Origin of the sequence: Agrobacterium sp. NPDC089420, assembly GCF_044900305.1 — a bacterium.
GTDB lineage: Bacteria > Pseudomonadota > Alphaproteobacteria > Rhizobiales > Rhizobiaceae > Agrobacterium.
Genome location: NZ_JBJDMY010000010.1, coordinates 57,672 through 113,653, shown reverse-complemented (window position 1 = coordinate 113,653; position 55,982 = coordinate 57,672). Strand labels below are relative to the sequence as shown.

Here is a 55,982-nt window from a genome sequence, read left to right as displayed (position 1 = left end):
CAAACAACCCGATCGGCTTTGACGTCGATTATTGCAACGATCTCGCCAAGGCGCTCGGCGTCACGGCGGAAATCGTCGAGACGCCGTTTCCCGAGCGTATTCCGGCGCTGATGTCCGGCCGCGTCGATGTCGGCGTTGCGTCCACCTCCGATACGCTGGAGCGCGCCAAGACGGTGGGCATGACCGTGCCTTATTTCGCCTTCGAAATGGCCGTGACCGCCAATGACAAGTCCGGTGTCAAGTCCTTCGAGGACATGAAGGGCAAGACGGTCGGCGCTACCGCCGGCACCTTCGAGGCCATCGCGCTCGAAAAGACCGTCAAGGAATGGGGCGTCGGCGAGTTCCGTCCTTACCAGACGCAGGCCGACGTGTTCCTCGCGCTCAGCCAGGGCCAGATCGACGCCACCGTCTCCACTTCGACGGTCGCGCAGTCCAACGTCAAGGGCGGCAAGTTCGCCGGCATCTCGGTGGTCGGCAAGGCGCCTTACGACATCGACTACGTCGCGCTCTTCACCAACCGTGACGAATACGGCTTCATCAACTACCTGAACCTCTTCATCAACCAGCAGGTTCGCACCGGCCGTTACGCCGAACTCTACGAAAAATGGGTTGGCGGCGACGTGCCCTCGCTCACCGTCAACGGCGTTTATCGCTGATCAGGACTTTCCGTAAACGGCGCGGTCGAGATGATCGCGCCGTTGATCGTTTCTGAAAAGGCGGGACACTTAATGTTCAACTACACATTCCACTGGAATCAGGCGCTGAAGGCTTTGCCGCAGCTTCTGGACGGTGCGGTGGTGACGCTGCAGATCGCCCTTCTGTCGATGGTGATCGGTCTTTTCTTCGCCATCCTGCTGACCTTGTTCCGGCTCTCCGGCAACCGCATTCTCGGCGCTTTCGCCGCCGTCTGGGTGGAGATCGCCCGCAACACGCCGGCGCTGTTCCAGATTTACATGGCCCATTTCGGCCTTGGGAATTTCGGCATTCATCTCAGCCCCTATACCGCGCTTCTGGTCGGCATCGCGTTTAACAATGCCGGTTATCTGGCCGAGAATTTCCGTGGCGCGCTGAAAGCCATACCGGACACGCAGACGCGCTCCGGGCGTTCGCTCGGCATGACCTCGATGCAGACCTTCCGGCTGATCATCCTGCCGCAGATGCTGCGCGTCGCCTTCCTGCCGGCCACCAACCAGATGGTCTGGGCGATCCTGATGACCTCGCTCGGTGTCACGGTCGGCATGAACACCGATCTCGCCGGCGTCACCCAGGCGCTCAATGCGCGCTCGTTCCGCACCTTCGAATTTTTCGCGCTTGCCGCGGTCATCTATTACGTGATCGCCAAGATCGTCACGCTCGCCGCCAGATTGCTGGCCTGGCGTCTGTTCCGTTACTGAGAGAGGTGAGCCATGTTTGAAACCGCTCTCACCTGGAGTGATCTCGCCTTCCTGGCCAAGGGTGCCGGCATGACGCTTGCCGTCACCGCCGTCGCCGTCACGGCAGGCACCCTCATGGGGATCATCTTCGGCATCATCCGTTTCCAGTTCGGCCCCTATTGGTCGCTGCCGCTGACCTTCGTGCTGGATATTTTCCGCTCGGTACCGCTGCTCATCCAGCTGGTTCTCGGCAATGCCTTCCAGTCGATCGCCAAGCTCGGCTGGCCGCCGTTCACCACCTCCTGCGTGGTGCTGTCGCTTTATACGGCGGCCTATTGCACGGAGATCGTGCGCGGCGGCATCGATGCCGTGCCGTCGAACACTCGCCGCGCCTGCCGGTCGCTGGGCATGACGTGGTCGCAGGACATGCGCTACATCGTGCTGCCGCTCGCCACCCGTGTCTCGCTGCCCTCATGGATCGGCTTGACGCTGGGTGTGATGAAGGATTCGGCGCTGGTGTTGTGGCTCGGCCTTATCGAGCTTCTGCGCGCCTCGCAGATACTCGTCACCCGCCTGCAGGAACCGCTGACCATCCTGATGATCTGCGGCGCCATCTATTTCCTTATCAGCTTCCCCATCGCCCGTTTCGGCGGGTATCTCGAAAGACGGTGGTCCCCCAATGATTGAGATCGAAAACGTCCGCAAATCCTTCGGCCCGCTGGAGGTTCTGAAAGGGATCAACCTCACCGTCAACAAGGGCGAGGTCGTCACCATCATCGGCGGCTCCGGTTCCGGCAAGTCGACGCTGCTCACCTGCATCAACGGCCTTGAGCCGATCGACAGCGGCAAGATCGTCATCGACGGCACGGAAGTGCATGCCAAATCGACCGACCTCAACAGGCTGCGCCGCAAGGTCGGCATCGTCTTCCAGCAATGGAACGCCTTTCCGCATCTGACGGTGCTGGAAAACGTTATGCTGGCGCCGCGCAAGGTGCTTGGCATCTCAAAGGAGCAGGCCGAGGAGATCGCGGTCAAGCAATTGACCCATGTGGGTCTTGCCGAAAAGCTGAAGGTCTATCCGAACCGCATGTCGGGCGGTCAGCAGCAGCGTATGGCGATTGCGCGTGCGCTTGCCATGTCGCCGGAATATATGCTGTTCGATGAAGTCACCTCGGCGCTCGACCCGATGCTGGTCGGCGAAGTGCTCGATACGCTGAAGATGCTTGCGGATGAGGGCATGACGATGATCTGCGTCACCCACGAAATGGCCTTTGCCCGCGATGTCTCCAACCGCGTCGCCTTCTTCCATCAGGGCGTGATGGCGGAAATCGGCACGCCCGACCAGCTGTTCGGCGCGCCGCAGCATGCCGAAACCCAGAAGTTCCTGGCGAGCGTGCGGTAATGCCTGCACATGATGTCATCGTCATCGGGGCCGGCGTTGTCGGCCTATCGGCGGCAATCGCCGCGCAGGGCCGCGGTCTTTCGGTTACGGTCATCGACCGCGAGGGACCGGCGGCGGGTGCTTCGGCCGGCAATGCCGGCGCCTTCGCCTTCACCGATATCCTGCCGCTTGCCTCGCCCGGCATTCTCTGGAAAGCGCCGAAATGGCTCATCGATCCGCTGGGGCCGCTCAGCGTGCCGCCGGCCTATGCGCTGACGATCGCGCCGTGGATGTTCCGTTTCTGGCGGGCCTGCGCGGCATCGAAGGTCGAGCATTCCACAGCCGCCCAGACGGCGCTGATGGACCTTTCCAAAGCAGAGCTGGAGCCGTTTCTCAGAAAGACCGACACCATTGCGATGCTGCGCAAGGAGGGCAACCTTCAGGTCTATGAAAGCGAGGCGGAGTTCGAAGGCTCGCTTTCCGGCTGGAAAGCGCGCGAACGCCATGGCATCGAGTTCCGGCATCTCAATGCCGAACAGATGGCCGAGATACAGCCCGGAATCGCACCGCGTTTCACCTGCGGCACGTTCACGCCCGGCTGGTATTCCATTGCCGACCCCAAGCTTTATACGCTGGCGCTGGCCGAGCATTTCCGCACCATTGGCGGCCGTATCGAATGCCTCGACATCGCGTCGCTGAGGCCGCTGGAAGACGGTGTCGAGGTGGTGAGCCATGATGGCCGCACCCGCAAGGCGAGCAAGGTGGTGCTGGCGGCGGGGGCGTTCTCGCATCGCATCGCCCGTTCGCTTGGGGAAAAAATTCCGCTGGAAACCGAACGGGGGTATAATACCACCCTGCCTTCCGGTGCTTTCGACCTGCGCACGCAGGTCACCTTCGGCGGCCATGGTTTCGTCGTCACGAGGCTTTCCTCCGGTATCCGCGTTGGCGGTGCCGTGGAGCTCGGCGGGCTGGAGCTTCCGGCCAATTTCGCCCGTTCCGAGGCGCTTCTGGCCAAGGCAAAAGCCTTCCTGCCCGGTCTGAAAACCGAAGGCGGAAGGCAGTGGATGGGTTTTCGCCCGTCGCTGCCGGACAGCCTGCCGGCCATTGGGCAAGCGCAGCATACGGCACGGGTGGTTTACGCTTTCGGCCACGGGCATCTGGGGCTGACGCAATCGGCGGGCACGGCCCGCATCGTCGCCGATCTTCTGACGGGCCAAAAACCCGCCATCGATACAAGGGCATTTTCGCCGCAACGGTTCTAGAGAATTTTGGCTTTTCTCCGAAACGCAAAAATTCTCCAGCTTTTTTTCACGCATTTTCCAGGCGTAAAACCGCTACGCAGTTTTACTGGAAATGCATCAGGGAGATTTTCGATGTCTTCTTCCGTTTCGCCAGTCGCCGCTCCCGAGGCGCGCAGCATTCTGACCGGTGCCGCCGAGGGCAAGGTCATCGCCACCACCGAGGCGCTGAGCTTCTGGGGCGGGGTCGATCCCGCCACCGGCAAGGTGATCGACGTGCATCACCCGCTGCATGGCATCTGTCTCACCGGCGGCGTGCTGTTCATGCCGACCAGTCGCGGTTCCTGCACCGGTTCCGGCGTGCTGCTCGATCTCATCCTCACCGGCCGTGCGCCCGCGGCGCTGGTTTTTTGCGAGGCTGAGGACGTTCTGACGCTCGGTGCCCTCGTTGCGGCGGAAATGTTCGACAAGGCTTTGCCGGTCGTCCGTCTCGATGTGGATAATTTCGCCCGCTACTCGCGTGCTGCGCATGTCCGCATCGATGAGAACACCATCAAGGCTGACGGCATCTCGCTCGCCATCGCTCCGCCGGCGACGGCGCATCTCGACCTCATGGACGACGACCGGGCGATGCTTGAGGGCCGTGACGGCATCGCCGCGCGCCAGGCCATGCGCATCGTCGTCGCCATGGCCGTGCAGCAGGGCGCGTCGGCGCTTGTGGATGTTACCCAGGCTCATATCGACGGCTGCATCTATGCCAGCCCCGCCAACCTCACCTTCGCGGAAAAAATGGCGGAGATGGGCGGCAAGGTGCGGGTTCCCTCGACCATGAACGCCATTTCGGTGGACAAGGCCAACTGGCGGGCGCAGGGCGTGCCGGAGGGTTTCGGCGATCCGGCCGCAAGGCTGGCGGACGCCTATGTGCGCATGGGCTGTCGCCCCACCTTCACCTGCTCGCCTTACCTGCTCGACAGCGCGCCGGGTGCCGGCGAATCGATCGGCTGGGCCGAGTCGAATGCAGTCATCTTCGCCAATACGGTGCTTGGCGCCCGCACCGCAAAGCACCCGGATTTTCTCGATCTCTGCATTGCGATGACGGGCAGGGCGCCGCTTTCGGGCGTCTATCTCGAAGAAAACCGCCGGCCGCAGCGCATCGTCGATGTGGCCCTGCCGGCTGGTATCGACGACGCCTTCTGGCCGCTCGTCGGTTATCTCGCCGGCAAAGCCGCGCCGGATTGCATTCCGCTGCTGCGTGGCCTGGGGTCCGCAAAACCGTCGCGGGACGATCTGAAAGCGCTGTGTGCCGCCTTCGGTACCACCTCCGCCTCGCCCATGTTGCATATCGAGGGCGTGACGCCGGAGGCCGGGCTTGCGCCGCTCGAAACAGTGGAAACCGTCACCATTTCCCTTGAGGATATGGCGGCCGGCTGGTCGCTTCTGAACGAGGGACCGGAAGAGGTGCAGCTTGTCGCCATCGGCAGCCCGCATGCCTCGCTGCAGGAATGTCGGGCGCTCGCGGCTGTTTTCAACGGTCGCAAGCGCCATGCGGATGTCGCCGTCATCGTCACCGCCGGCCAGCAGGTCATCGATGCAGCCGGGCAGGATGGCACCTTGCAAAGCCTGACAGACAGCGGTGTGCAGGTGCTGCCGGATCTCTGCTGGTGTTCGATTTCCGAGCCGGTCTTCCCGACGAAGACCCGCGCGCTGATGACCAATTCCGGCAAATACGCCCATTACGGCCCCGGCCTCAGCGGCCGCGCGGTGCGTTTCGGCAGCCTTTCCGATTGCGTCGACAGCGCGCTGACCGGCCGAGCCATATCCCGCCTTCCTGTCTGGCTTTCCTGAGGAGAACTCAATGCGCAGCATCAAGACCGTTCATGTCATCTCCGCCCATGCGGAAGGCGAGGTGGGAGATGTGATCGTCGGCGGGGTGAAGCCGCCGCCGGGCGAGACGATCTGGGAACAGAGCCGCTTCATCGCCCGTGACGAGACGCTGCGCAATTTCGTGCTCAACGAGCCGCGCGGCGGCGTGTTCCGCCACGTCAACCTGCTGGTGCCGCCGAAACATCCGGATGCGGATGCCGCCTTCATCATCATGGAGCCGGAAGATACGCCGCCCATGTCCGGCTCCAATTCCATCTGCGTTTCGACAGTGCTTCTGGATGGCGGCATCGTGCCGATGCAGGAGCCGGAAACCCATATGCTGCTGGAAGCTCCCGGCGGACTGGTGAAAGTGCGCGCCGAATGCCGCAACGGCAAGGCTGAGCGCATTTTCGTGCAGAACCTGCCGAGCTTTGCCGCAAAGCTCGACGTCGAACTCGAGGTCGAAGGTCTCGGCACGCTGAAGGTCGATACCGCCTATGGCGGCGACAGTTTCGTCATCGTCGATGCCGAGGCGATGGGTTTCAGTCTGAAGCCGGAAGAGGCGCATGAGATCGCCCGCCTCGGCGTGCGCATCACCAATGCCGCCAACAAAGCCCTCGGCTTCGATCATCCCGAAAACCCCGACTGGAAACATTTTTCCTTCTGCCTGTTTGCCGGCAAGGTGGAGCGTACCGCCGAAGGCCTCAGGGCAGGGGCCGCCGTCGCCATCCAGCCGGGCAAGGTGGATCGCTCGCCCACCGGTACGGCGCTTTCCGCCCGTATGGCGGTGCTGCATGCACGCGGCGAAATGAAGGAAGGCGAAACGCTGACGGCGGTATCGCTGATCGGCTCGACCTTTACCGGTCGCATCCTCGGAACCACGACAGTCGGCGACCGCCCGGCCATCCTGCCGGAAATCTCCGGCCGTGGCTGGATCACGGGTATTCACCAGCATATGCTCGATCCGTCCGATCCGTGGCCGGAAGGGTATCGGCTGACGGATACCTGGGGCGCGCGGTAAGGGCGATACACTGCACTTCCCTCATCCCTGTGCTCGTCACAGGGATCCAGTCAGCCCAAGTCCTTGGGCTGAAAAGACTCCCTTTCGCCGCGCAGACGCGCGTCGGCTGGATTCCTGTGACAAGCACAGGAATGAGGAAAGAGAGCGGATTAGCCGCCCGCTTGTTTCGTTGTCTCCCGCACGATCAGCTCGAACCCGACATCCACCCGCGCGCCTTCAGGCACGACTGCATCCTTTTCCGGCTCCAATATCGAAAGCAGCAATTCGCCGGCCTTGCGGCCGATCATCTGGGCATCGACCCGGATGGTTGAAATCGCCGGGTAACATTGCCGGCTGATATCGAAATCGCCGAAACCGAGGATGGACACCTGATCGGGCACGGCAATGCCGCGGCGGTGACATTCCATCAGCGCGCCGACGGCGGAAATATCGGAGACGGCGAAAATGCCTTCGACATCGGGCGCCTTCGCCAGCAGGGAGCCGAGCGTCCTTGCCCCGTGGTCGTAGGAGACCGGTGCGCTGCCTTCGCGGATGATGAGATCGTCGGAAATGCCGGCTTCGCGCAACGCTGCCGCAAACCCGACGAGACGGCTTTCGCCGCGCCAGTCGTTCACAGCGCCGTCAGCCCGGGAGCCGAGTGCGCCTATTCGCTTTAAACCAAGCGATATCAGATATTTGGCAGCGTTTCTTCCCACTTCGTAATTGGAAAAGCCAACCGCATGGTCGATCGGGTGTTCGGGGACATCCCATATTTCCACGATCGGAATGCCGGCGCGCATCAGAACTTCGCTCGCCATCTTGGTATGCACCGTGCCGGCGACGACGATGGCATCGGGACGGCGCTCCATCATGGTGCGGATGACGCGCTCCTCTTCCTGCAGGTCATACATCGTATAACCGATCAGCAACTGGTAATCGGCGGCGCGCAGCGCCTTGGCGAGCCCCTGGGCGCTGTCGGCGAAGTTGGAGTTGGTGAGCGTCGGCAGGATGGCGGTGATGAAATTGGTGCGCCGGGAAGACAGCGAACCGGCGATCCGGTCCGGCACATAACCAAGCTTCTCGATGGCCTTCATTACCTTCTGGCGTGTCTCTTCCGACACCAGGGCAGGATCGGCCAGCACCCGCGAAACGGTCATCTTGGAGACGCCCGCGAGTTTCGAGACGTCGCTCATGGTTGCTTTTTTTGACGTGACTAACGCTGCGGCCAAGGGCGTGCGCTCCACCAAAGCATGTCTCCCTAAATTCGAACCGTTTCAGGACAAGACATACACGAAGATATCAAGGGAAAGCACGCCGTATGATTGCGGATCGATGCGGCGTGCACCGGATTTATGCGACGCGGCTATAGACCAGATGGTAAAAACGTCCGTCGCACATGCTCATCATCTCGTCCGTCAGCACCCGGCCTTCCAACCGGACCGGCGAGACCAGCGCTTCCTCCACGGCTTCCATCGAAGGATAGTCGATTTCCTGCACCATGATGATCGAGGCTGCATCGGGATCGGTGCGTTCGGTGCGCATCACCCGCACGGCCTGCGCATTCGGCATGCGTTTCCAGACCGGCAGCAGTTTTTCCTCGACGATGCGGAAAAACTCCTCCTCTCGGCCGGGGTGGATCCTGCCTTCGAAAATTGCCGAGCGTGTATACATGGTTTCCTCCCGAATGAATGTCCGATGCAACAGTTCTGTAGATCGGACTTGCAATGATACCGATAACATGCATTATTGATCCTGCCAAGAACGTGAAACGGTGTCGATGAGAGGAAAATCGATAACCAGCAGAAATTATTGAATTTCATGAGGAGTTCATAAGGTTTCGTGCATTTGCGGTGTCTTGGGAGGAGTTTTTTGTCATTTGCGTTGAAATGTTATCGAGAACATTTTTCGCTTTGTACAAGATCGCTGTTCCGCTTCGGGCAGCCACAATAAGGTTGGAGGAGAAACCATGAGCATATCCAGATTTCTGAAGAACGTGACCGTCGCCGTCGGTGTTGCCGCAGCAACGCTTGCCGCCAGCACAGCCGCCCATGCCGTCTCGCTCAGCGAGATCACGGCGCGCGGCAAGGTCAAGATCGGTGTTCTGACCGGTGCTCCGCCGATGGGCATGGTGGACGAGAAGGGCAATCCTTCCGGTTATGACGTGGATGTCGCCAATCTCATCGGCACCTATCTGTCGCTGCCGGTGGAACTGGTGCCGCTGACGCCGCCCGCGCGTATTCCGGCACTCCAGACCGGCAAGGTCGATTTCCTTGTCGCGACGCTTGCGCCGACCGGCGAGCGCGCCAAGACCGTGATGTTCACGCAGCCCTACAGCGCCTTCAACATGGACATCATCTCGGGCAAGGACCAGAAGTTCGAAAATCTCGACAGCCTCAAGGGCAAGCGCGTTTCGGTCAATCGCGGCTCCTCGCAGGAAACCGCGCTGCGCAAGGCCAATGTCGAAGGTCTTGAAATCGTCGTTTACGAAGACGATTCCACCAGCGCCCAGGCCCTGCTCGCCGGTCAGGTCGATGCTGTCGCCCTGCCGTCCACGGTTGGCGAAGCGATCATCAAGCAGCGCCCGGAAGCCGGTCTGCAGGTTGGTTTCACCTTCTTCCAGCAGGGCAATTCCATGGCGACAAAGCTTGAGGATTTCGAGCTGCGGCAATGGCTGAACACCTCCATCTACCTCATGAAGATGTCGGGCGATCTCGACCGTATCTCGGTCAAATGGACCGGCCGTCCGCTGCCGCAATTGCCAAGCTTCTGATTGAGCCTTTCAACGCGCCCGCCGGGAAGACTTCCGGCGGGCCGGGAAATGTCAACGGAGTGACGCATGTCCTATACTTTTCAATTCGGCGCGCTCGCCCAATATCAGACTGAAATTCTGAATGGCATATGGCTGACGATCAAGCTGTCGGTCCTGTCCATCGTGCTGGGCTGCGCTTTCGGCATTCTTCTGGCGTCGCTGCGGTCCATCAAGGGCGGCATCGTCCGCATCATCGTCGACGGTTATGTGGAAATCATCCGCAACACGCCGTTCCTGGTGCAGCTTTTCATCGTCTATTTCGGTCTCCCGGGCCTCGGCTTTCGTGTCGGTGCGGATACGGCGGCGCTGATCGGCATGACGATCAACCTTGCCGCCTATTCGACGGAAATCATCCGCGCCGGCATTGAGGCGGTGCACAAGTCGCAGATCGAGGCTGGCGAAGCGCTTGGCTTCACGAAGTACCAGATCTACCGCCACGTCATCATCGTGCCGGCGATTGCCAAGGTCTATCCATCGCTCTGCAGCCAGTTCGTGCTGATGATGCTGGCGTCGAGCATATGTTCGGCCATCTCCACCCATGAGCTTGCGGCCGCCGCAGCCTTCGTGGAATCGCAGACCTATCGCTCCTTCGAGGTCTATATCGTCGTCACGCTCATCTACCTGGCGCTGGCGCTCAGCCTGCGGCTCATCCTTGCCCTCGTCGGCATGTGGCTGTTCGGCCGCCGCGTCGCCCGCAAGACGATGACCGCTTTGCCGGAGGTGCAGTCATGACTCTTCGAACTTTCGGCTGGAACGAATTCGGCTTCCTTTTGACCGCCCTGCAATGGACCGTGCTTCTGACGATCATTGCCCTTATCGGCGGCGGTATCGTCGGCTTTTTCATCGCGCTCGCCCGCACCTCGGATAACAAGCTGCTGCGCATTGCCGCCGGCACCTATATCCAGGTCATTCAGGGCATTCCGGTGCTGATGATCCTGTTCCTGTCCTATTACGGCCTCAGCCTTGCCGGACTGGAGCTGCCGCCGCTCTTTGCCGCCGGCGCGTCGATGACCATCTATACGTCCGGTTATCTCGCCGAAATCTGGCGCGGCTGCATCCAGGCGGTGCCGAAGCAGCAATGGGAAGCCTCGGAATCGCTGGCGCTGACCCGCGCCCAGCAATATCGCTACGTCATCCTGCCGCAGGCGATCCGCATTTCCCTGCCGCCGACTGTCGGTTTTGCCGTTCAGGTCGTCAAGAATACGTCCATCGCATCGATCATCGGTTTCGTCGAACTGGCGAGAGCGGGGCAGCTCATCAACAATGCCACGTTCCAGCCGTTCCGCGTCTTCGTCGCCGTGGCCGTGCTTTATTTCATCGTCTGCTACCCGTTGTCCCAGCTGTCGCGTTGGCTGGAAAGGAGGCTTCATGCCGGAAGTAATCGTTGAAAACGTTCACAAGAGCTTTGGCGCTCTGGAAGTCCTCAAAGGCGTGTCGCTTTCGGTCGGCCGTGGTGAAGTCTTTGCCCTCATCGGCCGCTCCGGCTCGGGCAAGAGCACGCTGCTGCGCTGCATGAACGGGCTGGAAAAGATCAATTCGGGCCGCATCGAAATCGCCGGCCATGCGATCGGCGAAGATGCCAAGGCGCTGCGCAAGCTGCGCACCGATGTCGGCATCGTCTTTCAGAGCTATAATCTTTTTCCGCATCTGACGGTCGGTGAAAACATCATGCTTGCGCCACGCATCGTCAAGGATGTGGCGAAATCGGAAACCAGGGATATCGCCCGCGAGGTCCTGCAACTCGTCGGCCTGTCCGAGAAATTCGATTCCTATCCCGACCAGCTGTCCGGCGGCCAGCAGCAGCGCGTGGCGATTGCCCGTTCGCTTGCCATGCGGCCGAAGGTGATGCTGTTCGACGAGGTGACCTCGGCGCTCGACCCGGAACTCACCGAGGAAGTGCTGACGGTCATGGAAAACCTCGCCAAGGGCGGCATGACCATGATCCTCGTGACCCATGAAATGGCCTTTGCGCGCCGCGTGGCGACCGAAACCATCTTCATGCACAAGGGCAAGATCTGGGAGCAGGGCCGCTCGACCGAACTCTTCGCCAATCCGCAAACGCCGGAACTCCGGCAATTCGTCAAGGCCGATGTGAAGTAATTCACCGGCGCAAAGGAAGATCCATGACCACTGAAATCGTGCAACTGTGCCCGCTCATCCCGGCACTGGAAGAAGAACTCGCGCAGCGCTTCAGCGTGCACCGCCTGTTCGAAGCGGCAGACAAGACGGCATTCCTTGCTGAAAAGGGCGGCGCGATCCGCGGCGTCGTCACCGGCGGCCATATCGGCCTGCCGGCGGATATCGGCGCCGCACTTCCCAATCTCGAAATCGTCGCCATCAACGGCGTCGGTTTCGACAAGGTCGATCTGACGGAGGCGAAACGTCGGGGTTTCCGCGTCTCCAATACGCCTGACGTGCTGACGGCCGATGTCGCCGATCTCGCGCTCGGTCTGGTTCTGGCGCAGGCGCGCAAGCTGCCGCAGGCGGACCAGCATGTGCGCACCGGGCAGTGGCTGAAGGGCGACATGGGGCTTGCGACCCGCGTGGCCGGCCGCCGTTACGGTATTTTCGGCCTCGGCCGCATCGGTCAGGCAATCGCAAAGCGGCTCGAAGGTTTTGACGCGCGGATTTCCTACACCGCCAGAAACCGCCGCGATGTCGCCTATGATTATTACGGCAGCATCGAAGAACTGGCCGCCAATTGCGACGTGCTGATCATTGCCGCCGCCGCCACCGCCGAAACGCGCCATATCGTCAATGCGGATGTGCTCAAGGCGCTTGGACCGCAGGGCGTGCTCGTCAATGTGGCGCGCGGCTCGCTGGTGGATGAGAAGGCGCTGGTCGAGGCGCTTTCGAACGGCACCATCGGCGGCGCGGCGCTGGATGTCTTCGAGGATGAGCCGCGCGTGCCGGAAGCGCTCTTCGCCTTCGACAGCGTTACGCTCGCCCCGCATGTCGGCAGCGGCACGCACCAGACGCGGCGCGCCATGGCCGATCTGGTTCTCGCCAATCTCGATGCGCATTTTGCCGGCAAGGAGCTGCCGACACCGGTGGTTTGAGGCAGCCTTTTCGATCTGCCGGCACTGAACCGCCCGGTTTATCGCAACCAGCTTTCTTCTCACGGCGCAGATGCGCCGTGGCTGGATGCCGGCTCACGGTCGGTTTAAGACCCGCATGACAGCGGAGAATTTTTCGCTTTTGCCGGCCCTCGAGCGGCGTGGCTTTTGTCACGCCGTTTGGTATCAATCTCGCCTTCGTTCATGATTATATAATACGTATAATCCTACTATTCTGCTTCCTTATAAAGTAATGAGGCGGAGAGGTGCGTTCCAAAGGCCCGAAGACACCCGTGCAGAACCGGATGTCGCGAAAAAAGCGCGGCGTCGCACCGTCCGTCTCTGCCGCAACGACGGAAAACACCAGCCCATCCGATCGGCATGTGCTTCTGGAAGCGATGATCGACCATGTGCCGGATTTCATCTATGCCAAGGATCTGGAAGGCCGCTTCCTTTTCGCCAACCGCGCGATCGTCACCGAAAACGGCTTCGACAGCGTCGAGGAGCTGATCGGTCTCACCGATTACGACATTCATGGCGAGGTGGCGCGCCGTGCCGGCATTCCCGATACCGAAGCGCGGGTCATGCGCACCGGAGAGCCGGACCTCGGTTATGAGGAACGCGCCATGCGCGGCGATATCGACCGCTGGCTGATGATGTCGCGCGTGCCGTTGCGGGACAAGGCCGGAAACATCATTGGCGTGGTCGGTGCGTCGCGGGACATAACCCAGAAAAAGGCCTCGGAAAGGTTGCTGCAGGCACAGGCGCATATTCTGGAAATGATCGTCGCGGCGGCGCGGATCGAGGATTTTCTCGAGGAATTCGTCAAGGAGATCGAGAACCTCGCCACCGGGCTTGCCTGCGCGGTGCGGGTATTTGAGGCGGCGCCGCGGGAGCCTTCCATCTACGCCTCGCCGGCGCTGCGGCCGCATGCGGGATTGACCGCGCTTATTTCCACCGTCAGCGACCCGGAGGCCGTCCGCTATCCAGGCGACAATACGGCCTTCAGCTTCGATATCCCCGCCAGCGAAGGCAGGGCGCATGGTTTTGTCTGGTGCATGCTGGCGGGCCGGACGCCGGATGCGGCGCTGGTGGAATTCATCGGGGCGGCGGCGCGCATGGCGGGGCTGGCGATCGACCGGAAACGCGCCGCCGAGCATATCGCCTTTCTGGCCGATCACGACATGCTGACCCGGCTGCCCAACCGCCGTTTTCTCGATACGCGCCTGCCGGAAATACTGGCGGCGGCGGCAAAGGCGAAGCGTAAGGTCGGCATCGGCTTTCTCGATCTCGACAATTTCAAGCAGATCAACGATACGCTCGGTCACAGCGTCGGCGATGCGCTGCTGTCGAAGACGGCGGAACGCATCGCCGAGAGCCTCAGCCGCAACGATCTCGTGCTGCGGGTGGGCGGAGACGAATTTGTCATCATCCTGGAAAAGCGGAGGGAGGGCTTCGAAAGCCGTCTGCAGCGTATCCGGGCGGCGGTGTCGCAGCCGCTGCGCATCGGTAATTTCGATATCAAGGTCACCTGCAGCATCGGCATGGCCTTTTTTCCGGAACATGGGGGAACCACGGCGGAAATCGTCGCCGCCGCCGATCTCGCCATGTATGAGGCCAAGCGTGACGGCCGGGATGGTATCGCCACCTTCACGCCACGCATGGCGGAGGATTTGAAGAAGAAGTTCACCCGCATCGAGGAATTGCGCAGGGCGGTGGAGCGGGACGAATTTATCCTGCATTTCCAGCCGCAGGTCGATCTTGTCACCGGCCGCATCAGCGGGGTGGAGGCGCTGGTGCGCTGGCAGCACCCGGTGGACGGCCTGCTGGGACCTTCCGAATTCATCGGCCTGGCGGAAGAAACCGGCCTCATCGTCGAACTGGGGGAAACCATCCTGAAGAAAGCCTGCCGTCAGGCTCGGGCCTGGGCGGCCGCCGGCCTGCCGCCCGTCAAGATGGCGGTCAATATCTCGCCCCGGCAATTTCAGGGCGGGCTGGTGGAACAGATCCGCTCGGTGTTGAAGGAAACCGGTCTTTCACCGTCGCTGCTGGAAATCGAAATCACCGAAACGCTCATCATCCAGGATGTCGACACATCGGTGCGGATCATGCGCGCCATCAAGCAGATGGGCGTCAGCCTGGCACTGGACGATTTCGGCATCGGTTATTCCTGCCTCGGCATGCTCAAGACCTTCCCGCTATCCTGCATGAAGATAGACCGCTCCTTCCTCACCCATCTGCCGGAAAAGACCAAGGATAGCGCCATCGTCTCGATCATGATCCAGCTTGCCGGTTCGCTCGGCATCGATGTCATAGCCGAAGGAGTTGAGACCGCCGAACAGGCAGCCTTTCTGTGCGGCGCCGGCTGCCCCTATGGGCAGGGTTATTATTTCAGCCGCCCGGTCCAGGCGGGCGGGATCGAAACCATGCTGCGCAACGCCACGGCATTCCCCACCGGCGCTTCCCGCGATCGTCGATAGCCAGATTCGGCACCCCGTTCCGATCGGCCGCCGGTGCCGGGTGTCCGCATCACCCGGATATTTTCCATTGCAATATGGTGCAGGCGCCCTGACCTCCATTGCCCATCTCCATGGCGGGAGGGGCGCGGTGGTGATTATTGTTGTTTTTATAATTAAAGAAAATTCGAAATAAATATCATTGGAATAAAGTAATAAATACTGTTATTTGAAAATAAATAATGAAATTATTATATTTTAAACTATTTACTTGTTGTAATTTTACTACTGAGCGCGATTGCGTACTTTTATTATATTTGTATTCCGCCGATTTAAATTGCGAGTCTGCTGCGGTTTCTGTCATTTGCTGAATCAGCGCAGGGAAGCGGGCGGCAGGGAAAGACCAGCCCTCAAATTTGCGCATTCGTTGAAAAATTTTTGACTGGAGATTACAAATGAACATCAAGAGCCTTCTGATCGGCTCCGCTGCAGCTCTCGCAGCCGTATCCGGCGCCCAGGCCGCTGACGCCATCGTCGCTGCCGAGCCCGAGCCCATGGAATATGTTCGCGTCTGCGACGCTTTCGGCACCGGCTTCTTCTACATCCCCGGCACCGAAACCTGCCTGAAGTTCGACGGTTACGTTCGTTTCCAGACGGATTTCGGTCGCAACAAGTCCGGTTCGTCCGACTGGAACTCGTTCTCGCGTGGACAGTTCAACATCGACACCCGCACCGACACCGAGCTTGGCGCTCTGCGCGGCTACATCGGTCTGCGAGCCGAAGCTGACAACGACACCAGCAAGGGTGCCATTCTTGACCAGGCTTTCATCGAACTGAGCGGCCTGAAGGTCGGTTATTACTACAACTGGTGGGATGACGGTCTCTCCGGCGAGTATGACCAGCTCAGCTCCAACAGAACCCGCCTGAACGCCATCCGTTACACCTACGACGCTGGTTCCTTCTATGTTGGCGTTGCAGTTGAAGAACTTGAAGGTGCACGTAAGGGTACTTCTGAACTCGGCGTTCCCAAGGGTGGCTCGTTCAAGAGCGCGACCAATGACGTCGGCGTAAGCGGTATCATCGGCGCCAAGTTCGGCGGCGTTAAGGCCAGCCTGCTCGGCGGCTACGATACGAACCAGGAAGAAGGCGCAATCCGCGCCATTGTTACGGCTGATATCGGCCCCGGCACCTTCGGCATCTCGGGCGTATGGGCTTCCGGTGCCAACTACTACTACGAAGAATCCGAATGGTCCGTTGCTGCCGAGTACTCCATCAAGGCAACTGACAAGCTGACCATCACCCCCGGCTTCCAGTACTTCGGCACGATCGACATTGGCGCCAACAACGACTTCGTAGGCGATCGCGATGCATGGCGTGCTGGCGTTGCTGCTGGCTACAAGATCACTTCCGGCCTTTCCACGCTCGTTTCGGTTACCTATCAGGACGTAGACGGCACCAAAGGCGTCAGAGGCGGTGGCGACAGCTGGACCGGTTTCGTTCGTCTCCAGCGCGCTTTCTAATAGCCTGCAAAACCAAAAAACATAAACCGGGTTAGACAACTCAGATCCACCCCGTTTCCGAACGGGTGAGTCACTAGCTCCAGTCAAAGTTCCTGACATGATGTCAGGTTTGCTCCCCGGACCCTCCAGGCCGGGGAGTTTTTGCCATTATGGACAGTCTCCCCATGACCGGCCGCTGCATCTGGAGGGCCGGAAAATGCGCGTGGTTGCCGCGTCTTCTTTGAAGCCTCGGCATCTGTCGCGGTAAAATGGACCATCCGGAACGGAAGGCGATTGAGAAATTGTCTGCAATATGAAATATTATTGTATACAATAAATCAGGGGCGCCCATGGAATTTGATTTTACTGCGCTTGAGCCGCAGAGCCGCTATCGTCTGTTGACGAATTTTATCGGCCCTCGGCCGATAGCGCTTGTCACGACACGCTCGGCGGCAGGCCATAACAATGCCGCGCCGATGAGCTTCTTCAACGTTTTTTCGCATGATCCGCCGATCGTCGTCCTCGGCATCCAGCCGCGTGTTACGGGCGAAGAGAAGGATACGATGGCCAATATTCGCCGCACCGGCGAATTTGTCGTCAACATGGTCGATATGGCGCTGTCCGAACAGATGCTCGTCTGCGGCCTCGGTTTCGACAGCGAGGTCGACGAGCTTTCCATGGCACGGCTGACTGCGACGCCCTGCGGCAGGATCGATGCCAGTTTCGCGGCGGAATCGCCTTGCGCCTTCGAATGCCGGGTGGAGCGTCTGATCGACTATCCGCGCCGCACGCTTGTCCTCGGCGAGGTGGTGCACATGCATGTCCACAGGCGCTGCCTCGATGAAGAGGGGTGTTATGTCGACCCTGACCGATACCAGCCGATCGCCCGTCTGCACGCCGACAATTACATTACTTCGGATCGCCAGTTCGTCCTCAAGGCACCGGCGATTTCCGATTTCCTCGAACCGGATGGCGGGTGAGCCGGCCCAAAGCGCACGCCTTTGCGAATGATCACCCGGTCGACGTCTATTTGCAGGTGAGGAGGGCGATGACGACCCCGAATGTCCCCGGCTGTCCGGCGCAGGCGCTGGCACGCTGCCATGCCCGGCGCGCCAAAATGCCGGCCGCCGTTTGCGATAAGTCCGGAGTGGCTCTAGTCTCTCTTTCTGCGCTGCTTTGGGAAGGCTGCGTGTTGCGTGGGAGGGCGCATGATCGACAAGCTGGAGTTTTTTATCGCGCTGGCGCGTGCTGAGCATTTCGGGCGGGCTGCGGAAGAATGCGGCGTTTCACAGCCGACCCTCTCCGCCGCGATCCGGCAATTGGAGGATCAACTGGGCGTCGTGCTGGTGGTCAGGGCGGCGCGGTACCAGGGGTTGACGCCGGAGGGCCAGCGCGTTCTCGAATGGGCGCGGCGCATTGTTGCCGATACCCGCACCATGCGCGAGGAAATGCGCGCGGTGCGCAAGGGGCTGGCCGGGCATATCCGCCTGGCGGTTATTCCGACCGCGCTGGCCATGGTGCCGCGATTGACCGAGTCCTTCCAGGCCCGCCATCCGGCAGTGACATTTTCCGTGACGTCCCGCACCTCGCTGCAGGTTTTGAGCCAGATCGAAAATCTCGAGATCGATGCGGGAATCAGTTATCTCGACAACGAACCCCTGGGGCGGGTGACGACGGTTCCGCTTTATTCGGAGCGATATCACCTGATTGCAGCCGCCGGTACGCCGCTCGCCGATCAGGAAAGCGTGACCTGGAAGCAGGTGGCCGGCCTTCGGCTTTGCCTATTGACTTCGGACATGCAGAACCGCCGTATTATCAACAAGCACATGGCGGAAGCGGGGGCGGAGGTGAAGCCGACCCTGGAATCCAATTCCATGATCGTGTTGTTTTCCCATATCCGTACTGGCAAATGGTCTTCGATAATGCCGCGTAACATAGCGGAATCATTCGGTTTTCCAAAACAGATACGAATAATTCCCATCCGCGAGCCAGATGCCGAACATCTTGTCGGCATGATTGCCACCCATCGGGAACCGCATACGCCGCTGGTCTCGGCGCTTCTCCACGAGGCGCGTCAGCGAGCAGCGGAGCGGGTTTTTGATAGGAAAACCCTATCGATTGACGGAAACACTTTATTGACCTGATCTTGCCGATCTCGCCATTCTGACGTGTGAAAGCAGGATGGGCGAAGGTGGCGGTGTTTCCGCTTTTAGCCGTTCCTGCAACCGTCGGTTTGGGAGGACTGGCTCATGAACATTCGTGCGGTCGCCGCAGACGAGGCGGCCCGTATTGCCGCCATCATTGACGATCTGCTGCATCTGGAAGGGCCGATGCTGCCCATCCTGCATGCGATACAGGATGAATTCGGCTACATACCGGAAAGCGCCAAGCAGATCGTTGCCACTGCCCTGAATGTATCGCGCGCCGAAGTGCATGGCGTCGTCACATTCTATCCCGATTTTCGCGATCACCCGGCAGGCCGGCATGTCCTCAAGCTCTGTCGCGCCGAGGCTTGCCAGTCGATGGGCGGCGAGCCTCTTGCGGACACCATCAGGAACCGGCTTGGCCTCGACTGGCACGAAACCGCGCCGGACGGTTCCGTCACGCTCGAACCCGTTTTCTGTCTCGGGCTCTGTGCGCAGGCCCCGGCCTTGATGCTGGATGGTGAGCTGCATGCCCGGCTGGATGAGAACTGTCTTGGCGACATTCTGGCGGAGGCACGCCGATGACCGTCACCGTTTTCGTTCCCCGCGATTCCGCGGCGCTCGCCGTGGGTGCTGATCGCGTCGCCGATGCGATCGCCCGTGAAGCCGCCGCGCGGCATCTGGACGTTCACATCATTCGCAATGGTTCACGCGGCCTGCTCTGGCTGGAGGTGCTGGTGGAAGTGCGCACGGCGCGCGGGCGGATCGCATACGGGCCAGTCGGATCTTCGGACGTGGCCGCCCTGTTCGACGCGGATTTTCTGTCCGGCGGCGACCATCCGCTCTGTCTTGGGCCAACGAAGGAAATTCCGTTCCTGAAGAGCCAGACGCGGCTGACCTTTGCGCGCTGCGGCGTGACGGATCCGCTGTCGCTTGAGGATTATCGCAGCTATCAGGGCATGAAGGGCCTGGAAAGAGCCGTTGCCATGGCGCCTTCCGACATCGTTGCGCAGGTGACGGAAAGCGGCCTGCGCGGGCGCGGCGGTGCAGGCTTCCCCACCGGCATCAAATGGAAGACCGTTGCCGATGCGGCGGCGGATCAGAAATATATCGTCTGCAATGCCGATGAGGGCGATAGCGGCACGTTCGCCGACCGTATGATCATGGAGGGCGATCCCTTCGTGCTGATCGAAGGCATGGCGATCGCGGCTCTTGCCGTCGGCGCGACGAAAGGTTTCATCTACACCCGTTCGGAATATCCGCATGCCGTCAGGACGATGGAGCGGGCGATTGAGATCGCCCGCGGAGAGGGCATGATCGGCGCGTCCGTTCTGGGTTCGGGCAGGCCCTTCGAACTTGAGGTGCGCATGGGGGCGGGCGCCTATGTCTGCGGCGAGGAAACATCGCTTCTGAACAGCCTGGAGGGCAAGCGCGGAACGGTGCGGGCAAAACCGCCGCTGCCGGCGTTGCAGGGCCTGTTCGGAAAACCGACGGTCGTGAACAATGTGATTTCGCTTGCCTCCATCCCGGTGATCATGGATCGCGGAGCGGCCTTTTATCGCGATTTCGGTGTCGGCCGGTCGCACGGCACCATCCCCATCCAGCTGGCGGGCAATATTCGCCATGGCGGGCTCTACGAGACCGCTTTCGGCCTGACGCTCGGTCAGCTTGTCAACGATATCGGCGGCGGCACATTGACGGGCGCAGCCGTCAAGGCGGTGCAGGTGGGCGGCCCGCTCGGCGCCTATTTCCCGGTGTCGCTGTTCGACACGATCTTCGATTACGAGGCCTTTACCGCGGCCGGCGGCCTTATCGGACATGCTGGCATCGTGGTTTTCGACGACACCGCGGACATGCTCCGGCAGGCCCGCTTCGCGCTCGAATTCTGCGCCGTGGAAAGCTGCGGCAAGTGTACGCCCTGCCGCATCGGTTCCACCCGCGGCGTCGAGACGGTGGACAAGATCGCGTTGGGCATCGAGCGGGAACGGAACACGGCGCTGCTCGAGGACCTCTGCGAAACCATGAAATACGGTTCGCTCTGTGCGCTTGGCGGTTTCACGCCCTATCCCGTCATGAGCGCGCTGCGGCATTTCCCGGAAGATTTTGCCCCCATCCCACGTGTTGAAGCGGCGGAGTAAAACCATGGCCCTTGTTTCTGAATTTGACTATGGCACCCCGAAATCCCGTTCGAAGGATATGGTTACCCTGACCATCGACGGCCGGGAGGTGACGGTTCCGGCGGGAACGTCGATCATGCGCGCGTCGCGCGAAGCCGGCATCGATGTTCCGAAGCTTTGCGCCACCGATATGGTGGATGCCTTCGGTTCCTGCCGGCTCTGTCTCATCGAGGTGGAGGGCCGCAACGGCACCCCCGCCTCCTGTACCACGCCGGTGGCGCCCGGTCTCGTCGTGCACACGCAGACGGAGCGGTTGAAGCAGATCCGCAAGGGTGTCATGGAGCTTTACATCTCCGATCACCCGCTCGACTGTCTGACCTGCGCGGCCAATGGCGATTGCGAATTGCAGGACATGGCGGGCGCGGTCGGCCTGCGTGATGTGCGCTACGGTTATGAAGGCGACAATCATGTCAAGGCCCGTAGCGGTGATGGCGACCTCAACGCCCGCTGGATGCCGAAGGACGAAAGCAATCCTTACTTCACCTATGATCCCTCCAAATGCATCGTCTGTTCGCGTTGCGTGCGTGCCTGCGAGGAGGTGCAGGGCACCTTTGCGCTGACGATCGAGGGGCGCGGTTTCGAAAGCCGGGTGTCGCCCGGCGCACATGAGGCCTTTCTCGATTCCGACTGCGTTTCCTGCGGCGCCTGCGTGCAGGCCTGTCCGACGGCGACGCTGACCGAAAAATCGGTGATCGAGATCGGCCAGCCGGAACATTCGCTGGTCACCACCTGTGCCTATTGCGGCGTCGGCTGTTCCTTCAAGGCGGAAATGCGCGGGGAGGAGCTGGTGCGCATGGTGCCGTGGAAGGACGGTCAGGCCAATCGCGGCCATTCCTGCGTCAAGGGGCGTTTCGCTTATGGTTACGCCAGCCACAGGGACCGCATTCTCAATCCCATGATCCGCGAGAAGATCAGCGATCCGTGGCGCGAAGTAACGTGGGAGGAAGCCTTTTCCCACGTCGCCTCCGAATTCCGGCGGATTCAGGGGCGTTACGGCCGGGAGTCCATCGGCGGCATCACGTCGTCGCGCTGCACCAACGAGGAGACCTTTTTGGTCCAGAAACTCGTCCGCGCCGGCTTCGGCAACAATAATGTCGATACCTGCGCCCGCGTCTGCCACTCGCCCACCGGCTACGGCCTCGGGCAGGCTTTCGGCACATCCGCCGGCACGCAGAATTTCGACAGCGTGGAGCATTCCGACGTCGTCGTGGTCATCGGCGCCAATCCGACCGACGGTCACCCAGTCTTCGGGTCCCGGCTGAAAAAACGGCTGCGGCAGGGCGCAAAACTGATCGTCATCGATCCCCGCCGCATCGATCTCGTGCGCAGCCCGCATGTGGAGGCGTCCTTCCACCTGCCGCTGAAACCCGGCACCAATGTCGCCGTTCTGACGGCCCTCGCCCATGTGATCGTCACGGAAGGGCTGTTCAACGAGGCCTTCATCCGCGAACGCTGCGACTGGTCGGAATTCGAGGATTGGGCCGCTTTTGTTGCGGAGCCTCAGCACAGCCCGGAAGAAACCGAAAGTTTCACCGGTGTTCCGGCCGGGGATTTGCGCGGGGCCGCGCGTCTTTATGCGCAGGGAGGTAATGGCGCCATCTATTACGGGCTTGGTGTGACAGAACACAGCCAGGGCTCGACCACGGTGATGGCGATCGCCAATCTCGCCATGGCCACGGGCAATATCGGCCGCCCCGGCGTGGGCGTCAATCCGCTGCGCGGACAGAACAATGTCCAGGGCTCCTGCGACATGGGATCTTTCCCGCATGAACTGCCGGGTTACCGGCACATTTCCGACGATGCGACCCGCGACATTTTCGAGAAGCTCTGGGGCGTCAGGCTGAATAACGAGCCTGGGCTGCGCATTCCCAACATGCTCGACGCGGCCGTGGACGGCAGTTTCAAGGGCATCTATATTCAGGGCGAGGATATACTTCAGTCCGACCCGGACACGAAGCACGTGTCCTCCGGTCTTGCGGCAATGGAATGTGTGGTGGTGCACGACCTGTTCCTGAACGAGACCGCGAATTACGCGCATGTCTTCCTGCCGGGCTCCACCTTCCTTGAGAAGGACGGCACCTTCACCAATGCCGAGCGCCGCATCAACCGGGTCCGCAAGGTCATGTCGCCGAAGAACGGCTATGCGGACTGGGAAGTGACCCAGAAGCTGGCGCAGGCCATGGGGCTTGCCTGGAACTATGTGCATCCGTCCGAGATCATGGACGAGATCGCGGCGACGACACCAAGTTTCGCCAGTGTTTCCTACGACTATCTCGAGCGGAACGGTTCGGTGCAATGGCCCTGCAACGAGAAGTTCCCGCAGGGCTCGCCCATCATGCATGTGGACGGTTTCGTGCGTGGCAAGGGCAAGTTCATCCGCACCGAATATGTGGCGACGGATGAACGCACCGGTCCGCGGTTCCCGCTGCTGCTCACCACCGGCCGCATCCTGTCGCAATATAATGTCGGTGCCCAGACACGGCGCACCGAAAACGTCGTCTGGCACGAGGAGGACCGGCTGGAAATCCATCCGCACGATGCCGAACAGCGCGGCGTCAAGGACGGGGACTGGGTGAAGCTCGCCAGCCGCTCGGGCGATACGACGCTCAGGGCGCTGATCACGGACCGTGTGGCTCCCGGCGTAGTTTACACGACCTTCCACCATCCCGGCACGCAGGCAAACGTCATCACCACTGATTTTTCCGACTGGGCCACCAATTGTCCGGAATATAAGGTGACGGCGGTGCAGATTTCACCCTCCAACGGGCCGACCGAGTGGCAGGAGGAATATGACGCGCTCGGCCGCCGTTCACGGCGGATCGCCGGCAAGCTCGAGGCGGCGGAATAGGTGGCCGGCCGGGCAATTCCGGTTTTGTGGGAAAACGAAGGCGCCGGCTGCCGGCCGGCGGGGGGATAAGCCATGTTGCTCAATCACACCGACGAAAAGCTGGTGAGAATGGCGAACCAGATCGCGACGTTTTTTCTGTCCCAGCCGGACAATATCCGCGTCGAAGGGGTTGCCACGCATATCAACAAGTTCTGGGAGCCGCGCATGCGCCGCCGGTTTTTCGAGATGGTGGATGCCGGCGCCGGCGATTTCCTGCCGCTCGTCTTGGCGGCGTCTGCACAGATCAGGCGGCCGGGCGCGCCGGCCGCAGATGCGGTTGGGCTTGGCGAAGACAGCAAGGGCGCGCCGGGCGGAAAGGGGCCGATCGCCGGCGAATCCCTGTCCGAACCGAGCGTGCCGGAGACCGGTGGAGCCTGAACGGCGGGGCCGGATAAACGTTTTACCGCACGGGGGACGTGCGGTGGCAATGGTGTTCGCCCGGCGGGGGTGAACGTCACGTCCAGACATCCACGAGGGAGGAAATGTCGATGGCAGTAGCAGGTGCGACAGCGGGAGAGGCGGCCCAGGCCGGGCTTCTGGACCGCGAAAGGATCATAGCAAGACCGGGTTTTAATCGCTGGCTGGTGCCGCCGGCGGCTCTGGCAATTCATTTATGCATCGGCATGGCCTATGGCTTCAGCGTTTTCTGGTTGCCGCTGTCGAAAGCGCTGCCGGCGACGGACCCCAGTTGCTCCAGCCTCACCCTTGTGGGTGCGCTCTTCACCACGCAGTGCAACTGGCGCGTGGCCGATCTCGGCTGGATCTATACGCTCTTCTTCGTTCTCCTGGGCTGCTCGGCGGCGATCTGGGGCGGCTGGCTGGAACGGGTGGGGCCGCGCAAGGCCGGTTTCGTCTCCGCCTGCTGCTGGTGCGGCGGCATTCTCGTTGCGGCGCTCGGTGTCATGACGCACCAGCTCTGGCTGATGTGGCTCGGCGCGGGTGTCATCGGCGGCATAGGTCTCGGCCTTGGTTATATCTCGCCCGTATCGACGCTGATCAAATGGTTCCCGGACCGCCGCGGCATGGCGACGGGCATGGCCATCATGGGCTTTGGCGGCGGTGCGATGATCGGCGCGCCGCTCGCCAACCTGCTGATGAATACCTTCAAGACCGAGGCCTCCGTCGGCGTCTGGCAGACCTTCGTCGTCATGGCCCTGATCTATTTCGTCTTCATGATGGCGGGCGCCTTCGGTTATCGCATTCCGCCTGCGGGCTGGCGTCCCGAGGGCTGGACAGCGCCCGCCGCCAAGAGCGCGATGATAACCCATCGCCACGTGCATCTGCGCGATGCGCACAAGACGCCGCAATTCTGGCTGATCTGGGCGGTGCTTTGCCTCAACGTGTCGGCCGGCATCGGCGTCATCGGCATGGCCTCGCCCATGCTGCAGGAGATCTTCGCGGGCTCGCTGATCGGCTTGCCCGGCGTGGGTTTTGCGGATCTCGATGCCGGGCAGAAGGCGCAGATCGCGGCGATAGCGGCCGGCTTCACTGGTCTGCTGTCCCTGTTCAATATCGGCGGCCGCTTCTTCTGGGCGTCGATGTCCGACAAGATCGGCCGCAAGAACACTTACTTCTGCTTCTTCATTCTCGGCATCATTCTTTACGCACTGGCGCCGACGCTTGCGACCATGGGTTCCAAGGCGCTGTTCGTGCTCGCCTTCGGCGTTATCCTGTCCATGTATGGCGGCGGCTTCGCCACCATACCCGCCTATCTCGCCGATATTTTCGGCACGCAGTTCGTGGGCGCGATCCATGGCCGCCTGCTGACGGCGTGGGCGACGGCGGGCATCGCCGGCCCGGTGGTGGTCAACTATATCCGCGAAGCGCAGATCGCGGCCGGCGTCGCGCCCGGACCGGCGCTCTATACCAGCACCATGTATATATTGGCGGGCATGCTGGCCATCGGCCTCGTGGCCAATGCGCTGGTGCGGCCTCTCTCGGACAAGTGGTTCATGTCGGATGCGGAGGTCGCGGCGCTTCAGGCGAAGACCGCGGCGGCCAATGCCGGCCCGACAGGCTCCTTCGGCATCGGACGCGGCGGGCTGGACGCCAAGGCGGCGCTTGCCTGGGCTGCGGTCGGCATTCCGCTGCTCTGGGGCGTGTGGGTCACGGTGAAGAGCAGTCTGGCGCTGTTTGGTTGAACGGCCGGCGTTTTCGTCCGCACCGGATGGATACGTCGCTCAGCCGGCATGCCGACTGATCGGGATGCCCGAAGGCGAGGCGGTTGGAAACTGTCCGGTGAACCGCGCCCCGCTCTCTGCAAAATCCCTGGGCTTCGGGGCGGGTCCAAATCCCGCTCCGCAATCATCGGAACCTCGAGACTTCGTCTTCCGGACCGCTTTTTAGAAACCGCCCCGGCGTTCGGCGCCGGGGCGATCTTGTTCCATGCTTCGTCTTGGGGAAGCCATCTGCCGCAGCGGAACCCTGAGCGCCGCATCGCAGGTGTCACAGCCCTGTCGATCATTCCCCGGTTCGGCTGACGGCGGGTGGGGCAAGGTTCGCAGCATTTCGATTTTCGCGGATGATATCCGGTCACGTCCGCTGCTGCGCCGCGCTGTGCGGCAAGCGGGCGACACCTTGGCCCTTGGGCAATTTTCATGGAAGCGACGAAACCGTATTGACTCCGTCCGGCTTTTGGATTTCTTTGTAAACCGGTTTAGTAAAGCGATTTACAAGCCGATGAGAGGTCGAAAAAAGACCCGAAGAGCGGAACAGGAAATGGGAATAAGATGGCGCGAAACCCTGCGACCAGCCTGAAGGACGTTGCCCGTGCGGCGGGCGTTTCCGTTGCGACGATATCGCGACTGCTGAACGGCACGCTGGAGCTGCCGGCGGAGACAAAAACGCGTATCGAGGCCGCTATTCGCGACCTCAATTATGTCCCCAACCCCCATGCCCGGCGTTTGAGCCGTGGGCGCTCGGATACGATCGGCCTGGTGGTTCCCGATATCGGTAATCCGTTTTTCGGCATGCTCGTCGCGGCCGTGGAAGAGGAGGCCGATCGGCGCGGTCTTGCCGTATCGCTGTTCGCCACGCTGAACCGCACGGGTCGCGAATTGTCATATCTGCGACTGCTGGCCCGCAACCATGTCGATGGCCTCGTTTTTATCACCAACCATCCCAATACGGATGAATTGGCGGAACTCATCAACACGACCGGCAAGGTCGTGGTGGTGGATGAGGATGTGCCCGGCGCAATCGTTCCGAAGCTCTTCTGCGACAACGAGCAGGGCGGTCGTCTGGCGGGTGCGCATCTGGCGCAGCATGGACACAGCCGGGTGCTTTATGTCGGCGGTCCCGAGGACATGATCAGTACCGAACGCCGTTTCAGCGGCTTCAAATCCGCGCTTTGCGAGCGGGTGGCGCCGGCAGAGCTGTCGATTTCCAGATATTGCGGCGCATATACGGTCGAATTCGGCCGGGCCGCCGCCCGCCGTTTCCTGGAGGAGGGGCGTCCGGCGACGGCGATATTCGCAAGCTCGGATGAAATCGCCATCGGGTTTATCGAAGTCCTGCGCGCCGAAGGCGTGCGCATTCCGCAGGATGTGTCGATGATCGGGTTCGACGATGTCGGACCGCTGCATCTTTTCGCGCCGCCGCTGACCGCCATTCGCCAGCCCGTCAGCGCCATCGGCCAACGCGCCTTGTCGCTGCTTCTGGAAACCAATTGGGATCAGGACTCTCCGCTGCTGTCGGAGGAACTGCTGCCCGTCGAAATCGTCGTGCGGGAATCCGTTGCACCGCCGGCGGCCTTATAAAACGCAACGAAAACCAACAGAGGAAGAACGAGAATGATGAGTTTCAAACGTCGATATGTTTCCGCAGCTCTCGCTGCGACGGTCATTGCGGGCGCAACTTTGTCTGCTGGCCTTGCCAATGCCGCCGAAAAGACCATCGCCCTGGTGCAGATCAACCAGCAGGCCCTGTTTTTCAACCAGATGAACGAAGGCGCGGAAAAGGCTGCGAAGGAAGCGGGCGTCAAGCTGGTGATCTTTAACGCCAATAACGATCCGGCGGCCCAGAACAGCGCAATCGAAACCTATATCCAGCAGAAGGTTGACGGCATCGCCGTCGTCGCCATCGATGTCAACGGCATCATGCCGGCCGTGAAACAGGCGGCCGCCGCCAATATCCCGGTCGTCGCCATCGACGCCATCCTGCCCGAAGGCCCGCAAAAGGCGCAGATCGGCGTGGATAACGGCAAGGCGGGCGCCGATATGGGGAAATTTTTCCTCGACTATGTGACGTCTGACATGGGCGGCAAAGCGAAGATCGGCGTGGTCGGCGCTTTGAATTCCTTCATCCAGAACATCCGCCAGAAGGGTTTCGAAGACACCATCAAGGACAAGTCCGGCATCACCGCGGCCGGCGTCGTCGATGGCCAGAATGTGCAGGACACCGCGCTTTCCGCCGCCGAGAACCTGATTACCGGCAATCCGGACATGACGGCGATCTATGCCACCGGCGAGCCGGCGCTTCTGGGCGCCGTCGCCGCTGTCGAAAGCCAGAGCAAGCAGAAGGACATCAAGGTTTTCGGCTGGGATCTGACCAAGCAGGCCATCGCCGGCATCGATGCGGGTTATGTCGCGGGCGTCATCCAGCAGGATCCTGCGGCCATGGGTGCCGCCGCCGTCAAGGCGCTGAAAACGCTTGCGGATGGCGGTACGGTCGAAAAGACCATTGCCGTGCCGGTGACGATCGTTACCAAGGCCAATGTCGAACCCTACCGCGCGGTTTTCAAATGATTGCCGCCGGACAGCATCCAGGCGCTGTCGACGGGGCCGGGGGAGATAGTCTCTCCCGGCAGCCCGGTCGCGAAGCGCGCATTTCCCTGCGCAATATCCGCAAGACCTTCGGTTCGCATCAGGCGCTTCGCGGCGTCGATCTCGACATTTTTCCCGGAGAATGCCTCGGTCTCGTCGGTGACAACGCCGCGGGCAAATCGACCCTGACCAAGGTGATCTCCGGCACCTACCTTCCCGACGAAGGCACAATCACGATGGAAGGCGAAACCATTCGCCTTTCCGGCCCTGCCGACGCCCGCAACCGCAATATCGAAATGGTCTTCCAGGACCTGAGCCTGTGCGACCATATCGATGTGGTGGGCAACCTCTTCCTCGGCCGCGAAATCACCAGGGGACCGTTTCTCGACCGGCAGACCATGCTGTCGGAGGCCCGCAAGATGCTGGATGCGCTGGAAATCCGCATTCCGCGCCTGACCGCCAAGGTGGAAAAGCTCTCCGGCGGCCAGCGCCAGGCCATTGCCATTGCGCGGGCAGCCTCCTTCAATCCAAAGGTCCTGATCATGGATGAGCCCACCTCGGCGCTTGCCGTGGCGGAGGTGGAGGCGGTGCTGTCTCTTATCAACCGTGTCAAGGCGAAGGGTGTTTCCGTCATTCTCATCACCCATCGGCTTCAGGATCTGTTCCGTGTCTGCGACCGCATCGCGGTCATGTATGAAGGCACCAAGGTGGCCGAGCGGCAGATCAACGAAACCAGCCTCGAAGACCTCGTCCGGCTGATCGTGGGAGGGCAACGCCATTGACCGTCTATACCGAACGCGCCAAGGGCTCACCGCTGTCGGATTTTATCGCTGAAAACGCGCAGGTCCTGTCGATCGCGGCATTTTTTGCCCTGTGCCTGGTGTTTTTCTCCGCCACGACGGATACGTTTCTGACGGCCGGCAATCTCTTGAACGTCATTCGCCAGGCCGCGCCGATCCTGATCGTCTCGATTGCCATGACGCTGGTTATCATCACCGGCGGCATCGATCTTTCGGTCGGCTCCATGGTGGCGCTGATCAACGCCGTCGGCGCCATTCTGCTGGCGGCGGGTTACGCCTGGCCCCTGGTTCTGGTGGCCATGCTGATATTGGGCGGGGTGCTCGGCCTGCTGCAGGGCTGGTTCATCGCCTATCAGGGCATTCCGGCATTCATCGTCACATTGGCGGGGCTTTCCATCCTGCGTGGTGTGGCGCTCTATATCACCCAGGGTTATTCCATACCGATACCTGATGCGCCGGGCTTCTTCTATCTCGGCCGCGGCGATCTTCTGGGCGTGCCGGTTCCGGCGCTGATCGGAATATTCGTGACGGCGATTGCTTATATCATCCTTTCCAGCACGCGTTATGGACGCCGTGTGGTGGCCGTCGGCTCCAATCTTGAGGCGGCGCGGCGCGTCGGCATGCCGGCGAAGTGGATACTTGCTTCGGTCTATCTGGGCGCCGGGGTGGCATCCGCCATCGCCGGTCTCCTCATCGCCGCCCGGCTCGGCTCCGGTTCCTCCAACGCGGCTGTCGGTTTCGAATTGCAGGTGGTGGCGGCGGTTGTTCTCGGCGGCACGTCGCTGATGGGCGGCCGCGGCACCATTCTCGGCACCGTGCTCGGCACCATGACGATCGCGGTGATCGGCAATGGTCTCATCCTGATGCATATCTCGCCGTTCTTCACCCAGATCGTCACCGGCGCGATCATCCTTGCGGCCATCTGGCTCAACACACGCATCTTCACCACCAATTTCCGCTTCGGCGGAAAAAGAAAGGGGTGATGCCATGGCCTCAGAATTGTCCGAAGGACATGTCCGTTCCGGCAGCGTCATGACCGTGCGCGGCCCGATCGCGGCAGAACGGCTGGGTGTGACGCTGATGCACGAGCATATTCTCAATGATTGCCGGTGCTGGTGGCATGCGCCGAAGACGCCGGAGCGGCAATATCTGGCGGATGGGTTCGTCTGCATGGAAATCCTTGGGGAGTTGCGGCAGGATCCCTTCGTCAACAGGCACAATATTACCCTGGATGACGAGCCGCTGGCGATCGCGGAGTTGGAGGATTTCGCCGCCGCTGGCGGGCACACGGTCGTGGAGCCCACCTGCCAGGGCATCGGCCGGAACCCGTCTGCCCTGAAAAGGATATCGGAGGCGACCGGGCTCAACATCGTCATGGGAGCAGGTTATTACCTTGCCTCATCCCATCCCCGGAAGGTGGCGGGCCTCAGCGTCGACGCCATTGCGGACGAGATCGTGCGTGAGGCGCTTGAGGGCGTCGACGGCACCGACGTCAGGATCGGTCTGATCGGTGAAATCGGCGTTTCCGCCGATTTCACCGCGGAAGAGGAGAAATCCCTGCGCGGCGCCGCGCGGGCGCAGGTGCGCACCGGCCTGCCCCTGATGGTGCATCTGCCGGGATGGCTGCGGCTGGGGCACAGGGTCCTCGATATCGTCGCCGGGGAGGGGGCGGATCTGCGCCATACCGTTCTTTGCCACATGAACCCTTCGCATGACGATCTGGCCTATCAGGGTGAACTTGCCGGCCGCGGCGCCTTCATCGAATACGACATGATCGGCATGGGTTTTTTCTATGCCGACCAGCAGGTGCAATGCCCGAGCGACGAGGATGCGGCCCGCTCCATCGTCGCGCTGGTGGAACGCGGTTACCTGGACCGTATTCTCCTTTCCCATGACGTCTTCCTGAAAATGATGCTGACGCGTTATGGCGGCAACGGCTACGCCTATATTCTCAGGCATTTCCTGCCGCGGCTGAAACGGCACGGCCTCGGCGACGCCACTCTTCAAACCCTCATGCGGGATAATCCGCTCTCGGTCTTCCAGGCGAAGGCCTGACGAACTTATGGAAATGGAAAGATCATGACAAAAAAAGTGCTTCTCGTCGGTGAAAGCTGGGTCAGCTCGGCTACTCATTACAAGGGTTTCGATCAGTTCGGCAGCGTCACCTTTCATCTCGGAGCAGAACCTCTGGTCAAGGCGCTGGAAGGCAGCGACTATGAGCTGACCTATATGACGGCCCACGATGCGGTGGAGAAATTTCCCTTCGACATGGCGGGGCTCGACGCCTATGACGCAATCATTCTTTCGGATATCGGCGCAAATTCGCTTCTGTTGCCGCCGGCGGTCTGGCTGCATTCCAAAACCGTGCCGAACCGGCTGAAGCTGCTCAAGGCCTGGGTCGAAAAAGGCGGCGGCCTGCTGATGGTCGGCGGTTATTTTTCCTTCCAGGGTATCGATGGCAAGGCGCGCTGGCGGCGGACTCCGGTGGAAGATACGCTGCCCGTGACCTGCCTTGCCTGGGATGACCGGGTGGAAATACCCGAAGGTTCGACCGCGGATATCCTGAAACCCGACCATCCGACGGTTGCCGGCCTTTCCGGCGAATGGCCGCTTCTGCTCGGCGTGAATGAGGTGGAGGTCCGCGACCGTGCCGATGTCGAGGTTGTCGCCCGCCTGCCGGAAGACCAGGGCGGGCACCCTCTGCTCGTTACCGGCAGTTTCGGACGCGGCCGCACCGCCGCATGGACGTCCGATATCGGTCCGCACTGGCTTTCCCCCGCTTTCTGCGAGTGGGACGGATATGGCCGCCTGTGGAAGAACATCCTCGGCTGGTTGACGGAAAAGGCATGACGGGACGGTCTAGGTCCACACGATCGAGGCCAGTTCCTCGATGTTCGGAAAAGCGTCCTGGGTGCCGCGGCGGCCCACGGTGAGGGCGGCGGCTCTCGAAGCGTGCCGCAGGGACCGCTCATCCACCGGAACGCCGCGCAACGATGCGGAGGCGAGTGCGACGCCGGTGAAGCAGTCACCGGCACCCGTCGTGTCGATGATGGTCGCGGGCGTGGCCGAGACGGCGAGGGTGCCGGCTTCGCTCACCAGCAGCGAGCCTTCGCCGCCAAGGGTGACGACGACCCGGCCGACGCCGGCCGAAAGCAGAACGGCGCCAGCCCGGGTGCCGCTTTCGCCGGTAAGCTCTTCCGCCTCGATGCGGTTGAGAAAGGCGACGTCGATCAGCGGCCAGAGGCCTGCGAACCAGGGTTGCAGCGGCGAGGGATTGAAGGCCGTTACCATGCCCCTCGATTTTGCAGCCTCAAGGATCGCCAGGGTGGTCTTTTCCGAAAGATTGCCTTGCAGGACCGCGAGGTCGCCGGCAACGGCATCGCGCAGCGCACCGGTCGCAGCCGCTTCGCCAAGTGCCGACGCAGCGGAACGGGTGGTGATGATGGAGTTTTCACCGTCCGGCGTGGTCAGGATGATGGAAATATCGCTCGGACCATCGACCGCGGCGAGTTGCGGCCTCAGGCGCTCGCGGGCAAGGGCGGCGCGTATCGCGGCGGCGCGTTCATCCGTGCCGACGGCGGCAACCAGCGTGGTTTCAAGGCCGCATCGTGCAAGGACGATGGCCTGGTTGCAGCCTTTGCCACCGAGACTGCGGGAAGCCTGCGCGCCGAAAATCGACGCCCCCGCTTCCGGCAGCGCGGAAATGGAATAGGTTTCATCCAGTGCGATATTGCCGATAACAAAGGCGCGCATGCAGAACTTTCGAAAGGGACAGAAATGCAGACCATATCCGACAACGCGGCCAATGCCATTCAGGAAATTTTCGGTCGAAGCAAGGCGCTGATCGGCATGATACATTGCCCCGCCTTTCCCGGCGCGCCGCGTTATCGCAGCGCGAGCATGGATGCGATCTATGATGCCTGCATGCGTGATGCGGAACGGCTTGTCGAGGGCGGCATGCACGGACTGATCGTCGAAAACCACGGAGACGTCCCTTTCTCCAAGCCCGACGATATCGGGCCGGAAACATCGGCCTTCATGAGCGTGGTGACAGACCGCATCGTTCGCGCCGCCGGCGTGCCCGTCGGCATCAACGTGCTGGCAAATGCTCCCATTCCCGCCCTCGCCATCGCCATGGCGGGCGGGGCAAAGTTCATCCGCGTCAACCAATGGGCCAATGCCTATGTGGCCAATGAAGGTTTCATGGAAGGCCGCGCGGCCGAGGCGATGCGCTATCGTTCGCTGCTGCGGGCCGAACATGTCAAGGTCTTTGCCGACAGCCACGTCAAGCATGGCGCGCATGCGATCACCGCCGACCGTAGCATTGACGAGCTGACCCGCGATCTCGCATTTTTCGATGCCGACGCCGTCATCGCCACCGGCCAGCGCACGGGCAACAGCGCCACCCTCGAGGAGATCGAGGAGATCGGTGCGGCGACGCACCTGCCGCTTCTGGTCGGCTCCGGTGTCCATGACGGCAATATTGTCGAAATCCTCAAACGCACCAATGGCGTCATCGTCGCTTCTTCGCTCAAGGAGGGCGGGGTCTGGTGGAACCCGGTCGAACTGTCCCGCGTGCGTTCTTTCGTGGCGGCAGCCCGGCCCGGCCTTGATGCCTGACGAGGAGACGGCAATGGGACAATTGGTAGTCAACGGCGAAAGACTTCTGGCAAATCTGGACCGCTTCGCGGCAATCGGCGCCACCAAAAAGGGAGGCGTGAACCGTCAGGCGCTGACCGGGCCGGACCGCGAGGCCCGGCGGCTGCTGGCGCAACTTGCCGTGGAGCGCGGATTCTCCGTGTTTCAGGATCCCATCGCCAATCTTTTCATTTGCAGGAAAGGACGGGACGACAGCCTTGCGCCGCTTCTGATCGGCAGCCATCTCGACAGCCAACCGTCAGGCGGGCGGTTCGATGGCGCACTTGGAACGCTTGCGGCTTTTGAGGTTATCGAGACGCTGGAGGATTTCGGCATAGAGACCGAGCGCCCCGTGGAGGTCGTCGCCTTCACCAATGAGGAAGGCTGCCGGTTCGCACCCGGCTGCATGGGGTCGACAGCCTTTGCAAGCCGCACCATACCATCCGGCTGGTCGAGCCTGCGGGCTGCGGATGACGGCGCCGAATTTGCGGGTGAGCTTGCCGCGACCCTGCAAAGCCTGCCCGGGGCAGGCATGCGCGACCTCGGTTTTCCCGTCTTCGCCTTTCTCGAGGTTCATATCGAACAGGGTCCCTCTCTTGAAAAGGAAGGACTGCCGATCGGGATCGTCACGGGCATACAGGGCACACGCTGGCTGGAGGTGACGCTGAGCGGACAGACCGCGCACGCGGGAACGACGGCGCTCATATACCGACGCGATCCGTTTCATGCGGCTGTGAACGCGCTGGGGTCGCTTTTTGCCGCCATCATGCCATCGGACCCCGCCGCCCGTTTTACGGTCGGTCGAATTGCGGTGCAGCCCGGCGCCGTCAACGCCATTCCGCAAACCGCCGCCTTCACCATCGATCTTCGGCATCCCTCATCCGAAAGGCTGGACGAGATGGAGGAAAAAATCCGTGCGGTTGTGCACGACGCGGCATCGGCGCAGGGCTGCGAAGCGACGATCCGGCAGATGTTCGACATGCCGCCCGCGAATTTTGAGGCAGGCATTCTGTCGGCCCTCGACCGCGCCGCGCAGGAGCGCGGCTTCGCGACGCGGCGGATGTTGTCGGGTGCGTTTCACGACGCGCTGTTCATGAACCGGGTCGCGCCATCGGCGATGATTTTCGTGCCGTGCCGCGACGGTCTCAGTCACAACGAGGCGGAGCATGTCGAACCGGAGCATAGTGTTGCGGGCTGCAACATGCTGTTGGCCGCGATCCTTCAATTGCCGTCACTGGTGATCGTTACGGGATAAGAGCCGATCAGCCTCGATTTGGCGCATGGTGTCGGGCGGCGGTGGTGCCGGCACTATCCGCGGCGCGCGGTGCCGACAGCGATGACGGGACCGGTCGCCTGACCGGTCGGCGAGCCGCCGAACGGTTCGATGCTGATCGCGAAGGTCGTGCCTTCGGTTATGTTGCCGCGCATATCGGCGGGAATGATAAGGTCGCCATTGGTGCCGGGCTGGAAAACACCGAGCGAACGGGTTTTTCCGCCATCCATGACAAGCCACAGTTCCAGCGATTTTTCGTCCGTCTTGCCGGTTGCCACGGGTACGATGCGCATTCGACCCGATTCCGCGTCGTAGGAGGCAAGGAGATTGACCTGGCTGTCGGTCGTGGAAAGTTCGGCCACCAGCGGGGCGGCTCCCTGCCACCTTTCCGGAAACGCAGCGTAAACAATGGCGGCCACGGCGGCGGCGCTGGTGGCGACAGATAGCCAACGCCAGAAGGATGCGGAATTCCAGAGACTGCCATTGGCATTGACATTCCTGGTGCCGAACAGGCGTTCCTCGATGCGGGCGAGAACAGCGGCGCTTGGCAGCTGCTCTTCGTAATCGGCGTTGAAGTCGGAAAATTCCGCTTCCCAGCGCTGTACCAGCTGTGCGAAGACCTTGTCGTCCTGCATGCGCCGTTCCAGTTCGCGGCGTTTCCCGAGCGGCAGGACGCCCAGCACATATTCGCCGGCGAGGATTTCGTCGCGCCCGTGCATGCCGCCGCTTTGTTCGCCCGCCGTCATCGCTGCATGCACTCTCTGAGCTTGAGAAGGCTGCGACGCAACCAGGTTCTGACCGTGTTCAGCGGCACGCGCAATTCATCGGCGAGTTCGAGATAGCTCAAACCCTCGACATAGGCCCGGCGGACGGCCTGCGCATGAGCCGTCTCGAGTTCCCGCATGCAGTCGTCGATCCTGCGGCCTTCATCCGCAAGCACGACCTGCTGTTCGGGATCGCGAATGGTCTCGTCGGCAAGATCGTAGGCCTCGCCAATATCGTCATTTATCGGTTTGCGTGCGCGGATCGTGTCTATCGCATGGTTGCGGGCGATGGCTGCAAGCCATGTGGCCGGTTTGCCGGCACTTGCGGCAAATGTGCGGGCGCGTTGCCAGATCTTGATATAGATTTCCTGCAGCGCCTCTTCCGCCTCCGTCCTGTCACGCAGGATTTTCAGGCAGATCGCAAAAAGCTTCGGACTGGTGGCCTGATAGAGCGAGACGAATGCCGAACGATCACCCATGCCGACACGGTTGATTAGGCTTGCGATCTCTGTACCCTGCATTCGAAGGTTCCTTGCTGCTTTTCCTTTATAGGGGTGTTCCCTGCGGGAAAACAAGGCGCTCATGCGAGGAAGTTCGCGTCGTGCCGGCCATATGGTGATCGGATCGAAGCCGCTGGCAATCGGGACGGTCATCATCACAGTCCCGCCGGATTTTCGAGCGGACCGACGAGCCGGACCGTGATGAGATAGCCGATTGCAGCCGCCGCCGCGGAAACGAAAGTTCCCCAGAGAAGGTCGGCGACGGTCAGTGTCGTCGACCAACTTTTCAGGGTGGCCTGGTTGGTCAGGTCGTAGGTGGCGTAGGCCATGAAGCCGACCACCGCCCCATAAAGCAGCGCAGTCGTCCATTCACCCGAGAGAAAGGCCGGGCGAACGGCGAGAAAGGTCAGCCCGGCCGCGTAGACGAGGTAGAACACGATCGCCGGAGCAAGCCTGAAATTATCCGCCAGAAGATCGCCTATGGCCGGGCGGTAAAGACGCGACGCCATCGTGCTCAACCAGATGAAATCGATCACCAGAAAGGCGACGAGAGTGAGGAAATAGGCGGCGAGATAGGTCTTCATCGTTGTTTCCTTTGCGGGGCATTAAGAGGGAGGCGAGGCCGGTTTCCGGTCGGAAGACAATGGAACAAATGGATGGAACGACGCGGCGATGGGCGCTAGTCGATCCGGGTCCAGTTGACTCCCTTGCACAGGAGACCGGCGACGATGCAGCCTTTCGTGACCATGCTGTTGCCGGTTATGGTCACCGTTATCTTGTAGGATTTGTCGCGTTGCGGGTCGAAGGCGGTGCCGGAATAACGTCCGCCGTCCCCCGGCCTTATGTCCATGATCAGGCGGTCACCGGCCTTTTCTTTCGGGGTGCCGGGTTTGATCCAGGTGTTGGTTGCGCAGATTTTGTCGCCGCACGCAGCGATGACCACCTTGGCGTTGCCATCGCCGCGCGCCCAGTTGCCGTCGATGTCGGCTGCCGTGGCGCTGAATGCGGCCAGCAGCGGACATAGGGCGGATGCAATTCTCAATCCGTTGATTTTCATCCTCTTTCTCCGCAAGTTGGCCCCGCCTATTGGTGTTCTATCGTGTAGAAGCCGACATTTATGGTCCCTTCGGCAAAACCCGCCTCGCAATAGCAGAGGTAATAATCCCAAAGCCGGCGGAAGCGGTCGTCGAAACCGAGCAGCGAGATCGTCTGCCACCGCGCGTGGAAACGCTGGCGCCATTCGGCAAGCGTGCGGGCATAGGACTGGCCGAAAAGTTCCGTTTCCGTGAGTTTAAGGCCGGCCGTTCCGACCGCTTTTTCGAGCGCGGCATCGCAGGGCAGGAAGCCGCCGGGAAAGACGTATTTCTGGATGAAATCCGCCTTGCGCCGGTATGTGTCGAAGCGGTTGTGTTCGATGGAGATGATCTGCAGCACCGCGTGGCCGCCGGGTTTCAGGCAGCGTTTCAACGTTTCGAAATAGCTCGGCCAATAGGCTTCGCCGACCGCTTCGAACATTTCGATGGAGACGATCCGGTCGAATTGACCCTCTACGTCGCGGTAATCCTGCAGCCTGAGATCGATGCGGCCAGCCCTGTCCGCTTTTTCCGCCGCGTCTTGCGCCCAGTGCAACTGGGAGGGGGAGAGGGTGATGCCGGTGACGTCGGCATGGTGCTGCGTGGCGAGGTGGATGGCGAGCGCACCCCAGCCGCAGCCGATCTCCAACACGGTTTCACCGCCGCTCAATTGCAGTTTCTCCGCAATGCGCGTGAGTTTCTGCACTTGCGCCGCCTCCAGCGTCGGCGTGGCGTCGTCGAAAATCGCCGACGAATAAAGCATCGAGGGATCGAGCCACTGCCGGTAGAACTCGTTGCCGAGATCGTAATGCGCCTCGATATTGCGGCGGCTGCCGCGTCTGGTGTTGGCGTCCAGCCTGTGTCCCATGCGGTTAAGCATGCGCATGGGCAGGCTGCCGCGCATCGACGCTTCAAATGCCTGGCGATTTTGGGCTGCAAAACGGATCAGGGCCGTCAAGTCCGGGGTGCTCCAGTCGCCTTCGATGAAACCCTCGGCAAAGCCGATGTCGCCGTTCAGCAGCAGGCGCCGGATCGCTCGCCAGTTATGCAGGACGAGGATCGCTTCGCTGCCGTCCTTTTCGCCGGATTTTTCAACGCTGCCGCCGGCGGGAAGGATGATGCGCAATCTGCCGCTGTCGATGTTGCCCAACAGCCGGCCGATGAGCCAAGCACCAGGGCCGCCCCGAGGGTTCAGGCAGGTATTTTCCGCCGATAGGTCGGTGAGATTGTCAAACGGGGTCATGAATCTTGGCCTCGATTTGCGACGATGAAGGATGAACGAAGGAAACGGGTGCGGCAGGCGGCGATGGTCGTTTTCTCAGCCGCACGCCCTTCAGCCAGATCTTCAGGGCTTCCCAGTGAATGCCCAGGACGACCTTCAGTGTCAGGAAAGGGATGGCGACGAAGGCTTTCAGGAGTGCGCCGTCCGTCAATGCGACGCGCCGGGCGAGATGCCGGGCCGTCAGGACGACGCCGTCCCTGTCGAAAGTATCGATGACGATTTTAAGCCTGTCGCCGGGCGGAACGACACGGAAAACATAATGGAGGTCCATGTCCATGAAGGGCGAGACATAAAAGGCCTTGTCGCATCGCTGGACGATTTCGCCCGCTTTGCCGGCTTCCACCGGAATGAGGTAGGAATGGCGTTGCCCGAAGGTGTTGTCGACCTCCCAGAGGATGGCTTTGAGCGTCATGTCCTGCCCGTGGCAGAAGAACACGCTGAGCGGATTGAAGGCCCAGCCGAGCACACGCGGCATGGTGAGCAAACGTATCGGCCCTCCATCCACCGCCATGCCCGCCGCCGTCATCGCCGCCTCGATCTGCTGGCGCAATCCCGTCGCGCTTCCGTTGCCGCGGTCTTTCCGATGGAATGAGAACAGGTTGAACCGGTCGACGGAGAAAAACCGCAATTTCCTGTCGAGCAGGTCAAGTTCGTCGAGGTCGAGAAGCAGCGAATAAATCCGGTAGGCGAGTTTGTGCGGCTTCGGCCTGAAACGCGCATGGGTCACATGGCCCGGAAAAAGCGCCGAGGCGAGGGGAGGCATCATGCCGTCGCCTCCATGAGCTCCGTCTCCGTCGCAATCGTCGCCAAATCCAGGCGAATGATGCGGCTGCTGTCGTCGGCAACCGTCCATGGCCGCGTCACGCCGCCAAGATCTTCGGCGACGGCAAGGCCGGCCTGAAGGCCGTCCTCGTGAAAACCCGATCCGAAATAGGCACCGCAGAACCAGGTATTTCGCAAACCCTGCAAGGCCCACAGGTTCTGACGCATCTGTTCGGTGCCGGCGTCGAAAACGGGATGATGATAGGTTTCCTCGGCGATGATCTTTCCCGCTTCCGGTTCCCGCATCGGGTTCAGCGTCACGAAAGTGTCGGGGGTTTCGCCCAGGGGCTGAAGCCTGTTCATCCAGTAGGTGATGCTCGGCTGGGCGGAATCGAGGCGCGTGTCTGCCACATAGTTCCAGCTTGACCAGGCGGCGCGACGGCGCGGCATGAAACTCTTGTCCGTGTGCAGCAGGGCGCGGTTTTGCGTATAGGCAAAGGCGCCGAGAATGCGCCGCTCAGCGCGCGAGGCGTCCGCCAGCATGTCCAGCGCCTGATCCGCGTGGGTTGCGATCACCACGTCATCGAAGCGCGCGGCTTCGCCGTCTGCGGTGATGATCTCGACGCCGTTCGACTGGCGGTGAATGCGCGCCACCGGTGTCGAGAGACGAATTCGATCCGCAAACGATGCCGTGATGCGTTTTACATATTCGTGTGCGCCACCGACGACGGTGCGCCAGACCGGCCGGTTGCGCAGCAGCAGCAAACCGTGATTGCGGCAGAAGCTGATGAAATGCGCCGCAGGATACCGGCCGACCTCCATGGCCGGCGTGGACCAGATGGCCGCAGCCATGGGGTAAAGATGATCCTCGCGGAACGCCGCACCATAACGGTTGCGCGAAAGATAGTCGTCGAGCGACAGGTCGCCCATCAAATGCAGGTCGCGCGGGGCGTTGCGGTAAAACCGCAGGAGGTCGGCAAGCATCGCCCAGAACCGTGGTCTCAGCGCATTTCTCTTCTGCGCCAGCAGGCCAAGACCGGTTCCGCCGGAATATTCAAGATCGCCATTGTTGAGAGAAACGGCAAAGGACATGTTGGAGGCGGCGGTCGGCACGTCCAATGTCCGGAACAGGGCGGTGAGATTGGGATAGGTCCTCTCGTTATAGACGATGAAGCCGGTATCGACAGGAACCGGTCCGCTGTCGGTATCGAACGTCACCGTGTTGGTGTGCCCGCCGATACGGCCGGCCGCCTCGAAAACCGTGACATCGTGCCGTTGCGACAAAAGCCAGGCTGCCGACAGGCCGGAAATTCCCGTTCCCACAATGGCGATGCGGCGCCGGCAGTCTTTTTGTCTCGCTTCGGTGTCGGTCATCTATCCTCGCTATCGCATTCCAAAAATTCGTCTTGGGACAGCGCAGATACGAGGCAGGTGCCGGATAAGTTTCAGCGGGCCGCCGGTTTTTTGGAATTTTTTCCGAAAGCTGAAACTCTTTTGCCGCTTCGGTCGTATTTGCCATCACGAAACCCGGCCTCGATGTCCTTGAAAGCGGTGAGCGGAGTAGTGATGTTTTCTGTGGTCCTGACGCTTGCCGTTCTCATGTCGCTGCTGATGGCGGCCGCCTGGGCGTTGCAGCGCGCAACCGGTTCGAGCGGCTGGATCGACACGGTGTGGTCGGCAGGTGTCGGCATCGGCGGGGTTGTCGCGGTTTTCCTTGCCGCGGGAGACGGCTGGCGGCGGGCCGTGGTATTGTTCCTCATCGTCGTCTGGTCGCTGCGGCTTGCCGGCCATATCGGCATGCGCACGCGCGGAGGCGGGGAGGATCCCCGTTATGCAAAGCTCATCGCACAATGGGGCAAATCGGCCGCCTTGCGGCTTTTCATCTTCCTCCAGATACAGGCGGTCGCCGCTTTTGTGCTTGTTCTTGCGATATATCTTGCCGCCGGCAACGGCCACGGTTTCCCGCGTGCGGTGGATGGTGTCGCCGTCATGCTCTGCCTCGGCGCGCTGGCCGGCGAAGCGCTGTCTGACGCGCAGCTCTTGCAGTTCAGAAGGACCGCGCAGGCAAGAACCGGTGTCTGCGAAACCGGTCTGTGGCGCTACTCCCGCCATCCCAATTATTTTTTCGAATGGCTTTTCTGGTGCGGTTTTCCGCTTCTGGCCATTCAGGAGCAAGCCTTGTCATGGGCGTCTGTCGCCGCGCCGGTGATGATGTACTGGCTGCTTGTCCACGTCTCCGGCATTCCGCCGCTGGAAGACCACATGCTGACATCGCGCGGGGAAAAGTTCCGCGCCCTGCAACGCCGCGTCAACGCCTTCTTTCCGGGGCCGCGCAAGAACGAGGACACGCCATGAACATGCTCGCCTTCGCCATCAACGCCGCAGAGCGCACGCCGCTCGGTGACGGCGTCACACTGGCCGGTATCGATATGCTCTGCGCAAGGACAAAACGGCGGCTTGCCGGCATTCCGGCGGCGGCCGAACAGGCTTTTGTCGCAGAGATGACGAAATTTCCCGTCGCCAGCCACACGGATGCGGCGAACAGGCAGCATTACGAAGTCCCCGCGGAATTTTTCGGGCTGGTTCTCGGGGCGCAGCGGAAATATTCCTGCTGCTATTATCCCGATGCGACGACGTCGCTCGATGAGGCCGAGACTGTTGCCCTGGCCGAGACCGCGGCGCATGCCGAACTGGAAGACGGCATGGAAATCCTCGAACTTGGCTGCGGCTGGGGTTCGCTTTCCCTCTATATGGCCCGCCACTTTCCCAATGCGCGGATCACGTCCGTTTCGAACTCCGCCTCGCAGCGCGACCATATCGTTGCCCGCGCGCAAGAATACGGGCTTTCCAACCTCTCGGTGGTGACCGCCGATATGAATGATTTCGCCACCGGTGAAGGTTTCGACCGCGTTGTCTCGGTGGAAATGTTCGAGCACATGTCGAACTGGCAGGTCCTGTTCGAGCGGGTTCATACCTGGCTGAAGCCGGGCGGCAAGTTTTTCCTGCATGTCTTCAATCATCGCAACCGGTCGTACCGTTTCGACCACAACAATCCCGCCGACTGGATTGCCCGCCACTTTTTCACGGGCGGCATCATGCCCGCCCTTGATCTTCCCCACCGATTCGGCGGGCTGTTCGACGTAGAGCGGGAATGGCGCTGGTCGGGATCGCATTATCGCCGGACGGCTCTCGACTGGCTCGAGAATTTCGACCGGGAAATCGACCGCATCCGGCCGATCCTGCAACGGGTCTACGGCGCCGAGGCGCGTTTGTGGGAAAGGCGCTGGCGCTTGTTCTTCCTCGCGACCGCAGGGCTTTTCGGGCATGAGGACGGTGCCGTCTGGGGCGTCGGACATTACCTCATGACGGGCGTTTCTTCGGCGCGGTGATGGCCCGCTCGGGGCTTTCAGGGCGATTGTCGGTTATGGCCCGCAACAATTTGCCGGAAGCAAACGTTTACATCCCGGCAAGAATGACTAGGCTGACCGCATCTTTTGAGCAGGTTGATCGATCTTCCGCAGAAAGCGGCTGGAGAAAGTTATGAGTTCAGTTACGCCGAAACTGGATAGTTGCGGCGCCGAGCCCATCCACGTCCCAGGCGCCATTCAGGAACACGGTGCGTTACTGGTCCTGTCCGCGCGCGATTTTTCCATCGTGCAGGCAAGCGACAATCTCGTCGACTATATCGATGTGCCTGTCGAGATCGGCGCCGTCGCGAGCGGTGACCTGCTGCCCTTCGTTGACATTTTGTCCGCCTGGCATGCCGGCGACGAGACGAATTTCAGACATGTCTGGGCCGAAAGAAAACTCGACGTCTCGGCGCACCGGTCAGGTGCACTCATCCTCGTCGAGGTCGAAAAAACACGGCAGGGGGAATCGGCGGAAGCGCTGATGGTCGGGCTGACCAGTCTGGCGCAATATATGAACGGCGCACCGTCGCTTGAGGATGCATTGCTGCGAACGGCAGAGCTGGTCTCGTCGATGAACGGCTATGATCGCACCCTGATCTATGATTTCGGGCCGGACTGGAGCGGGCACGTCGTGGCGGAGGCGGGAAACGGGGTGCTGCCATCTTATCTCGGCCTGCGCTTTCCGGCGGGCGATATCCCGCCGCAGGCGCGGCAGCTTTACACGATCAACCGCCTGCGCATGATTCCCAATGTCGATTACCGGCCCGTTCCGGTCAGGCCGCAGCTGAATGTGGAAACGGGCGCGGTACTCGACATGAGTTTTTCGCAGCTGCGCAGCGTGTCGCCGGTTCATCTCGAATATATGCGCAACATGGGGACGGCCGCCTCGATGTCGGTGTCCATCATCGTCAACGGCAGATTATGGGGCCTGATCGCCTGCCACCACGCCACTCCCCATTCGACTTCCGTTGCCGTGCGCGACGCCTGCGATTTTGCCGCCCAGCTGCTGTCGATGCGGATCGCGATGGAGCAAAGTTCCCAGGATGCCTCACGCCGGGTGGAACTTGGCCATGTTCAGGCCAGGCTGTTAAGCGGCATGGCGACGGCGGAAAGATGGGCCGATGGTCTTCTGGGCGGAGAGCGTGAAAGAGACGACCTGTTGGGACAGGTGGGGGCGGAGGGAGCCGCGCTTGTTCTGGGCGATGAATATGAGCTGGTCGGCAAGGCGCCGTCGCGCCAGCATGTCGAAGAACTGGTCCTGTGGCTTGGCGAGCAGGATGTGGCCGAGGTGTTTGCGACCGACAATCTTGCGGGCGATTACCCGGCCGCTGTGGCTTATGCCGCCGTCGCGAGCGGCATTATCGCGATGCGCGTTTCGGAACTGCACGGCAGCTGGCTGATCTGGTTCCGGCCGGAAGTGGTGAAAACGGTGCGTTGGGGCGGCGATCCGCATAAGACGGTGCAGGAAAGCGGCCGTATCCACCCGCGCAAGTCTTTTGAAATCTGGAAGGAGCAGGTGCGCAACACCGCTTTGCCGTGGTCGGAGCCGGAGCTTGCCGCGGCGAGAGAACTTCGAAGCGCGATCATCGGCATCGTCCTGCGCAAGGCGGAGGAAATGGCGGATCTGACGCGGGAATTGCAACGGACCAACAAGGAGCTGGAGGCTTTTTCCTATTCGGTCTCGCATGACCTGCGCGCACCTTTTCGTCACATTGTCGGCTTTGCGCAATTGTTGCGCGAACGCAGCAGCGCCATGGACGAAAAATCCCTGCATTATCTGCAGATGATCTCCGAGGCGGCGCTGGGAGCGGGCAGGCTGGTGGACGATCTCTTGAACTTTTCCCAGCTCGGCCGCACGCAAATCACCGTGAAGGCGGTGGACATGCAGAAGCTGGTCAGCGAAGTCCGCCGCTCCCTTGCGCCCGCCCTTGCCGACCGTCAGGTCGAATGGCGCATCGGCGAACTGCCGGTCACGCTCGGCGATCCGACACTGCTGCGGCAGGTCTGGTACAATCTCATCGACAATGCGATCAAATATTCCCGCCGGGAGCCGGTTTCGATCATCACCATCTCAGCGGTTGAAACCGGAGAATATGTCACCTATTCGGTGGAGGATAATGGCGTCGGTTTCGATATGGCCTATTACGGCAAGCTTTTCGGCGTGTTTCAGCGGCTGCAGCGCGTCGAGGATTTCGAAGGAACCGGCATCGGGCTTGCTCTGGTGAGGCGCATTGTCGAGCGCCATCACGGTTCGGTCAGTGCGCAGGGAACTCTTGGCGAGGGAGCCTCGTTCTCCTTCACATTGCCGGTAAAGAAAATTGAAGAGGAAGACATTGCCTGAACTGAGACCTATCCTGCTGGTGGAAGACAATCCGCGCGATCTGGAATTGACGCTTACCGCCCTTGAAAAATGTCAATTGGCAAACGAGGTCGTCGTGGCGCGGGATGGCGCCGAGGCGCTCGATTACCTCGATGTCACCGGCGCCTGGCACAACCGGCCGGCCGGTGATCCGGCGGTCGTGCTTCTCGATCTCAAATTGCCCAAGGTGGACGGCCTCGAGGTCCTGCAAAAGATCAAAGGCAGCGGTCATCTGCGGCATGTTCCCGTCGTGATGCTGACCTCTTCCCGCGAGGAACAGGATCTCGTCAGGAGCTACGAACTCGGCGTGAACGCCTTTGTCGTCAAGCCCGTGGAGTTCAACCAGTTCTTCAAGGCGATACAGGACCTCGGCGTCTTCTGGGCGCTTCTGAACGAACCGCCACCCGGTGCGCGTCGCAATGGCGGATAAGGCGGTGCTGCGAATGGAGGCAAGCAAGCTTCTGCTTCTCGAGGACAGCTCGGTCGATGCGGAATTGATCGAAGAACAGCTTTCAGGCATTTCTCCGCCGCCGGTTATCACAAGGGCGGTGGGCCGGGCCTCGTTCATCGAAGCGTTGGAGAACCGGCAATTCGATATCATTCTTGCCGATTTCTCGCTGCCGGACTTCGATGGCATGTCCGCGCTCGATATCGCCATGCAAACGACCCCCGACACCCCGTTCATTTTCGTGTCGGGCGTCCTTGGCGAAGATGCGGCGATTGACGCCTTCAGGCGCGGTGCGACGGACTATGTGCTCAAGCAGCGACTGGCAAGGCTGCCGTCGGCCGTTGAGCGTGCGCTGGCGGAGGCCCGGGAGAAACAGGAGCGGAAGCGGGCGGAAGTCCATAAGGAACTGCTCGTCCGGGAACTCAGTCACCGTGTCAAGAACACCATGGCGATGGTCATCTCCATCATCCGCAGGACGGCAAAAGGCAGCACATCCATCGAGGACTACCAGGAAAGGCTGGTGGCCCGCGTGAGCGCCCTTGCCGAAAGCCATGCCCTGCTTTTTCAAAGCAATTGGGGTGAAACCGACCTCAGGGATGTCGTGCGGCGGGCGATCGAACCCCATAACAGCTTTGCGAGCCGGGTCGAACTCGACGGCCCGGATGGTGTCCAGCTGTCGCCAAAATCGGCCCTGGCGCTTGGCATGATCCTGCACGAGCTGGTAACGAATGCGCAGAAATACGGCTCTCTTTCCGGCGCAAGCGGCAAGGTGGAGGTGTTCTGGAAACGGCTGCATAATGACGACGGGCGCGACCGCGTCGACCTGCAATGGCGGGAAAGCGGCGGCCCTGCCGTTTCCGTGCCGCAGGACACCGGTTTCGGAACGACGCTGATCACGAAAGGCGCGCAATACGAACTGCATGCCGAAAGTGAAATCCACTACGACCGCGCCGGCCTGCAATATCAGACTGTCTTTCCCCTGGATTGAGGCGCCAGATGAGAAGGGTGCGGAAGTTGTGCGGGGCATTCGCCCGCGCGCGCTAACGGGCCAGTGAGAACTCGTTCGCCAGAATATCCGGGAGATTGTCGAAGTCGCAGGGTTTGGAAACGACCGTCAGATCGCCCAATTGTGCCCGAACGCCGGGTATTTCCGCATAGCCGCTACAGACGACGAAGGGTATGTTGGCAGCCTTGAGTTCCTCGATCACGGGAAAGGACAATTCACCCCTCAGATTGAGATCGATGACGGCGCCATCCAGATCGGTGGCGTTTATTTTTTCCAGGGCTGCGGATATGTGCGAAACCGGCCCGACGACGTTGACACCAAGGTCCGAGAGAAAGTCCTCCATATCCATGGCCAGGAGCGCGTCGTCTTCCAGAACAAGGATTTGTTTTCCCTGAAAATTATAGTTCATAATCACCGCATTCGCATCGTTTCGGCCCGTCAGGGCTGCTTTTCACCAACATCGCTGAACTCTTGACGTGTGACGTGGTTCCACCGCCGCGCAAAAAGAAATCATTCGCATCCGCCGCCGCGCTACTCTAGTTTGTGACGCTGATTAGCTGCCTACCGGGAATGTTGTTGCTGTGATTGGTTTTTCACCGTTTGCCCAGCGAAGCCTTTTGATGCTTGCTGTGGGTGTCGCAATTTTGATTGGCATGGTCTCCGTGTCATTATGGCTCGTGCAGGTGAACAACCGGTACTCGCAGGAAACCGCGGAACTGCGGCGGGTGCGCGCATCGGTTCTCGACGTCCTGACGGCGATGCAGGACATTGAAACGGGGCAGAGGGGGTATCTGCTCACCAACAACGCCGATTATCTGGTGCCCTATGAGGAAGCTCTGCGCGGCTTGCCGCAGCGTCGGTCCAGAATTCAGGATCTCCTGAAGGACCGGGAACAATATCAGCAGGCTTTGCAGGAGCTGACACGTGCGATCGACGCGAAATTGGCGGAGACGCGTGAAACGATCGATTTGCAAAGGGCCGGTCGTATCAATGAGGCGGTGGATGTCGTCCGCAACAATGACGGCAAACGCTTCATGAACGAAATCAGGGGAATTCTGTCGCGCCTGCAATCAGACACCGACGATCGTCTGCGGGTGATTGTCAGCGACCAGCTGGATGCCGCCAATACGCTGCGATGGGTGACGGTGGGCGGCGCGCTTGCCATTCTCCTCGTCGTCGGCGGCTCGATCTTTCTTGTCTTCACCTATATCCGGGCGCTGAACCGCTCCCGGGAAGACGTCGACGAGCTCAATCGGCATCTGGAGGAGCGTGTGGAAGAAAGGACAAGGGATCTTCGCCGTGCCAACCAGGAAATCCAGCGCTTTGCCTATATTGTTACCCATGACCTGCGCGCGCCGCTCGTCAACATCATGGGCTTCCTTTCCGAATTCGATACATCCCTGAAGCCGGTGAGCAGCTATGTCCTTGCCGATGGCAAGGCGCCGCCGGAAGACGTCGTCCGCGAGGCGCGGCTGGCGGTTCAGGAGGATATTCCCGAGGCGATCGGCTTCATCCGTTCATCGACACGCAAGATGGATCAGCTGATCAACGCCATCCTGAAAATATCCCGCGACGGACAGCGGAAGCTGCAACCCGAAAAGGTCGATATAGAAACACTGCTGTCATCGCTTTCGGAGACGGTACGCCACCAGATCACGGCCAATGGCGGCGAGATCGAGGTCGATACGCCCAAGCTGACGATTGTCACAGATCGCATATCGCTTGACCAGATCCTCGGGAACCTGTTTGACAATGCGGTGAAATACCAGATGCCCGGTCGTGCGCTGCGGCTGACCGCGCGGGCCTATCCGGCCGGGCGCGGTGCGATCTGCATCGAGGTTGGCGACAACGGACGCGGTATCGGCGAACAGGATATGGAGCGGGTGTTCGAGCTTTTTCGCCGGGCGGGCAATCAGGATCAGCCGGGAGAAGGAATAGGCCTCGCCCATGTCCGTTCGCTAATCAGAAATTTAGGAGGTGATATTAAAGTCGAGTCTAAACTCGGTGAGGGCAGCACCTTCATCCTGCTGCTGCCGAGTGACCTCCGAAGAGTGACGAAAGAAGGCGACCCATGAAAGCGACCGGCCAGGAAGTAACGATCGTGATGATCGAAGACGATGAGGGCCATGCGCGCCTGATCGAGAAAAACGTGCGGCGCGCCGGGGTGAACAACGAGATCGTGCCCTTTACGCTCGGTGCGAAGGCGCTGGATTATATCTTGGGCGAAAGTAGGGATGGGCTTGTCAGCAAAGATCGCTATCTTCTCGTCTTGCTCGATCTCAATCTCCCCGACATGTCGGGTATCAACATTCTCGAGCAGATCAAGAGCAATGACTACACGCGCCGTTTGCCCGTGGTGGTTTTGACAACCACCGATGACGAGACCGAAATTCAGAAATGCTATGATCTCGGCGCGAATGTTTATATAACCAAGCCGGTGGATTATGAGGGCTTTGCCACGGCCATCAAAAATCTAGGCCTGTTCTTTTCCGTAATTCAGATACCCTGAAGGCATGATGGCTCTGCGTGTTTTGTATGTCGATGACGACCCGGCCCTGGCGCGGCTTTCAAGCCGCGTTCTCGGTCGCCATGGAATGGAGGTGGTCCATGCCGCCTCCGTCGCCAGCGGCCTTGAGTTCTTTCAAAATGAACAGTTCGACGTCGTCGTTCTCGACCATTATTTCCAGACCGCGACCGGAATGGAATTTCTGGCGGCAATCCAGTCGATACCGGCACGTGTGCCGGTTCTGTATGTCACGGGGTCCAACGAAGCCCGGATCGCCATAGACGCGCTCAAGGCGGGTGCCGCCGACTATGTCATCAAGAATGTCGGAGACGATTTTTTCCCGCTTTTGCTCACGGCCATCAACCAGGCGCTGGAAAATCATCGCCTGCGCCAGACGAAGGAGGAAGCCGACCGCCTCCTGGTAAAGGCCAAGGAACATGCGGAAATGATGGTGAAGGAGATGAATCATCGCGTGGCGAACAGCCTTTCGCTGGTCTCCGCCATGATCCGCCTGCAAATCAATACCCTGAAATCGCAGGAGGCGGAAACCGCCTTGCTGGAAACGCAAAGCAGGATTTCGGCAATCGCCGGCGTACATCGCAGCCTCTACAACACGGCGAATGTGGGACTCGTATCTTTGAGTTCCTATCTGACCTCGATCATCGGCGACCTGTTTCAGGCCGTGCCCGGCTCGTCCGCCGTCACGGTGGAAACGTCGCTCTGCGAGGTCGATCTCAACGCAGACCATGCCGTCGCGCTTGGTGTCATCATCACCGAATTGCTGACCAATGCGCTGAAATATGCCTATCCCGATCAAACCGGGACCGTTCGCGTCAATCTGTCCGAACAGAACGGGCAATTCGTTCTCGTCGTGGAAGATGATGGCGTCGGCTCTAAACCCGATACGCTGCCGCGCGGCACCGGTTTAGGTACAAAACTCATCATGGCGATGGCGCAGAATATCGGCGCCCGGGTGGAGCAGACGCACACCCACCCGGAGCGGGACAAAGGCACCCGTTACACGATTACCTGGACGGAAAAATAGCGCAGGGTTCATCGTCTTCGATGACTGGGCGGTGCAGCGTCCGTCAACGCCAGCTGGCAAGCAGCTCTTCAAGCGTCGCGCGATCCCGTTCGTCCAGCCGGGCGAGCCCCGGGGCTCGAACCGGGCCAACCCTGAGACCGAGGATCTCCATGGCCTCCTTCACCACCGTCACATTGGCGCCGTTGCGATAACGCGTCCGCAGCCGTTCGAAAAGCTCGATCCTTTCAACGATCTTGCGTGCCGCGGCGAAATCGCCGGCCGTCAGGGCGTCATGGACCTGCAGGGAGAATTGCGGCGCCACGTTGACGAGGCCGGATGTGAAGCCGCGCGCACCAACCGCCGAAAAGGCGGGCGCCCAGCTTTCGGCAAGGCCGCAGACATAAAGAGCGCCCTTCGGATCCGAAGCGGCAATGGCGCGCGACAGCAGCATGATGTCGGTCGTCGCGAACTTGATGCCGGCAACATTCGGGTGGCCGGCGAGCCTCGCCATGTCATCGACCGAAAAACCGTCGGCACGGACATAGGCCACCAGCGGCAGCTCGCTGCCATCGGCCAGGCCGACGAAATAGTCGATCTGCGATTGCGGTGCTGCAAAGGGGTCGACCGGCTGGTGGGACATGACGGCGGAGGCGCCCATGTCCCGGGCCTGGCGCGCCATGGCGAGAGCCTCGCGCTGCGAGCGTCCGATCGCCGCCGTGACCGGGGCTTTGCCGTCAACGCCCCTTATCGCGGCTTCGTAGACGCGAAGAATCTCGGCCGGTGTCAAAGCGTAGAATTCGCCGGTATTGCCGGCGGCGACGATGTTGTGGATACCCGCCCTTGCAACGCGGGCATAGACCTCTGTCGTGACACCGATATCGACTTCCCCGCCTGCGTCGTAGGCCGTTACGGGAACGCCGGAGATGCCGTGCAGGGCCTGGCGAAAATCAAATGTCGTCATCAACTGGTTCCTTGAGGTGAAAGCGTCTTCAGATGGGAAACTTGTGTACGGCTGCCCCCGCGACAGGCGCATCGAAGGCAACAAGCGTGCCCGGGGTGGCTACTCCGTCCGTCCCGGTGACGAGACTTGTCAGATAGATCGTCTTGAGATCCGGGCCGCCGAAACACGGCATGGTCGGCCCCTTGAACGGCAGCCGGTAGATCTCGAACAGTTCGCCGTCCGGCGAAAACCGGTTGAGGCGTCCGGCCTGAACGCCGGCGCTCCAGTAACAGCCTTCGCAATCGGTCGCCGCGCCGTCCGGCCTGCCTTCGTCCGGGGCGAAATCGTGAAGGCGCTGGGCCGGACCGAGCCTGCCCGTCGCGACATCGAAATCGAACGCCTGATACATCAGCCCGCTGCTGTCGGAATGATACATGCGCGTGCCATCCGGGCTCCAGGCAAGCCCGTTTGAGGTGAACATGCCGCCATCGATGATGCGTTCGACGCCGCCGTCCGGCGCGACGCGATAAAGGCGCGCATTGCCCGTCTGTATCGCTGCCTCGTCGCGGGTTCCCACCCAGAAATGGCCGTCCGGGCCGACCTTTCCGTCGTTGAGGCGGCTGTCAGGCCGCCCTTCGTCCGGGTCGCACAGGAGTTCAAGTTTTCCGCTTGCGGGATCAAGAAGATGCACGCCGGTCTTCAGGCCCGCCACGATCATGCCGTTGTCGCAAAGGCCGAGGCAGCCCACCTCGGCGGGCATGTCGTATCTGTCGAGTTTGCCGTCCGGATGCAGGCGGAAAATGGCGGGGGCGAGAATATCGACGAACCACAGATTGCCGGTCCGCTCGTCCCATGCCGGTGATTCGCCGACCTTCAACGGCGTGTCGATGAGGGTGCGGAGTTTGGGTTCCATGATGCGCGGCTGGCTCACTGATTCTTCTCCATCGCCCTTTAAGGTCTTGTCTTTCGAATTGCTGAAACGGTTCTAGCTGCCGACGCCCTGGAACATGCGGGCGCGGGCCTTCAGTATGTGGTCTTTCATCGCGTCGTGCGCGGCCTGCTCCCGCCGCGCAAAGATCGCCTCCACAATGGCGGTGTGTTCGTCCTGGACGTCGCGCACATGTTGCGGTGTCCGTTTGAGGCTGAGGCTGCGTGTCACCGACTGGCCGATCGCGAAATGCGGCTTGAACCAGATCCGCACCGTGATGTGGAACTGGTTATGGCTCGCTTTGGCAATGGCTTCGTGCAGGGCAAAATCTTCCTCGGCACCAAGATCGTTGCGCTCCAGACACTGTTCCAGTGCCGCAATGGCCTGCTCGATGCGGGTCTTGTCGGCGGCCTGCCAGTTGCGCGCCGCAAGTTCGGCCGCCGACGATTCAAGGCCGGACCGGAATTCGAAAAAACGCTGCACGTCGGCGAGCGAGCCGACAGGCACCTGCTGCAAAACCGATGAATCCGGCTGCTGGCGCACATAGGAGCCGGAGCCCTTCTGGGAGACGATAAGGCCGTCGTTCCGCAGCCGCTCCAGGGCTTCACGCACCACCGGCCGGGATGCGCCGAACAACGACGCCAGGTTCTGTTCCGATGGCAGCCGCTCGTTCACGGCAAACCGCCCGTCCGAAATCATGCCGATGATCTTTTCATAGATGATGTCGCTCAGCCGTGTCTCGCCGCGAGCGGCGGCAGATGTGGTGTGATTGTCCATCAGCAGCCCTTCCGTTGCAAATCGCTGAGGTTCATGGGTTTCCTGCATTTCAATCGCAACAGAAATACCGGGGTTTTGTGAGCGAGGGCGCTGTCGTGCCGGTTTTTCCTTCAGGGCTGATCGTGAAAACCGGCCTACGAATAAAAAATATGTAAAAATCTGTCAATACTTGTAATCATCTGAAAAGGCCCATATGGTCTGCGCCTGCCGATGGAGGATCGGTGTGCTGGCTGGCCGGGAGGGCCGACGCGGTACGGTGAAAACTGTCTCGCTGCCGGTGATTTTTTGGGAGGATAATCGATGCGCGATGGCGAAGCATTTTCACTGGGCGTAACGCGCCGAACCTTCATGGCGGGGCTTGGCGGCGTGGCCGCCCTTTCCGTCATCGGGACTTCGGCCAGGGCTGCCGCCGGCAAGGAAGCGCCGGCACTTGAGGCGCTGGTAAAGGACGGCAAATTGCCGCCTTTGGCCGAGCGCCTGCCGAAAAATCCGATGGTGGTGACACCGCATGAAAAGATCGGCGCCTATGGCGGCACATTGCGCCGCGGCCTGCGCGGTTCGTCGGACCATAACGGCATCCTGCGCATGGTCGGCAACCAGGGGCTGGTTCGCTGGAACATGGACTTCACCGAGGTCCTGCCGAACCTGGCCGAAAAATGGGACATCAACGAAGACGCTTCGCAATTCACCTTCCATCTGCTGCAGGGGGCAAAATGGTCGGACGGCCAGCCCTTCACGGCCGACGACGTGGTGTTCGCCATCGAGGACTGCATCAAGAACAAGGAGCTTTACAGCGCCACGCCCGCGCAGCTTTCCGTGGCCGGCAAGGCCGTTGACGTCGAGAAGGTCGACGATTTCACGGTAAGGTTCAAATTCGCGGCGCCGAATGCGCTCTATCTCGAAAACCTCGCCACGCCGCTCGGTCAGCATCCGACGCTGTTTCCCAAGCATTATTGCAGCAAGTTCCTGCCGAAATACAACACGGCGCTGGATGCCGATGTGAAGGCCGCGGGCGTCTCCAGCTGGACGGAACTGTTCCGCGCCAAATGCGGCGATATTGAAATTCCGTCCCGCTGGTCGAATGTCGACAAGCCGACGCTGGACCCGTGGGTGGTGAAGGAGCCCTATTCCGGCGGCGCGACCCGCGTGGTCATGACCCGCAACCCCTACTTCTGGCAGGTCGATACCGAAGGCAACCAGCTGCCCTATATCGACGAAATCAATTTCGGCATTTCGCAGGACGTGGAATCGCTGATGCTGAACGTCATTTCCGGCAAGATCGACATTCAGGAGCGCCATATCAGCGTTCTCGCCAACAAGCCGACCCTGTCGCAGAACATGAAGAAGGGTGATTACCGCCTGCTGACGCTGGTGCCGTCTGCCTCGCAGCAGTGCCAGATTTATCTCAACATCACCCACAAAGACCCGGCGATGCGCAAGATGTTCGCCGACAAGTCCTTCCGTCAGGCGCTGTCCATCGCGCTCAACCGGCAGGAAATCATCGACATCGTCTATTTCGGGCAAAGCGAGGGGTATCAGGCCGGGCCGCGCCCGACACATCCCTGGTACAATGAGAAGCTGGCGCGCCAGTTCACCGAATATGATGCTGACAAGGCCAATGAACTGCTCGACAAGGCCGGTTATGACAAGAAGAACGGCAACGGCATGCGGTTGCGGCCCGACGGCCAGCCCGTCTTCTTCTCGATCGACGTCATCCCGACGCTTTATCCCGATCTGGTCGATGCGCTGGAACTGGTGAAGGCGCAATGGGCGCAGATCGGCGTCGACATCAAGGTCAACACCATCGAACGCGCGCTTTATTACACACGCGGCGATGACAACGCCCATGATGCCGCCGTCTGGCCCGGCCCCGGCGGTCTCGATCCGATGCTCGACCCGCGCGATTTCTTCGCCTTCCACCCGCAGGGTTCGCGTTACGCCATTCCGTGGGCGCTCTGGTACACCTCGAATGGCCAGAAGGGCGAAGAGCCGCCGGAGAGCCAGAAGAAGCGCTTCAAGCTGTTCGATGAGGCGCGCTCCACGGCCGACCTTGCCAAGCGTGGCGAGAAGATGAAGGAAATCTTCGATATTGCTGCGGAAGAGTTCGAGACGATCGGTCTTTGCCTTGCCGTTGGCGGTTTCGGCATCATCCGCAACAATCTGCGCAATGTGCCGGAAACCGAACCCGACAGCTGGTCCTGGCCCAATCCCGGCCCGGCGCTGCCGCAACAATTCACCTTCACAAGCTGACATCGCCACATCGGCGTCGCTGCCGTAACGCGGCGACGCCCCTCAGGTTGTATCGACCGGCCACAGGTCGTTTTCCTTAGGGAAGGCGGCGCGTGCGGGTCCAATGTGATTGCGAGAGCGACATGCTGCTTTTTATCGTCAAACGCCTGCTGTGGATGATACCGTCCCTGTTTGCCGTCAGTTTCCTTGCCTTTGTCCTGATCCAGCTGCCGCCCGGCGATTATGTGACGACTTACATAGCCACGCTGGCCGCTTCCAACGAGGTCATCGACCACAATACTGCGGCGCAGCTGCGTGAACGCTTCGGCCTCGATGACCCGATGATCGTGCAATATCTGAAATGGATATGGGGCATCATCAGCCGCGGTGATTTCGGCATTTCGTTCGAGTGGCAGCAGCCGGTTTCGGGCCTCATCTGGGAGCGCATGGCGCTGACGCTGGTTCTGGCCGTCGCCAGCCTTCTCGCCACCTGGGCCATCGCCCTTCCGATCGGCGTCTTTTCCGCCGTGCGAAAATATTCGATCGGCGACTATCTCTTCACCGCCTTTTCCTTTTTCGGCCTGTCCATCCCCTCGTTCCTGCTGGCGCTGGTGCTG

54 protein-coding genes (2 of these 54 cut by a window edge) are annotated in these 55,982 nt (G+C 61.0%); 39 read left to right on the top strand and 15 right to left on the bottom strand.

What is annotated here, in order from left to right; all coding sequences use genetic code 11:
• The 7 genes from ACI2KA_RS16640 to ACI2KA_RS16610 form a co-directional block, all read left to right on the top strand.
• Positions 1-656: the 3' portion of a transporter substrate-binding domain-containing protein gene (locus ACI2KA_RS16640; RefSeq protein ID WP_404503570.1), read on the top strand. The gene continues 151 nt to the left of window position 1, outside the view; the window shows 656 of its 807 coding nt (coding positions 152-807); its start codon lies beyond the left edge, outside the window; its stop codon occupies positions 654-656.
• A 72-nt stretch (positions 657-728) separates the two neighbouring features.
• On the top strand, positions 729-1,394 hold the full coding sequence (locus tag ACI2KA_RS16635; protein WP_404503569.1) for an amino acid ABC transporter permease: 666 nt from the start codon (positions 729-731) through the stop codon (positions 1,392-1,394).
• Positions 1,395-1,406: 12 nt separating this feature from the next.
• Positions 1,407-2,060: an amino acid ABC transporter permease gene (locus ACI2KA_RS16630; protein ID WP_065116851.1), complete on the top strand. Its 654-nt coding sequence runs from the start codon at positions 1,407-1,409 to the stop codon at positions 2,058-2,060.
• The gene (locus ACI2KA_RS16625) at positions 2,053-2,775 is read left to right on the top strand and encodes an amino acid ABC transporter ATP-binding protein (RefSeq protein WP_404503568.1); all 723 of its coding nucleotides are present in this window, start codon (positions 2,053-2,055) and stop codon (positions 2,773-2,775) included. The genes ACI2KA_RS16630 and ACI2KA_RS16625 overlap by 8 nt, the downstream gene beginning before the upstream one ends.
• Positions 2,775-4,016, top strand: a complete 1,242-nt coding sequence (locus tag ACI2KA_RS16620) for an NAD(P)/FAD-dependent oxidoreductase (RefSeq protein ID WP_404503567.1) — start codon at positions 2,775-2,777, stop codon at positions 4,014-4,016. Before ACI2KA_RS16625 ends, ACI2KA_RS16620 begins: the two co-directional genes overlap by 1 nt.
• Positions 4,017-4,127: 111 nt before the next feature.
• Positions 4,128-5,837, top strand: coding sequence for an aconitase X (locus ACI2KA_RS16615; RefSeq protein ID WP_404503566.1), 1,710 nt, complete (start codon positions 4,128-4,130; stop codon positions 5,835-5,837).
• Positions 5,838-5,847: 10 nt separating this feature from the next.
• Positions 5,848-6,876, top strand: coding sequence for a proline racemase family protein (locus tag ACI2KA_RS16610; RefSeq protein WP_404503565.1), 1,029 nt, complete (start codon positions 5,848-5,850; stop codon positions 6,874-6,876).
• Between the two features lie 149 nt (positions 6,877-7,025).
• On the opposite strand, the gene ACI2KA_RS16605 is transcribed toward ACI2KA_RS16610, so the two are convergent.
• Together ACI2KA_RS16605 and ACI2KA_RS16600 are read right to left on the bottom strand one after the other, a co-directional pair.
• Positions 7,026-8,048: a LacI family DNA-binding transcriptional regulator gene (locus tag ACI2KA_RS16605; protein WP_404503564.1), complete on the bottom strand. Its 1,023-nt coding sequence runs from the start codon at positions 8,046-8,048 to the stop codon at positions 7,026-7,028.
• Positions 8,049-8,205: 157 nt separating this feature from the next.
• Positions 8,206-8,526, bottom strand: coding sequence for a hypothetical protein (locus ACI2KA_RS16600; RefSeq protein ID WP_003505663.1), 321 nt, complete (start codon positions 8,524-8,526; stop codon positions 8,206-8,208).
• A gap of 295 nt (positions 8,527-8,821) precedes the next feature.
• Between ACI2KA_RS16600 and ACI2KA_RS16595 the strand changes: the two genes are divergently transcribed.
• The 6 genes from ACI2KA_RS16595 to ACI2KA_RS16570 all read left to right on the top strand — a co-directional run bounded on the left by ACI2KA_RS16595 (position 8,822) and on the right by ACI2KA_RS16570 (position 15,200).
• Complete coding sequence (locus ACI2KA_RS16595) at positions 8,822-9,625, top strand: transporter substrate-binding domain-containing protein (protein WP_404503563.1); 804 nt, start codon at positions 8,822-8,824, stop codon at positions 9,623-9,625.
• A 66-nt stretch (positions 9,626-9,691) separates the two neighbouring features.
• The gene (locus ACI2KA_RS16590; protein ID WP_404503562.1) at positions 9,692-10,396 is read left to right on the top strand and encodes an amino acid ABC transporter permease; all 705 of its coding nucleotides are present in this window, start codon (positions 9,692-9,694) and stop codon (positions 10,394-10,396) included.
• Positions 10,393-11,052, top strand: coding sequence for an amino acid ABC transporter permease (locus ACI2KA_RS16585; protein WP_065116844.1), 660 nt, complete (start codon positions 10,393-10,395; stop codon positions 11,050-11,052). Before ACI2KA_RS16590 ends, ACI2KA_RS16585 begins: the two co-directional genes overlap by 4 nt.
• The gene (locus ACI2KA_RS16580) at positions 11,033-11,764 is read left to right on the top strand and encodes an amino acid ABC transporter ATP-binding protein (protein WP_404503561.1); all 732 of its coding nucleotides are present in this window, start codon (positions 11,033-11,035) and stop codon (positions 11,762-11,764) included. The genes ACI2KA_RS16585 and ACI2KA_RS16580 overlap by 20 nt, the downstream gene beginning before the upstream one ends.
• A 23-nt stretch (positions 11,765-11,787) precedes the next feature.
• Positions 11,788-12,723 (top strand): 2-hydroxyacid dehydrogenase, encoded by a 936-nt coding sequence (locus ACI2KA_RS16575; RefSeq protein WP_404503560.1) that lies wholly within the window; start codon positions 11,788-11,790, stop codon positions 12,721-12,723.
• A gap of 302 nt (positions 12,724-13,025) precedes the next feature.
• Entirely contained in the window at positions 13,026-15,200 is a 2,175-nt protein-coding gene (locus ACI2KA_RS16570) for a putative bifunctional diguanylate cyclase/phosphodiesterase (protein WP_404503559.1), read from the top strand.
• A gap of 175 nt (positions 15,201-15,375) precedes the next feature.
• Here the strand turns inward: ACI2KA_RS16570 and ACI2KA_RS16565 are convergent, their stop codons facing one another.
• The gene (locus ACI2KA_RS16565; RefSeq protein ID WP_404503558.1) at positions 15,376-15,600 is read right to left on the bottom strand and encodes a hypothetical protein; all 225 of its coding nucleotides are present in this window, start codon (positions 15,598-15,600) and stop codon (positions 15,376-15,378) included.
• Between the two features lie 31 nt (positions 15,601-15,631).
• Here ACI2KA_RS16565 and ACI2KA_RS16560 point away from each other — a divergent pair, with 31 nt between their 5' ends.
• The 14 genes from ACI2KA_RS16560 to ACI2KA_RS16495 all read left to right on the top strand — a co-directional run bounded on the left by ACI2KA_RS16560 (position 15,632) and on the right by ACI2KA_RS16495 (position 32,296).
• The gene (locus tag ACI2KA_RS16560) at positions 15,632-16,696 is read left to right on the top strand and encodes a porin (RefSeq protein WP_404503557.1); all 1,065 of its coding nucleotides are present in this window, start codon (positions 15,632-15,634) and stop codon (positions 16,694-16,696) included.
• A 329-nt stretch (positions 16,697-17,025) separates the two neighbouring features.
• Positions 17,026-17,655: a flavin reductase family protein gene (locus ACI2KA_RS16555; protein WP_404503556.1), complete on the top strand. Its 630-nt coding sequence runs from the start codon at positions 17,026-17,028 to the stop codon at positions 17,653-17,655.
• 228 nt (positions 17,656-17,883) lie between these two features.
• Entirely contained in the window at positions 17,884-18,819 is a 936-nt protein-coding gene (locus tag ACI2KA_RS16550; RefSeq protein WP_404503555.1) for a LysR family transcriptional regulator, read from the top strand.
• A gap of 105 nt (positions 18,820-18,924) precedes the next feature.
• Positions 18,925-19,404, top strand: coding sequence for a formate dehydrogenase subunit gamma (locus ACI2KA_RS16545; protein WP_404503554.1), 480 nt, complete (start codon positions 18,925-18,927; stop codon positions 19,402-19,404).
• Positions 19,401-20,957 carry a formate dehydrogenase beta subunit gene (locus ACI2KA_RS16540; RefSeq protein ID WP_404503553.1) on the top strand — a complete coding sequence of 519 codons (1,557 nt, stop codon included), beginning with the start codon at positions 19,401-19,403 and terminating at the stop codon, positions 20,955-20,957. Before ACI2KA_RS16545 ends, ACI2KA_RS16540 begins: the two co-directional genes overlap by 4 nt.
• 4 nt (positions 20,958-20,961) lie before the next feature.
• The gene (gene fdhF, locus ACI2KA_RS16535) at positions 20,962-23,844 is read left to right on the top strand and encodes a formate dehydrogenase subunit alpha (protein ID WP_404503552.1); all 2,883 of its coding nucleotides are present in this window, start codon (positions 20,962-20,964) and stop codon (positions 23,842-23,844) included.
• 72 nt (positions 23,845-23,916) lie between these two features.
• Complete coding sequence (locus tag ACI2KA_RS16530) at positions 23,917-24,261, top strand: formate dehydrogenase subunit delta (RefSeq protein WP_404503551.1); 345 nt, start codon at positions 23,917-23,919, stop codon at positions 24,259-24,261.
• Between the two features lie 110 nt (positions 24,262-24,371).
• The gene (locus ACI2KA_RS16525; RefSeq protein WP_174030005.1) at positions 24,372-26,024 is read left to right on the top strand and encodes an OFA family MFS transporter; all 1,653 of its coding nucleotides are present in this window, start codon (positions 24,372-24,374) and stop codon (positions 26,022-26,024) included.
• Positions 26,025-26,612: 588 nt separating this feature from the next.
• Positions 26,613-27,641 carry a LacI family DNA-binding transcriptional regulator gene (locus tag ACI2KA_RS16520; RefSeq protein ID WP_404503550.1) on the top strand — a complete coding sequence of 343 codons (1,029 nt, stop codon included), beginning with the start codon at positions 26,613-26,615 and terminating at the stop codon, positions 27,639-27,641.
• A 33-nt stretch (positions 27,642-27,674) separates the two neighbouring features.
• Positions 27,675-28,628, top strand: a complete 954-nt coding sequence (locus ACI2KA_RS16515; RefSeq protein ID WP_174030007.1) for a substrate-binding domain-containing protein — start codon at positions 27,675-27,677, stop codon at positions 28,626-28,628.
• The gene (locus ACI2KA_RS16510) at positions 28,625-29,428 is read left to right on the top strand and encodes an ATP-binding cassette domain-containing protein (protein ID WP_110759576.1); all 804 of its coding nucleotides are present in this window, start codon (positions 28,625-28,627) and stop codon (positions 29,426-29,428) included. The genes ACI2KA_RS16515 and ACI2KA_RS16510 overlap by 4 nt, the downstream gene beginning before the upstream one ends.
• The gene (locus ACI2KA_RS16505; RefSeq protein ID WP_110759578.1) at positions 29,425-30,429 is read left to right on the top strand and encodes an ABC transporter permease; all 1,005 of its coding nucleotides are present in this window, start codon (positions 29,425-29,427) and stop codon (positions 30,427-30,429) included. The genes ACI2KA_RS16510 and ACI2KA_RS16505 overlap by 4 nt, the downstream gene beginning before the upstream one ends.
• Before the next feature lie 4 nt (positions 30,430-30,433).
• Positions 30,434-31,501, top strand: a complete 1,068-nt coding sequence (locus ACI2KA_RS16500; protein ID WP_404503549.1) for a phosphotriesterase — start codon at positions 30,434-30,436, stop codon at positions 31,499-31,501.
• Positions 31,502-31,525: 24 nt separating this feature from the next.
• Positions 31,526-32,296: a glutamine amidotransferase gene (locus ACI2KA_RS16495; RefSeq protein ID WP_404503548.1), complete on the top strand. Its 771-nt coding sequence runs from the start codon at positions 31,526-31,528 to the stop codon at positions 32,294-32,296.
• 9 nt (positions 32,297-32,305) lie between these two features.
• Here ACI2KA_RS16495 and ACI2KA_RS16490 read toward each other — a convergent pair whose 3' ends face one another.
• Complete coding sequence (locus ACI2KA_RS16490) at positions 32,306-33,199, bottom strand: ribokinase (RefSeq protein WP_404503547.1); 894 nt, start codon at positions 33,197-33,199, stop codon at positions 32,306-32,308.
• A gap of 24 nt (positions 33,200-33,223) precedes the next feature.
• On the opposite strand from ACI2KA_RS16490, the gene ACI2KA_RS16485 reads away from it, so the two are divergent.
• Together ACI2KA_RS16485 and ACI2KA_RS16480 are read left to right on the top strand one after the other, a co-directional pair.
• Positions 33,224-34,066, top strand: a complete 843-nt coding sequence (locus tag ACI2KA_RS16485) for a BtpA/SgcQ family protein (RefSeq protein WP_404503546.1) — start codon at positions 33,224-33,226, stop codon at positions 34,064-34,066.
• A 13-nt stretch (positions 34,067-34,079) separates the two neighbouring features.
• Entirely contained in the window at positions 34,080-35,339 is a 1,260-nt protein-coding gene (locus ACI2KA_RS16480) for a Zn-dependent hydrolase (protein WP_404503545.1), read from the top strand.
• Between the two features lie 53 nt (positions 35,340-35,392).
• Here ACI2KA_RS16480 and ACI2KA_RS16475 read toward each other — a convergent pair whose 3' ends face one another.
• From ACI2KA_RS16475 to ACI2KA_RS16445, 7 genes are all read right to left on the bottom strand, one after another.
• Positions 35,393-36,103, bottom strand: a complete 711-nt coding sequence (locus ACI2KA_RS16475) for an anti-sigma factor domain-containing protein (RefSeq protein ID WP_404503544.1) — start codon at positions 36,101-36,103, stop codon at positions 35,393-35,395.
• Positions 36,100-36,642, bottom strand: a complete 543-nt coding sequence (locus ACI2KA_RS16470) for a sigma-70 family RNA polymerase sigma factor (RefSeq protein ID WP_110759686.1) — start codon at positions 36,640-36,642, stop codon at positions 36,100-36,102. The genes ACI2KA_RS16475 and ACI2KA_RS16470 overlap by 4 nt, the downstream gene beginning before the upstream one ends.
• Positions 36,643-36,776: 134 nt before the next feature.
• Positions 36,777-37,205, bottom strand: coding sequence for a DUF2177 family protein (locus ACI2KA_RS16465; RefSeq protein WP_404503543.1), 429 nt, complete (start codon positions 37,203-37,205; stop codon positions 36,777-36,779).
• A gap of 95 nt (positions 37,206-37,300) precedes the next feature.
• Positions 37,301-37,678, bottom strand: coding sequence for a DUF2147 domain-containing protein (locus ACI2KA_RS16460; protein WP_404503542.1), 378 nt, complete (start codon positions 37,676-37,678; stop codon positions 37,301-37,303).
• A 26-nt stretch (positions 37,679-37,704) separates the two neighbouring features.
• Positions 37,705-38,937 (bottom strand): class I SAM-dependent methyltransferase, encoded by a 1,233-nt coding sequence (locus ACI2KA_RS16455; RefSeq protein ID WP_404503541.1) that lies wholly within the window; start codon positions 38,935-38,937, stop codon positions 37,705-37,707.
• The gene (locus tag ACI2KA_RS16450; RefSeq protein WP_404503540.1) at positions 38,924-39,742 is read right to left on the bottom strand and encodes a DUF1365 domain-containing protein; all 819 of its coding nucleotides are present in this window, start codon (positions 39,740-39,742) and stop codon (positions 38,924-38,926) included. Before ACI2KA_RS16450 ends, ACI2KA_RS16455 begins: the two co-directional genes overlap by 14 nt.
• Positions 39,739-41,112 (bottom strand): NAD(P)/FAD-dependent oxidoreductase, encoded by a 1,374-nt coding sequence (locus ACI2KA_RS16445; protein WP_404503539.1) that lies wholly within the window; start codon positions 41,110-41,112, stop codon positions 39,739-39,741. The genes ACI2KA_RS16450 and ACI2KA_RS16445 overlap by 4 nt, the downstream gene beginning before the upstream one ends.
• Positions 41,113-41,304: 192 nt before the next feature.
• Between ACI2KA_RS16445 and ACI2KA_RS16440 the strand changes: the two genes are divergently transcribed.
• The 5 genes from ACI2KA_RS16440 to ACI2KA_RS16420 all read left to right on the top strand — a co-directional run bounded on the left by ACI2KA_RS16440 (position 41,305) and on the right by ACI2KA_RS16420 (position 46,943).
• A complete protein-coding gene (locus tag ACI2KA_RS16440; protein ID WP_404503538.1) occupies positions 41,305-42,093 on the top strand; it encodes a DUF1295 domain-containing protein in 789 nt (262 codons plus the stop codon).
• Positions 42,090-43,127: an SAM-dependent methyltransferase gene (locus ACI2KA_RS16435; RefSeq protein ID WP_404503537.1), complete on the top strand. Its 1,038-nt coding sequence runs from the start codon at positions 42,090-42,092 to the stop codon at positions 43,125-43,127. Before ACI2KA_RS16440 ends, ACI2KA_RS16435 begins: the two co-directional genes overlap by 4 nt.
• A 151-nt stretch (positions 43,128-43,278) precedes the next feature.
• The gene (locus ACI2KA_RS16430; protein WP_404503536.1) at positions 43,279-45,489 is read left to right on the top strand and encodes an ATP-binding protein; all 2,211 of its coding nucleotides are present in this window, start codon (positions 43,279-43,281) and stop codon (positions 45,487-45,489) included.
• A complete protein-coding gene (locus ACI2KA_RS16425; protein ID WP_404503535.1) occupies positions 45,482-45,937 on the top strand; it encodes a response regulator in 456 nt (151 codons plus the stop codon). Before ACI2KA_RS16430 ends, ACI2KA_RS16425 begins: the two co-directional genes overlap by 8 nt.
• Positions 45,927-46,943, top strand: a complete 1,017-nt coding sequence (locus ACI2KA_RS16420) for a sensor histidine kinase (RefSeq protein WP_404503534.1) — start codon at positions 45,927-45,929, stop codon at positions 46,941-46,943. The genes ACI2KA_RS16425 and ACI2KA_RS16420 overlap by 11 nt, the downstream gene beginning before the upstream one ends.
• Positions 46,944-46,995: 52 nt before the next feature.
• On the opposite strand, the gene ACI2KA_RS16415 is transcribed toward ACI2KA_RS16420, so the two are convergent.
• On the bottom strand, positions 46,996-47,370 hold the full coding sequence (locus tag ACI2KA_RS16415) for a response regulator (RefSeq protein ID WP_110759605.1): 375 nt from the start codon (positions 47,368-47,370) through the stop codon (positions 46,996-46,998).
• A 211-nt stretch (positions 47,371-47,581) separates the two neighbouring features.
• On the opposite strand from ACI2KA_RS16415, the gene ACI2KA_RS16410 reads away from it, so the two are divergent.
• The 3 genes from ACI2KA_RS16410 to ACI2KA_RS16400 are packed head-to-tail and all read left to right on the top strand — an operon-like array spanning position 47,582 to position 50,512.
• The gene (locus ACI2KA_RS16410) at positions 47,582-49,036 is read left to right on the top strand and encodes a CHASE3 domain-containing protein (RefSeq protein ID WP_174030020.1); all 1,455 of its coding nucleotides are present in this window, start codon (positions 47,582-47,584) and stop codon (positions 49,034-49,036) included.
• Positions 49,033-49,470: a response regulator gene (locus ACI2KA_RS16405; protein ID WP_110759610.1), complete on the top strand. Its 438-nt coding sequence runs from the start codon at positions 49,033-49,035 to the stop codon at positions 49,468-49,470. Before ACI2KA_RS16410 ends, ACI2KA_RS16405 begins: the two co-directional genes overlap by 4 nt.
• A gap of 4 nt (positions 49,471-49,474) precedes the next feature.
• Positions 49,475-50,512, top strand: coding sequence for a sensor histidine kinase (locus tag ACI2KA_RS16400; protein WP_404503533.1), 1,038 nt, complete (start codon positions 49,475-49,477; stop codon positions 50,510-50,512).
• 43 nt (positions 50,513-50,555) lie between these two features.
• Here ACI2KA_RS16400 and ACI2KA_RS16395 read toward each other — a convergent pair whose 3' ends face one another.
• Genes ACI2KA_RS16395 through ACI2KA_RS16385 form a run of 3 tightly spaced genes read right to left on the bottom strand, consistent with a single transcriptional unit; the run spans position 50,556 to position 53,136 of the window.
• A complete protein-coding gene (locus ACI2KA_RS16395) occupies positions 50,556-51,452 on the bottom strand; it encodes a dihydrodipicolinate synthase family protein (protein WP_404503532.1) in 897 nt (298 codons plus the stop codon).
• 28 nt (positions 51,453-51,480) lie between these two features.
• Positions 51,481-52,362 (bottom strand): SMP-30/gluconolactonase/LRE family protein, encoded by an 882-nt coding sequence (locus ACI2KA_RS16390; RefSeq protein WP_404503531.1) that lies wholly within the window; start codon positions 52,360-52,362, stop codon positions 51,481-51,483.
• Between the two features lie 54 nt (positions 52,363-52,416).
• Positions 52,417-53,136: a FadR/GntR family transcriptional regulator gene (locus tag ACI2KA_RS16385; protein WP_404503530.1), complete on the bottom strand. Its 720-nt coding sequence runs from the start codon at positions 53,134-53,136 to the stop codon at positions 52,417-52,419.
• A 300-nt stretch (positions 53,137-53,436) separates the two neighbouring features.
• On the opposite strand from ACI2KA_RS16385, the gene ACI2KA_RS16380 reads away from it, so the two are divergent.
• A complete protein-coding gene (locus ACI2KA_RS16380; RefSeq protein ID WP_174030030.1) occupies positions 53,437-55,386 on the top strand; it encodes an ABC transporter substrate-binding protein in 1,950 nt (649 codons plus the stop codon).
• 122 nt (positions 55,387-55,508) lie between these two features.
• A protein-coding gene (locus ACI2KA_RS16375; RefSeq protein ID WP_404503529.1) for an ABC transporter permease crosses the window boundary here: on the top strand, positions 55,509-55,982 show its beginning. 513 nt of this gene lie beyond the right edge of the window; the window shows 474 of its 987 coding nt (coding positions 1-474); it begins with the start codon at positions 55,509-55,511; its stop codon lies off the right edge, out of view.

Coding starts and splice junctions, on each gene's coding strand:
- ACI2KA_RS16635 (WP_404503569.1), top strand. CDS start 729: ATGTTCAACTACACATTCCACTGGAATCAGGCGCTGAAGGCTTTGCCG.
- ACI2KA_RS16630 (WP_065116851.1), top strand. CDS start 1,407: ATGTTTGAAACCGCTCTCACCTGGAGTGATCTCGCCTTCCTGGCCAAG.
- ACI2KA_RS16625 (WP_404503568.1), top strand. CDS start 2,053: ATGATTGAGATCGAAAACGTCCGCAAATCCTTCGGCCCGCTGGAGGTT.
- ACI2KA_RS16620 (WP_404503567.1), top strand. CDS start 2,775: ATGCCTGCACATGATGTCATCGTCATCGGGGCCGGCGTTGTCGGCCTA.
- ACI2KA_RS16615 (WP_404503566.1), top strand. CDS start 4,128: ATGTCTTCTTCCGTTTCGCCAGTCGCCGCTCCCGAGGCGCGCAGCATT.
- ACI2KA_RS16610 (WP_404503565.1), top strand. CDS start 5,848: ATGCGCAGCATCAAGACCGTTCATGTCATCTCCGCCCATGCGGAAGGC.
- ACI2KA_RS16605 (WP_404503564.1), bottom strand. CDS start 8,048: ATGAGCGACGTCTCGAAACTCGCGGGCGTCTCCAAGATGACCGTTTCG.
- ACI2KA_RS16600 (WP_003505663.1), bottom strand. CDS start 8,526: ATGTATACACGCTCGGCAATTTTCGAAGGCAGGATCCACCCCGGCCGA.
- ACI2KA_RS16595 (WP_404503563.1), top strand. CDS start 8,822: ATGAGCATATCCAGATTTCTGAAGAACGTGACCGTCGCCGTCGGTGTT.
- ACI2KA_RS16590 (WP_404503562.1), top strand. CDS start 9,692: ATGTCCTATACTTTTCAATTCGGCGCGCTCGCCCAATATCAGACTGAA.
- ACI2KA_RS16585 (WP_065116844.1), top strand. CDS start 10,393: ATGACTCTTCGAACTTTCGGCTGGAACGAATTCGGCTTCCTTTTGACC.
- ACI2KA_RS16580 (WP_404503561.1), top strand. CDS start 11,033: ATGCCGGAAGTAATCGTTGAAAACGTTCACAAGAGCTTTGGCGCTCTG.
- ACI2KA_RS16575 (WP_404503560.1), top strand. CDS start 11,788: ATGACCACTGAAATCGTGCAACTGTGCCCGCTCATCCCGGCACTGGAA.
- ACI2KA_RS16570 (WP_404503559.1), top strand. CDS start 13,026: ATGTCGCGAAAAAAGCGCGGCGTCGCACCGTCCGTCTCTGCCGCAACG.
- ACI2KA_RS16565 (WP_404503558.1), bottom strand. CDS start 15,600: ATGCGCAAATTTGAGGGCTGGTCTTTCCCTGCCGCCCGCTTCCCTGCG.
- ACI2KA_RS16560 (WP_404503557.1), top strand. CDS start 15,632: ATGAACATCAAGAGCCTTCTGATCGGCTCCGCTGCAGCTCTCGCAGCC.
- ACI2KA_RS16555 (WP_404503556.1), top strand. CDS start 17,026: ATGGAATTTGATTTTACTGCGCTTGAGCCGCAGAGCCGCTATCGTCTG.
- ACI2KA_RS16550 (WP_404503555.1), top strand. CDS start 17,884: ATGATCGACAAGCTGGAGTTTTTTATCGCGCTGGCGCGTGCTGAGCAT.
- ACI2KA_RS16545 (WP_404503554.1), top strand. CDS start 18,925: ATGAACATTCGTGCGGTCGCCGCAGACGAGGCGGCCCGTATTGCCGCC.
- ACI2KA_RS16540 (WP_404503553.1), top strand. CDS start 19,401: ATGACCGTCACCGTTTTCGTTCCCCGCGATTCCGCGGCGCTCGCCGTG.
- fdhF (WP_404503552.1), top strand. CDS start 20,962: ATGGCCCTTGTTTCTGAATTTGACTATGGCACCCCGAAATCCCGTTCG.
- ACI2KA_RS16530 (WP_404503551.1), top strand. CDS start 23,917: ATGTTGCTCAATCACACCGACGAAAAGCTGGTGAGAATGGCGAACCAG.
- ACI2KA_RS16525 (WP_174030005.1), top strand. CDS start 24,372: ATGGCAGTAGCAGGTGCGACAGCGGGAGAGGCGGCCCAGGCCGGGCTT.
- ACI2KA_RS16520 (WP_404503550.1), top strand. CDS start 26,613: ATGGCGCGAAACCCTGCGACCAGCCTGAAGGACGTTGCCCGTGCGGCG.
- ACI2KA_RS16515 (WP_174030007.1), top strand. CDS start 27,675: ATGATGAGTTTCAAACGTCGATATGTTTCCGCAGCTCTCGCTGCGACG.
- ACI2KA_RS16510 (WP_110759576.1), top strand. CDS start 28,625: ATGATTGCCGCCGGACAGCATCCAGGCGCTGTCGACGGGGCCGGGGGA.
- ACI2KA_RS16500 (WP_404503549.1), top strand. CDS start 30,434: ATGGCCTCAGAATTGTCCGAAGGACATGTCCGTTCCGGCAGCGTCATG.
- ACI2KA_RS16495 (WP_404503548.1), top strand. CDS start 31,526: ATGACAAAAAAAGTGCTTCTCGTCGGTGAAAGCTGGGTCAGCTCGGCT.
- ACI2KA_RS16490 (WP_404503547.1), bottom strand. CDS start 33,199: ATGCGCGCCTTTGTTATCGGCAATATCGCACTGGATGAAACCTATTCC.
- ACI2KA_RS16485 (WP_404503546.1), top strand. CDS start 33,224: ATGCAGACCATATCCGACAACGCGGCCAATGCCATTCAGGAAATTTTC.
- ACI2KA_RS16480 (WP_404503545.1), top strand. CDS start 34,080: ATGGGACAATTGGTAGTCAACGGCGAAAGACTTCTGGCAAATCTGGAC.
- ACI2KA_RS16475 (WP_404503544.1), bottom strand. CDS start 36,103: ATGACGGCGGGCGAACAAAGCGGCGGCATGCACGGGCGCGACGAAATC.
- ACI2KA_RS16470 (WP_110759686.1), bottom strand. CDS start 36,642: ATGCAGGGTACAGAGATCGCAAGCCTAATCAACCGTGTCGGCATGGGT.
- ACI2KA_RS16465 (WP_404503543.1), bottom strand. CDS start 37,205: ATGAAGACCTATCTCGCCGCCTATTTCCTCACTCTCGTCGCCTTTCTG.
- ACI2KA_RS16460 (WP_404503542.1), bottom strand. CDS start 37,678: ATGAAAATCAACGGATTGAGAATTGCATCCGCCCTATGTCCGCTGCTG.
- ACI2KA_RS16455 (WP_404503541.1), bottom strand. CDS start 38,937: ATGACCCCGTTTGACAATCTCACCGACCTATCGGCGGAAAATACCTGC.
- ACI2KA_RS16450 (WP_404503540.1), bottom strand. CDS start 39,742: ATGATGCCTCCCCTCGCCTCGGCGCTTTTTCCGGGCCATGTGACCCAT.
- ACI2KA_RS16445 (WP_404503539.1), bottom strand. CDS start 41,112: ATGACCGACACCGAAGCGAGACAAAAAGACTGCCGGCGCCGCATCGCC.
- ACI2KA_RS16440 (WP_404503538.1), top strand. CDS start 41,305: ATGTTTTCTGTGGTCCTGACGCTTGCCGTTCTCATGTCGCTGCTGATG.
- ACI2KA_RS16435 (WP_404503537.1), top strand. CDS start 42,090: ATGAACATGCTCGCCTTCGCCATCAACGCCGCAGAGCGCACGCCGCTC.
- ACI2KA_RS16430 (WP_404503536.1), top strand. CDS start 43,279: ATGAGTTCAGTTACGCCGAAACTGGATAGTTGCGGCGCCGAGCCCATC.
- ACI2KA_RS16420 (WP_404503534.1), top strand. CDS start 45,927: ATGGCGGATAAGGCGGTGCTGCGAATGGAGGCAAGCAAGCTTCTGCTT.
- ACI2KA_RS16415 (WP_110759605.1), bottom strand. CDS start 47,370: ATGAACTATAATTTTCAGGGAAAACAAATCCTTGTTCTGGAAGACGAC.
- ACI2KA_RS16410 (WP_174030020.1), top strand. CDS start 47,582: ATGCTTGCTGTGGGTGTCGCAATTTTGATTGGCATGGTCTCCGTGTCA.
- ACI2KA_RS16405 (WP_110759610.1), top strand. CDS start 49,033: ATGAAAGCGACCGGCCAGGAAGTAACGATCGTGATGATCGAAGACGAT.
- ACI2KA_RS16400 (WP_404503533.1), top strand. CDS start 49,475: ATGATGGCTCTGCGTGTTTTGTATGTCGATGACGACCCGGCCCTGGCG.
- ACI2KA_RS16395 (WP_404503532.1), bottom strand. CDS start 51,452: ATGACGACATTTGATTTTCGCCAGGCCCTGCACGGCATCTCCGGCGTT.
- ACI2KA_RS16385 (WP_404503530.1), bottom strand. CDS start 53,136: ATGGACAATCACACCACATCTGCCGCCGCTCGCGGCGAGACACGGCTG.
- ACI2KA_RS16380 (WP_174030030.1), top strand. CDS start 53,437: ATGCGCGATGGCGAAGCATTTTCACTGGGCGTAACGCGCCGAACCTTC.